At 67.4% G+C, this 55235-nt stretch carries 60 protein-coding genes; 25 read left to right on the top strand and 35 right to left on the bottom strand.

The window, feature by feature from the left end:
* The first annotated feature begins 21 nt into the window (after positions 1-21).
* Positions 22-648: a TetR/AcrR family transcriptional regulator gene (locus tag ACFQ9R_RS09600; RefSeq protein WP_378989932.1), complete on the top strand. Its 627-nt coding sequence runs from the start codon at positions 22-24 to the stop codon at positions 646-648.
* Here the strand turns inward: ACFQ9R_RS09600 and ACFQ9R_RS09595 are convergent.
* Positions 631-2694 carry an AMP-binding protein gene (locus ACFQ9R_RS09595; RefSeq protein ID WP_378989931.1) on the bottom strand — a complete coding sequence of 688 codons (2064 nt, stop codon included), beginning with the start codon at positions 2692-2694 and terminating at the stop codon, positions 631-633. The genes ACFQ9R_RS09600 and ACFQ9R_RS09595 overlap by 18 nt on opposite strands.
* A gap of 317 nt (positions 2695-3011) precedes the next feature.
* On the opposite strand from ACFQ9R_RS09595, the gene ACFQ9R_RS09590 reads away from it, so the two are divergent.
* Positions 3012-5609 carry an ATP-dependent Clp protease ATP-binding subunit gene (locus tag ACFQ9R_RS09590; protein ID WP_378989930.1) on the top strand — a complete coding sequence of 866 codons (2598 nt, stop codon included), beginning with the start codon at positions 3012-3014 and terminating at the stop codon, positions 5607-5609.
* Between the two features lie 56 nt (positions 5610-5665).
* Here ACFQ9R_RS09590 and ACFQ9R_RS09585 read toward each other — a convergent pair whose 3' ends face one another.
* The 4 genes from ACFQ9R_RS09585 to ACFQ9R_RS09570 all read right to left on the bottom strand — a co-directional run bounded on the left by ACFQ9R_RS09585 (position 5666) and on the right by ACFQ9R_RS09570 (position 9537).
* A complete protein-coding gene (locus ACFQ9R_RS09585; RefSeq protein ID WP_378989929.1) occupies positions 5666-6058 on the bottom strand; it encodes a hypothetical protein in 393 nt (130 codons plus the stop codon).
* Positions 6059-6186: 128 nt separating this feature from the next.
* The gene (locus ACFQ9R_RS09580) at positions 6187-7155 is read right to left on the bottom strand and encodes a carbohydrate-binding protein (RefSeq protein WP_378989928.1); all 969 of its coding nucleotides are present in this window, start codon (positions 7153-7155) and stop codon (positions 6187-6189) included.
* A 288-nt stretch (positions 7156-7443) separates the two neighbouring features.
* On the bottom strand, positions 7444-8241 hold the full coding sequence (locus ACFQ9R_RS09575; protein WP_378989927.1) for an N-acetylmuramoyl-L-alanine amidase: 798 nt from the start codon (positions 8239-8241) through the stop codon (positions 7444-7446).
* 57 nt (positions 8242-8298) lie between these two features.
* On the bottom strand, positions 8299-9537 hold the full coding sequence (locus tag ACFQ9R_RS09570) for a cytochrome P450 (protein ID WP_378989926.1): 1239 nt from the start codon (positions 9535-9537) through the stop codon (positions 8299-8301).
* Between the two features lie 217 nt (positions 9538-9754).
* On the opposite strand from ACFQ9R_RS09570, the gene ACFQ9R_RS09565 reads away from it, so the two are divergent.
* On the top strand, positions 9755-10309 hold the full coding sequence (locus ACFQ9R_RS09565; RefSeq protein WP_378989925.1) for a TetR/AcrR family transcriptional regulator: 555 nt from the start codon (positions 9755-9757) through the stop codon (positions 10307-10309).
* Positions 10310-10353: 44 nt separating this feature from the next.
* Here the strand turns inward: ACFQ9R_RS09565 and ACFQ9R_RS09560 are convergent, their stop codons facing one another.
* The 4 genes from ACFQ9R_RS09560 to ACFQ9R_RS09545 all read right to left on the bottom strand — a co-directional run bounded on the left by ACFQ9R_RS09560 (position 10354) and on the right by ACFQ9R_RS09545 (position 12807).
* Positions 10354-10731: a DUF5313 family protein gene (locus ACFQ9R_RS09560; protein WP_378631042.1), complete on the bottom strand. Its 378-nt coding sequence runs from the start codon at positions 10729-10731 to the stop codon at positions 10354-10356.
* Complete coding sequence (locus ACFQ9R_RS09555; RefSeq protein WP_378989924.1) at positions 10728-11189, bottom strand: MarR family winged helix-turn-helix transcriptional regulator; 462 nt, start codon at positions 11187-11189, stop codon at positions 10728-10730. The genes ACFQ9R_RS09560 and ACFQ9R_RS09555 overlap by 4 nt, the downstream gene beginning before the upstream one ends.
* Positions 11190-11286: 97 nt before the next feature.
* Positions 11287-12165, bottom strand: a complete 879-nt coding sequence (locus tag ACFQ9R_RS09550; RefSeq protein WP_378989923.1) for a siderophore-interacting protein — start codon at positions 12163-12165, stop codon at positions 11287-11289.
* A gap of 30 nt (positions 12166-12195) precedes the next feature.
* Entirely contained in the window at positions 12196-12807 is a 612-nt protein-coding gene (locus tag ACFQ9R_RS09545; protein WP_378989922.1) for a TetR/AcrR family transcriptional regulator, read from the bottom strand.
* 127 nt (positions 12808-12934) lie between these two features.
* On the opposite strand from ACFQ9R_RS09545, the gene ACFQ9R_RS09540 reads away from it, so the two are divergent.
* Complete coding sequence (locus tag ACFQ9R_RS09540; protein ID WP_378990020.1) at positions 12935-13330, top strand: nuclear transport factor 2 family protein; 396 nt, start codon at positions 12935-12937, stop codon at positions 13328-13330.
* Between the two features lie 46 nt (positions 13331-13376).
* On the opposite strand, the gene ACFQ9R_RS09535 is transcribed toward ACFQ9R_RS09540, so the two are convergent.
* Genes ACFQ9R_RS09535 through ACFQ9R_RS09515 form a run of 5 tightly spaced genes read right to left on the bottom strand, consistent with a single transcriptional unit; the run spans position 13377 to position 17273 of the window.
* Entirely contained in the window at positions 13377-14582 is a 1206-nt protein-coding gene (locus ACFQ9R_RS09535; RefSeq protein ID WP_378989921.1) for a cytochrome P450, read from the bottom strand.
* Positions 14579-15181, bottom strand: coding sequence for an ATP/GTP-binding protein (locus tag ACFQ9R_RS09530; protein ID WP_266289261.1), 603 nt, complete (start codon positions 15179-15181; stop codon positions 14579-14581). The genes ACFQ9R_RS09535 and ACFQ9R_RS09530 overlap by 4 nt, the downstream gene beginning before the upstream one ends.
* Entirely contained in the window at positions 15156-15506 is a 351-nt protein-coding gene (locus tag ACFQ9R_RS09525; RefSeq protein ID WP_056817094.1) for a DUF742 domain-containing protein, read from the bottom strand. Before ACFQ9R_RS09525 ends, ACFQ9R_RS09530 begins: the two co-directional genes overlap by 26 nt.
* The gene (locus ACFQ9R_RS09520) at positions 15503-15916 is read right to left on the bottom strand and encodes a roadblock/LC7 domain-containing protein (RefSeq protein WP_378989920.1); all 414 of its coding nucleotides are present in this window, start codon (positions 15914-15916) and stop codon (positions 15503-15505) included. Before ACFQ9R_RS09520 ends, ACFQ9R_RS09525 begins: the two co-directional genes overlap by 4 nt.
* Positions 15894-17273, bottom strand: a complete 1380-nt coding sequence (locus tag ACFQ9R_RS09515) for a sensor histidine kinase (protein ID WP_378989919.1) — start codon at positions 17271-17273, stop codon at positions 15894-15896. The genes ACFQ9R_RS09520 and ACFQ9R_RS09515 overlap by 23 nt, the downstream gene beginning before the upstream one ends.
* 295 nt (positions 17274-17568) lie before the next feature.
* Here ACFQ9R_RS09515 and ACFQ9R_RS09510 point away from each other — a divergent pair, with 295 nt between their 5' ends.
* Positions 17569-18000: an SRPBCC family protein gene (locus ACFQ9R_RS09510; protein ID WP_378989917.1), complete on the top strand. Its 432-nt coding sequence runs from the start codon at positions 17569-17571 to the stop codon at positions 17998-18000.
* Positions 18001-18062: 62 nt separating this feature from the next.
* On the opposite strand, the gene ACFQ9R_RS09505 is transcribed toward ACFQ9R_RS09510, so the two are convergent.
* On the bottom strand, positions 18063-19595 hold the full coding sequence (locus tag ACFQ9R_RS09505) for a DHA2 family efflux MFS transporter permease subunit (RefSeq protein ID WP_378989914.1): 1533 nt from the start codon (positions 19593-19595) through the stop codon (positions 18063-18065).
* Positions 19596-19661: 66 nt separating this feature from the next.
* Positions 19662-20552 (bottom strand): 4-hydroxy-tetrahydrodipicolinate synthase, encoded by an 891-nt coding sequence (gene dapA / locus ACFQ9R_RS09500; protein WP_378989913.1) that lies wholly within the window; start codon positions 20550-20552, stop codon positions 19662-19664.
* A gap of 71 nt (positions 20553-20623) precedes the next feature.
* On the opposite strand from dapA, the gene ACFQ9R_RS09495 reads away from it, so the two are divergent.
* Together ACFQ9R_RS09495 and ACFQ9R_RS09490 are read left to right on the top strand one after the other, a co-directional pair.
* Positions 20624-21496, top strand: a complete 873-nt coding sequence (locus ACFQ9R_RS09495) for a LysR family transcriptional regulator (RefSeq protein WP_378989911.1) — start codon at positions 20624-20626, stop codon at positions 21494-21496.
* Between the two features lie 89 nt (positions 21497-21585).
* Positions 21586-22731 (top strand): LLM class flavin-dependent oxidoreductase, encoded by a 1146-nt coding sequence (locus ACFQ9R_RS09490; protein ID WP_378989910.1) that lies wholly within the window; start codon positions 21586-21588, stop codon positions 22729-22731.
* Between the two features lie 95 nt (positions 22732-22826).
* Here ACFQ9R_RS09490 and ACFQ9R_RS09485 read toward each other — a convergent pair whose 3' ends face one another.
* On the bottom strand, positions 22827-24071 hold the full coding sequence (locus tag ACFQ9R_RS09485) for an MFS transporter (protein ID WP_378989909.1): 1245 nt from the start codon (positions 24069-24071) through the stop codon (positions 22827-22829).
* A gap of 74 nt (positions 24072-24145) precedes the next feature.
* Here ACFQ9R_RS09485 and ACFQ9R_RS09480 point away from each other — a divergent pair, with 74 nt between their 5' ends.
* Positions 24146-24976: a TetR/AcrR family transcriptional regulator gene (locus ACFQ9R_RS09480; protein ID WP_378989908.1), complete on the top strand. Its 831-nt coding sequence runs from the start codon at positions 24146-24148 to the stop codon at positions 24974-24976.
* A gap of 17 nt (positions 24977-24993) precedes the next feature.
* Here ACFQ9R_RS09480 and ACFQ9R_RS09475 read toward each other — a convergent pair whose 3' ends face one another.
* The gene (locus tag ACFQ9R_RS09475) at positions 24994-25740 is read right to left on the bottom strand and encodes a GntR family transcriptional regulator (protein WP_378989907.1); all 747 of its coding nucleotides are present in this window, start codon (positions 25738-25740) and stop codon (positions 24994-24996) included.
* A 134-nt stretch (positions 25741-25874) separates the two neighbouring features.
* Here ACFQ9R_RS09475 and ACFQ9R_RS09470 point away from each other — a divergent pair, with 134 nt between their 5' ends.
* The 6 genes from ACFQ9R_RS09470 (at position 25875) to ACFQ9R_RS09445 (ending at position 32118) form a co-directional block, all read left to right on the top strand.
* Positions 25875-26867, top strand: a complete 993-nt coding sequence (locus tag ACFQ9R_RS09470; RefSeq protein WP_378989906.1) for a BMP family protein — start codon at positions 25875-25877, stop codon at positions 26865-26867.
* A gap of 6 nt (positions 26868-26873) precedes the next feature.
* Positions 26874-28499: an ABC transporter ATP-binding protein gene (locus ACFQ9R_RS09465; RefSeq protein ID WP_378989905.1), complete on the top strand. Its 1626-nt coding sequence runs from the start codon at positions 26874-26876 to the stop codon at positions 28497-28499.
* Positions 28500-28654: 155 nt separating this feature from the next.
* Complete coding sequence (locus tag ACFQ9R_RS09460; protein WP_378990019.1) at positions 28655-29713, top strand: ABC transporter permease; 1059 nt, start codon at positions 28655-28657, stop codon at positions 29711-29713.
* Entirely contained in the window at positions 29710-30636 is a 927-nt protein-coding gene (locus ACFQ9R_RS09455) for an ABC transporter permease (protein WP_378989904.1), read from the top strand. The genes ACFQ9R_RS09460 and ACFQ9R_RS09455 overlap by 4 nt, the downstream gene beginning before the upstream one ends.
* A 28-nt stretch (positions 30637-30664) precedes the next feature.
* Positions 30665-31645, top strand: coding sequence for an ornithine cyclodeaminase family protein (locus tag ACFQ9R_RS09450; protein WP_378989902.1), 981 nt, complete (start codon positions 30665-30667; stop codon positions 31643-31645).
* Positions 31642-32118 (top strand): nucleoside deaminase, encoded by a 477-nt coding sequence (locus tag ACFQ9R_RS09445; protein ID WP_378989901.1) that lies wholly within the window; start codon positions 31642-31644, stop codon positions 32116-32118. Before ACFQ9R_RS09450 ends, ACFQ9R_RS09445 begins: the two co-directional genes overlap by 4 nt.
* Before the next feature lie 55 nt (positions 32119-32173).
* Here the strand turns inward: ACFQ9R_RS09445 and ACFQ9R_RS09440 are convergent, their stop codons facing one another.
* The 3 genes from ACFQ9R_RS09440 to ACFQ9R_RS09430 form a co-directional block, all read right to left on the bottom strand.
* Positions 32174-33532 (bottom strand): MFS transporter, encoded by a 1359-nt coding sequence (locus tag ACFQ9R_RS09440; protein WP_378989900.1) that lies wholly within the window; start codon positions 33530-33532, stop codon positions 32174-32176.
* Between the two features lie 207 nt (positions 33533-33739).
* Positions 33740-35017, bottom strand: a complete 1278-nt coding sequence (locus ACFQ9R_RS09435; RefSeq protein WP_378989898.1) for an RNA polymerase sigma factor — start codon at positions 35015-35017, stop codon at positions 33740-33742.
* A 6-nt stretch (positions 35018-35023) separates the two neighbouring features.
* Positions 35024-35443, bottom strand: coding sequence for a YciI family protein (locus ACFQ9R_RS09430; RefSeq protein WP_378989897.1), 420 nt, complete (start codon positions 35441-35443; stop codon positions 35024-35026).
* Between the two features lie 252 nt (positions 35444-35695).
* Between ACFQ9R_RS09430 and ACFQ9R_RS09425 the strand changes: the two genes are divergently transcribed.
* From ACFQ9R_RS09425 to ACFQ9R_RS09405, 5 genes are all read left to right on the top strand, one after another.
* Entirely contained in the window at positions 35696-36475 is a 780-nt protein-coding gene (locus tag ACFQ9R_RS09425) for a crotonase/enoyl-CoA hydratase family protein (protein ID WP_378989896.1), read from the top strand.
* Positions 36476-36479: 4 nt separating this feature from the next.
* A complete protein-coding gene (locus ACFQ9R_RS09420) occupies positions 36480-37286 on the top strand; it encodes an SDR family oxidoreductase (RefSeq protein ID WP_378989895.1) in 807 nt (268 codons plus the stop codon).
* Between the two features lie 52 nt (positions 37287-37338).
* Positions 37339-37908, top strand: a complete 570-nt coding sequence (locus ACFQ9R_RS09415) for a TetR/AcrR family transcriptional regulator (protein WP_378989894.1) — start codon at positions 37339-37341, stop codon at positions 37906-37908.
* Between the two features lie 86 nt (positions 37909-37994).
* The gene (locus ACFQ9R_RS09410) at positions 37995-39014 is read left to right on the top strand and encodes a medium chain dehydrogenase/reductase family protein (RefSeq protein WP_378989893.1); all 1020 of its coding nucleotides are present in this window, start codon (positions 37995-37997) and stop codon (positions 39012-39014) included.
* A gap of 25 nt (positions 39015-39039) precedes the next feature.
* Positions 39040-39609, top strand: coding sequence for an ABC transporter permease (locus tag ACFQ9R_RS09405; protein WP_378989892.1), 570 nt, complete (start codon positions 39040-39042; stop codon positions 39607-39609).
* Between the two features lie 48 nt (positions 39610-39657).
* On the opposite strand, the gene ACFQ9R_RS09400 is transcribed toward ACFQ9R_RS09405, so the two are convergent.
* Positions 39658-40266, bottom strand: a complete 609-nt coding sequence (locus ACFQ9R_RS09400) for a TetR/AcrR family transcriptional regulator (RefSeq protein WP_378989891.1) — start codon at positions 40264-40266, stop codon at positions 39658-39660.
* A 118-nt stretch (positions 40267-40384) separates the two neighbouring features.
* Between ACFQ9R_RS09400 and ACFQ9R_RS09395 the strand changes: the two genes are divergently transcribed.
* Together ACFQ9R_RS09395 and ACFQ9R_RS09390 are read left to right on the top strand one after the other, a co-directional pair.
* Positions 40385-41311, top strand: a complete 927-nt coding sequence (locus ACFQ9R_RS09395) for a metal-dependent hydrolase (RefSeq protein ID WP_378630996.1) — start codon at positions 40385-40387, stop codon at positions 41309-41311.
* An 11-nt stretch (positions 41312-41322) separates the two neighbouring features.
* A complete protein-coding gene (locus ACFQ9R_RS09390; RefSeq protein ID WP_378989889.1) occupies positions 41323-42474 on the top strand; it encodes a hypothetical protein in 1152 nt (383 codons plus the stop codon).
* A 70-nt stretch (positions 42475-42544) separates the two neighbouring features.
* Here the strand turns inward: ACFQ9R_RS09390 and ACFQ9R_RS09385 are convergent, their stop codons facing one another.
* The 4 genes from ACFQ9R_RS09385 to ACFQ9R_RS09370 form a co-directional block, all read right to left on the bottom strand.
* Positions 42545-43270 (bottom strand): MBL fold metallo-hydrolase, encoded by a 726-nt coding sequence (locus ACFQ9R_RS09385; protein WP_378989888.1) that lies wholly within the window; start codon positions 43268-43270, stop codon positions 42545-42547.
* A gap of 23 nt (positions 43271-43293) precedes the next feature.
* Positions 43294-44061: a maleylpyruvate isomerase family mycothiol-dependent enzyme gene (locus tag ACFQ9R_RS09380; protein ID WP_378989887.1), complete on the bottom strand. Its 768-nt coding sequence runs from the start codon at positions 44059-44061 to the stop codon at positions 43294-43296.
* Complete coding sequence (locus tag ACFQ9R_RS09375) at positions 44058-44663, bottom strand: TetR/AcrR family transcriptional regulator (protein ID WP_378989885.1); 606 nt, start codon at positions 44661-44663, stop codon at positions 44058-44060. The genes ACFQ9R_RS09380 and ACFQ9R_RS09375 overlap by 4 nt, the downstream gene beginning before the upstream one ends.
* 61 nt (positions 44664-44724) lie before the next feature.
* Positions 44725-45111: a VOC family protein gene (locus tag ACFQ9R_RS09370; protein WP_378989884.1), complete on the bottom strand. Its 387-nt coding sequence runs from the start codon at positions 45109-45111 to the stop codon at positions 44725-44727.
* Between the two features lie 103 nt (positions 45112-45214).
* Here ACFQ9R_RS09370 and ACFQ9R_RS09365 point away from each other — a divergent pair, with 103 nt between their 5' ends.
* A complete protein-coding gene (locus ACFQ9R_RS09365) occupies positions 45215-46213 on the top strand; it encodes a helix-turn-helix transcriptional regulator (protein ID WP_378989883.1) in 999 nt (332 codons plus the stop codon).
* A gap of 69 nt (positions 46214-46282) precedes the next feature.
* Here ACFQ9R_RS09365 and ACFQ9R_RS09360 read toward each other — a convergent pair whose 3' ends face one another.
* The 3 genes from ACFQ9R_RS09360 to ACFQ9R_RS09350 all read right to left on the bottom strand — a co-directional run bounded on the left by ACFQ9R_RS09360 (position 46283) and on the right by ACFQ9R_RS09350 (position 47940).
* On the bottom strand, positions 46283-46426 hold the full coding sequence (locus ACFQ9R_RS09360; protein ID WP_378989882.1) for a pentapeptide repeat-containing protein: 144 nt from the start codon (positions 46424-46426) through the stop codon (positions 46283-46285).
* Positions 46427-46548: 122 nt separating this feature from the next.
* The gene (locus ACFQ9R_RS09355; protein WP_378989881.1) at positions 46549-47163 is read right to left on the bottom strand and encodes an alpha/beta hydrolase; all 615 of its coding nucleotides are present in this window, start codon (positions 47161-47163) and stop codon (positions 46549-46551) included.
* Positions 47164-47694: 531 nt separating this feature from the next.
* Complete coding sequence (locus ACFQ9R_RS09350) at positions 47695-47940, bottom strand: VOC family protein (RefSeq protein ID WP_378989880.1); 246 nt, start codon at positions 47938-47940, stop codon at positions 47695-47697.
* Between the two features lie 184 nt (positions 47941-48124).
* Here ACFQ9R_RS09350 and ACFQ9R_RS09345 point away from each other — a divergent pair, with 184 nt between their 5' ends.
* Complete coding sequence (locus tag ACFQ9R_RS09345; protein ID WP_378989879.1) at positions 48125-48658, top strand: AAA family ATPase; 534 nt, start codon at positions 48125-48127, stop codon at positions 48656-48658.
* Positions 48659-48692: 34 nt separating this feature from the next.
* Here the strand turns inward: ACFQ9R_RS09345 and ACFQ9R_RS09340 are convergent, their stop codons facing one another.
* A complete protein-coding gene (locus ACFQ9R_RS09340; RefSeq protein ID WP_378989878.1) occupies positions 48693-49097 on the bottom strand; it encodes a hypothetical protein in 405 nt (134 codons plus the stop codon).
* Positions 49098-49366: 269 nt separating this feature from the next.
* Between ACFQ9R_RS09340 and ACFQ9R_RS09335 the strand changes: the two genes are divergently transcribed.
* Complete coding sequence (locus tag ACFQ9R_RS09335; RefSeq protein WP_378989877.1) at positions 49367-49849, top strand: hypothetical protein; 483 nt, start codon at positions 49367-49369, stop codon at positions 49847-49849.
* Between the two features lie 138 nt (positions 49850-49987).
* Here ACFQ9R_RS09335 and ACFQ9R_RS09330 read toward each other — a convergent pair whose 3' ends face one another.
* The 4 genes from ACFQ9R_RS09330 to ACFQ9R_RS09315 form a co-directional block, all read right to left on the bottom strand.
* Positions 49988-50305, bottom strand: a complete 318-nt coding sequence (locus tag ACFQ9R_RS09330; protein ID WP_378989876.1) for a hypothetical protein — start codon at positions 50303-50305, stop codon at positions 49988-49990.
* Positions 50306-50451: 146 nt separating this feature from the next.
* Positions 50452-51567 (bottom strand): protein kinase family protein, encoded by a 1116-nt coding sequence (locus ACFQ9R_RS09325; RefSeq protein ID WP_378989875.1) that lies wholly within the window; start codon positions 51565-51567, stop codon positions 50452-50454.
* 205 nt (positions 51568-51772) lie between these two features.
* Complete coding sequence (locus ACFQ9R_RS09320; RefSeq protein ID WP_378989874.1) at positions 51773-52696, bottom strand: NADP-dependent oxidoreductase; 924 nt, start codon at positions 52694-52696, stop codon at positions 51773-51775.
* A 107-nt stretch (positions 52697-52803) separates the two neighbouring features.
* Positions 52804-53199, bottom strand: a complete 396-nt coding sequence (locus tag ACFQ9R_RS09315; RefSeq protein ID WP_378989873.1) for a MerR family transcriptional regulator — start codon at positions 53197-53199, stop codon at positions 52804-52806.
* A 565-nt stretch (positions 53200-53764) separates the two neighbouring features.
* Between ACFQ9R_RS09315 and ACFQ9R_RS09310 the strand changes: the two genes are divergently transcribed.
* Complete coding sequence (locus ACFQ9R_RS09310) at positions 53765-54394, top strand: maleylpyruvate isomerase family mycothiol-dependent enzyme (protein ID WP_378990018.1); 630 nt, start codon at positions 53765-53767, stop codon at positions 54392-54394.
* A gap of 96 nt (positions 54395-54490) precedes the next feature.
* Here ACFQ9R_RS09310 and ACFQ9R_RS09305 read toward each other — a convergent pair whose 3' ends face one another.
* Positions 54491-55216: an SDR family NAD(P)-dependent oxidoreductase gene (locus ACFQ9R_RS09305; RefSeq protein WP_378989872.1), complete on the bottom strand. Its 726-nt coding sequence runs from the start codon at positions 55214-55216 to the stop codon at positions 54491-54493.
* Positions 55217-55235 lie beyond the last annotated feature (19 nt).

Raw genomic sequence — 55235 nt, 5'->3', positions numbered from 1 at the left:
GAACTGTGCTGTGATGGGTCGATGAGATCGGAGCAGGACGCCGCGGCGGGCGCGGGGCAGGCGCGCGCGCCGCGGCGGCGGCGGCGCGATCCCGCGAAAACGCGCGAAGCGATCATCGACGGACTGCTCGCCGCGGTGACCGCGGGCGATTTCGCACCGACCGCGCGCGAGATCGCCGCCAGAGCGGGCACCTCCGAACGCAGTGTCTTCGTGCACTTTCCCGACCGCGAAGCGTTGCTGGTGGCCGCGACGGAGCGCCAGTCCGAGATGGTCGAGGGGTGCCTGGTCGTCGCGGACCCCTCACCTGCCCTGGCCGAGCGGATCACAGTCGCGGTCGCGCAGAGCGCCGCGATCTTCGACCTGCAGCGCGTGCCCCGGCTGCCCGGTCTGCAGGAATCTCGATCGATCGACGCGATCGACGCACGGATGCGGCGCACCGACGAACGCATCCGCGCCGTACTGGCCGCGCTGTTCGCACCCGAACTGTCGCGCTCCGACGGCGAACTCGACGACGAGCTGCTCGATCTGGTCGACGGCGCCCTGGCCTGGCCGACGCGCCACCACCTGCAGGACCGGCGCGGACTGTCGGGCGAGCAGGCATCAGCGACGATCGAGCGTGCGGTGGGCTTGCTACTCGCTCAGCGCTGACCCGGGTACGAGCACCCGCTTGAGGATCTTGCCGGTCTCCCCGCGCGGCAGCGCGCTCAGGAACGTGACATCACGCGGGACCGAGAATCGACTCAGCCGGTTACGGATATAGGTCCGCACCATGTCCGAATCCAGTCCCGCCCCTTCGCGTTTCACCACGAACGCGGCCAGCCGCTGACCGAACTCCCGGTCGGGGACGCCGACCACGGCGACTTCGCTGATCTGCGGCAGGTGGGCGAGTGCCTCCTCGACCGGTCGCGGGAAGACGTTCTCGCCACCGGAGATGATCATCTCGTCGTCGCGGCCCGCCACGAACAGCCGTCCCGCGGCGTCGAGATAGCCGAGGTCGCCGGTGTCGAGCATGCCGTCTGCCTCCTCCGGCGGCGCGGAGTTCACGTAACCGTCGAAGAGCATGTGGTTGGCGACGAAGATGTGGCCGGTGGAGCCGACCGGTACCGGCCGCAGGTCGGGACCGAGCACCGCGACCCGGGTACCCAGCGGCGGACGACCCGCTGTCGTGGGTGAAACCCGCAGGTCGTCGGGGGTGGCGACGCTGGCCCACGAGACCTCGGTCGAGCCGTACACGTTGTAGAGCACGTCGCCGTAGCTGTCCAGGAATCGCAACACGGTGGCGCCGGCCAGCGGCGCACCACAGCTGACCACGAATCGCAGGCTCGACAGGTCCAAGCCCGCACGGACCTCGTCGGGAACCTCGAGCAGGCGTTCCACCATCGTCGGAACCACGATCAATGTGGTGATCCGGTGTTCGGCGACCGCGCGCAAGCAATTTATCGCATCGAAACCGTCCGACAACACCACGGTGGCGCGCAACGCGGTGCTCAGCTGCAACCCGGCCAGACCCCAGGTGTGGAACAGCGGCGCGGGAATGAGCATGACCTCCTCCACCCGCAGCGGGATCCGCGAGAGCAGCGCGGCGATGGTGCCGAACCCCTTGGCGTGCGGGCGGCGCGCGCCCTTGGGCGAACCGCTGGTGCCGGAGGTGAGCACGATCAGCCTGCCGGGATGGGCAGGCACCGGGAAGTCGGTGTGCGCCTGGGTGATCAGGTCGTCGATCGTGGTGCGGTCGGGGTCGGGCGGACAGTCGTCGGTGGTGTAGCGCGGTACCTCGCTGTGCAGGTAGCGGATCAGCGTTTCCAGCGCACCGTCGACGAAGACGGCGCTCAGCCGGTGCCGCTGCACGATCTCCTCGATCCGCCGCCCCGACAATCCCGCGTTGAGCAGCGCCACGTCGACGCCGAGTTTGCCCGCGGCGACCATGGTTTCGACCATGCCCGCGTGATTGCGCGCCAGCAGGCCGATGGCGTCGCCCTTGCGCAGACCGATCGAGTGCATCGCGGCGGCCAGCGCGGTGGATCTGGCGTCGACCTCGGCGAAAGTGCGATGACCGCCCGCATCGATCAGCGCGAGCCGATCGGGTTCGTACGCCGCGCCCGCCGCGTACCCACCGGCCAGGTTGAAGCCCCATTTCGACAGGGAGCGAAGCTGTCTCACGATCGACATCGGCTCGGGCCGCATCAGGCCGGTGGCCGCGATGCTGCGCGCCACGCCGGCATTGCGGCGCACCATCGAGCGTTCGGCGTTGACCACCACCGAGGAACGGGTGCCCGCGATCGAGTCGGCGGTACGGCGCAGCCCCGCCTTCACCCAGTCGGTGACCAGCGAGTTGCCGCCCTGCTCGAGCAAGGGATGGATCCGCGCGGTCGCGAACAGGGTGATATCGAGGCGCGTGCGCTGCTGATCGCCACGCAAGCGGATCGCGGCGAAACTGCCGAGGACCGGGCTGCGCAGTTCGAAACTCTCGTACCAGCGGCCGATCACGAGAATGAACTCGTGCGTGCGGATACCGCCGCTCGCCGACCCGACCCGCACCTGCCAGTGGACCGCGCCGTCGGGACGTTCCACCGGTTCGCAACTGCCGATCCCGGTGAACATGCGTGGGTAGCTCTGGGGATCGAGCAGTACATCCCACAACGCTTGACGCGCGATCGTGAAATCCGCGCTGACATCGATGACGTCGTTGACCAAACTCCGTGCTCTACTTCCCGTCGGCCTGTTCGACCCAGCTGGTCGGCGGGCAAAAATGGGCGCTGCGGCCGATACCACCTCGCGGGTCGCCACGCTACCCGGCTGCGGCGCCCTGTCATCAAGAATCAGACAAAACCGGTGGTTCGGGAGCGTTTCGGCCGGATTTTGGTTTGTGCGCCACACCTGCCGACATCGCCGATGTGAAACTGTCCAATCCCTTGCACACCCTTCGAGGATGCCGAAGTATTGCTGGCAGTACCGACCCGATCTGCATGAGTCGCCGTGACACACGGCGCGACGAGCGAAGAGGTGTGGGCATGACAGCAAATTGGCCGAGTTCTCGGGACCCTTTCGACGACATCTTCCAGCGATTCTTCGGTTCCGGAATGTCCTCGAAGCCACCGGTACAACGCATCGATCTGGGCAAGTTGATGACCGACAACGCGAAGTTGCTGGTCGGTACCGCTCGCGAGGCGGCCCAGGAATGGGGCAACCCCGAAATCACTCCCGAACACCTGCTGTACGCGGCCACCGAAGCAGAACCCGGGCGCAGCATCGTCGCCGAGCTCAGCCTGGATCCCGACCAGGTCGCCGAGCAGATGGAGGACTACCTCGACACCGGCAGGCCCAGCGAAGACGACCTCGCCGAGATCACGCTCAGCCCTGCCACCAAGGTCGCGCTGCGCGCCGCCCAGCGCCAGGCGGCCCAGGCCGGCAGCAGCTACATCGGCCCGGAGCACATCTTGCTCGGCATCGCCGCACTCCCCGACAGCGTCGCCGCGCAGGCGCTGGTCGCCGGGATCGCGGCCACCCAGAGCGGCGGCGTCCCCGCGCCGGGAACCCCGATGGCGACCGCGCCGTCGAAGCGGCAGCAGCCGGAATCGGACACGCCCACGCTGGACGAGTACGGCCGTGATCTCACCGCCGAGGCCCGCGAGGGCCTGATCGACCCGGTTGTCGGCCGCGCGGAGGAGATCGAGCAGACCATCGAGATCCTGTCGCGGCGGCGCAAGAACAACCCGGTGCTGATCGGTGATCCCGGGGTCGGCAAGACCGCGATCGTGGAGGGGCTGGCCCAGCGCATCGTCAACGGGGACGTGCCGGTCACCCTCGCCGACCGCCGCGTCATCGCGCTCGATGTCGGCTCGCTCGTGGCCGGGAGCAAGTACCGCGGCGAATTCGAGGAGCGGCTGACCAAGATCCTCGACGAGGTCCGCGCGCACAAGGACGAGCTGATCATCTTCATCGACGAGCTGCACACCATCGTCGGCGCCGGCGGCGGTGGTGAGGGCTCGATGGACGCGGGCAACCTGCTCAAGCCCGCGCTGGCCCGCGGCGATCTGCACGTCGTCGGCGCGACCACCATCGATGAGTACCGCAAATACATCGAGAAGGACGCCGCGCTGGAACGCCGGTTCCAGCCGGTGATGGTCTCGGAGCCCTCGGTGGAGGACACCATCGAGATCCTGCGCGGCCTGGCCGATGTGTACGAGGAGCACCATCAGGTGCGCTACTCCGACGAGTCGCTGGTCGCGGCCGCGCAGCTGTCGGATCGCTACATCACCGACCGGTTCATGCCCGACAAGGCGATCGATCTGATCGACCAGGCGGGCGCCCGGGTCCGGCTGCGTTCGGGCACCCCCGACCCGGCGGTGAAGGCCAGGGACGAGGCGATCGCGCGGCTGTACCGGGAGAAGGACGCCGCGGTCGACAACGAGGACTACGAGAAGGCCACGGCTCTCAAGGCCGACATCGCCGCCGCCGAGGAGGAGCTGGAGGAGTCCGGTGCGACGTCGTCGGAGCCGATCGTCGATGTCGTCGACATCGCCGAGGTGATCTCCCAGCGCACCGGTATTCCGGTGGCCGATCTGACCGCCGAGGAGAAGCAGCGCCTGCTCCAGCTCGAGGACGTCCTGCACAAGCGGGTGATCGGGCAGAACGAGGCCATCGTGGCGATCGCCGAGGCGGTGCGCCGAGCGAGGGCCGGACTCAAGGACCCGAACCGGCCGATCGGGTCGTTCCTGTTCCTCGGCCCCACCGGTGTCGGCAAGACCGAGCTCGCCAAGGCCCTCGCGGAAGCGGTCTTCGGCGACGAGGATCGCCTGATCCGATTCGACATGAGCGAGTTCCAGGAGAAGCACACGGTCTCGCGGCTGGTCGGCGCCCCGCCCGGATACGTCGGCTACGACGATGCCGCCCAGCTCACCGACAAGGTGCGGCGTCAGCCGTATTCGGTGATCCTGTTCGACGAGGTCGAGAAGGCCCACCCCGATGTGTTCAACGTGCTGCTGCAATTGCTCGACGACGGGCGCGTCACCGATTCCAAGGGCCGCACAGTCGATTTCAAGAACACGATCGTGATCATGACGTCCAACATCGGGTCGCACCTGATCCTCGAGGCGCCACCCGGCGACCTCGACTCCATCGTGCCGCAGCTCGAAGAGCTACTGCGCCAGCACTTCCGGCCCGAGTTCCTCAACCGGATCGACGAGCAGATCGTGTTCCATCGCCTGGACAAGGAGCAGCTGGAACAGATCGTCGAACTGATCCTGGATCGCACCCGGCGCATGCTCGCCGCCCAGGACATCGAACTCGAGATCAGTCAGTCCGCGGTGGACTGGTTGAGCGAGCGCGGTTTCCAGCCCGAATTCGGTGCGCGACCGTTGCGCCGCACGGTGCAGAAAGAGCTCGACAACCGGGTCTCGCGGCTGCTCCTCGACGGCGGGCTCGATCCCGGCGGCACGGTGAAGGTCGACACCGCCGACGACGATCTGGTCGTCACGGCGATGAACGCGGGCGGTAAGCCCGACACCAATGGTTCCGCACCCGCGCCCGCAGCGAAGAAGCCGGCCAAGAAACCCGCCAAGAAGGCCGCGAGCAAGAAGGGTGACGACAAGAAGCTCGCGTCAAAGTAGCGAAACGACGACTGTGGCCCGGTTCGTACGAACCGGGCCACAGTGTTGTCATGGGGTCAGCCGCCGGTGACCACGCAGGATTCCCCGAAGCGGAAGCCCCGGCCGACCGTCACATTCGCGCTGCTGGCGATGCCGTCCTGGACGGCGGTCATCGTGTGGGCGCCGGTGTAGGACGGCACCCAGTTGAACATGGCGACGCCGTCGGTCGGCGCGACCACGGCCAGCAGCGCGCCGTTGTCGTAGAAGGCGACAGGAATGATGCCGACGCTGAGCCTGGCCAGCAATTGGTGGGTGCATCCGGTGCCGTAGTCGGTTGCCGAGCCGACGCTGAGGTTGGGTTTCACCGTCAATTGCGAAACTCCGGCCGAGGCGGTGGGTGCACCGAGGGTCGTGGCCAGCATCGCCGTCCCGAGGGCAGCAACGGTGATGGCGAATTTCCTGTCACTCATATTTCTCACGTCCTTGTGCTGCGGGGCCGACCGAACGCGAGGCCGGCGAGTCGGTCCCCATCCTCACCCCATCGCGGGACCGATGGTGGGAGAACACACGAACCGTTTCGCCGACCTCGTCGCGCCGGCTACAGCCGCGACCAGAGTGCGGGAGTGTTCGGTGGCGTCCAATTCGGGTCGTGCACGGTGTGCGCCTGCCTGCAGCTATAGGTGGCGCCCTGGTAGGTGACTTTGTCGCCGATGCCATAGGTGGCGCCCTGACGCCAGGGCGATCCGCCGGGGGTGGCCGTGGTTGTCGGATGCTCGTGCCCGGGAGTGGTCGTCACCGGCGGTTTCGTGGTTGTGGCCGGGGGTTTCGTGGTCGTCGGGGGCGGTGTGGTGGTCGGGGCCGGGGTGCTGGTGGAAGGCGGGGAAGTGGTGGGTTTCGGGGTGGTCGTCGGCGGCCGTGTGCCGGCCCCGCCGCTCACCTCGAGATCGACGCAACTGTAGAAGGCCGCTGCGGTATCACCGATATTCCAGACCGCGCGCAATTTCTGACGGCCGGAATAACTCGACACATCGACGGTATGGGTCACCTCCATGGACGGCTGTTCGTTCCGGCCGTCGAACACGGCAATTCTGGTGTTGCCGATGAAGTATTCCCAATTCAGCGTGCGATGATTCGCGGTATTCTTCCATGTGAAACTCGCACTGCCGGAGACTTTCTGCGGCACCCAGCCGAGGCTGTCGTCGTCGAGCTCAGGGTATTTGTTCGCACTACAGGTGGTGAGCCCCTTCGGTCCCTCCACGCTCTGCGGTTCGTATTTCACCGCGCCGCAGGGCACGAGGCCACGGGCGCATTGCTCTTGCCTGCTCGCGGGTCCGGTGATCCAACCGTGCGCGGTGGCACTCCCGGCGGGCACCACCGCGGTGGCGATGGGCGCCAATGCCATTGCTCCGGCGAAGAACAGGATTCGACTTCTCACTATCAGTACTCCTTGGAAACGCACGCGGAGGACGGCAGGGGCCGGCTTGCCGTCCGGGAAACATTTCGAGCGATGACACTGAACACTTCGATATCGAACTGTGATTCCGAAGATTAGGGTGACGAAGATCATCCGTCAACCGTCCCGGTAGCGAAAAATACTGCTACCGACCGGTATTCGCGGATCATTTCCCAACTGTGCGAATACGGCGAATATCCACGTTTGGAACCAACCGGTATCCACCCGAAGCAAACGGCTGGTTAATCTCGCTGCTGTGTGGGGTGTACAGATTTGCCATCGGTTGTAGATAGGTAGCCATGTCGGCAACAAGCTGTCTTACTGTTCGAGGGCGAGTACCCACAGCAGGGAGCCTGGCGAACTTTGCGCGACTCCTCCGAAATAGGCGGACGGGCGCCCGAATCAGCCGAGGAACGCGAGGATTCCGGCGGTGACGAGTTCGGCGTAGCGAGCCCGGCCCTCGGGGGTCTCGATGAGCGCGGCGTCGGTCGCCGAGCGCATGTTCCCGCATTCGACCAGTGCGCTCGGTCGCTCGGCCAGGTTGAGCCCGGCCAGATCCGCCCGTGGATCCAGTCCCGCCGATCCCACATAGGTCGAGGGCACCGCGCCACCGGCGATCATCGCATCACGCAACGCCCTCGCCAGACGCGTCCCCGCCTCGGCCTGTACCGGATTCAGCGCAGGTTCGGCGTAGGCGATGTGAAATCCGTGCGCGTCCGCACCGGTATTGCCGTCGGCATGGATCGAGACCACCGCGTCGGCGCCCGACTCGTTCGCGATCGAGGCGCGCTCATCGACACACGGTCCGACACCGGTGTCGTCGGCGCGCGTGAGGATCACCCGAACACCGCGGGCGGCGAGCAGGTCGCGCACTCGCAGGGTGACGTCCCAGGTGAACTCGTGCTCGGTGTAGCCACTGGCGGCCGAGGTCCCGGTGGTGTTGCAGGCCTTCGTGCCGCCGCGCCCATCGGGGACCGGTGCGTTGATCTGGGTGAGATGGGTGGCATTGCCACCGTTGTGACCGGGATCGAGGACAACCGTGTGGTTCACGGCGGGCGAAGTCGGCGGCACGGCACTCTCCGAGGAAACGGCCGTCGCGGTCGACGTCACCGGGTTCGCGTCCGTGGTGGTGGACGCGCAGCCGGCGAACAGCGCTGTCGCCGCGAGCAGGCAGGCGGGCAGGAACAGACGGGGACGCACCCCGACACCGTGCCACACCGTGCCGACGACCCGGCCTCGTCCCCGCCGAACCCGTGTTCAGCGCTGGGTGATGCGCAGCGGAAGAGTCGCGTGGCGACGGGCGAACAGGCTGGGCACCCAGCGTGGCGGCTCCTGCTCGATCAGCTCGAACCGTTCGGTGCGTTCGAGCAGCAGGGTGATCGCGGCGGTCGCTTCCAGCCGAGCCAAGGCGGACCCGATGCAGAAATGGGCACCCGCACCGAACGCCGCGTGGGCACGGCCGCGCCGCCGGTCCAGATCGACGATATCGGGATCCGGGTAGACGGCGGGATCGCGATTGGCGGCACCCCACAGCAACAGCAGGTGGCTGCCCGCGGGCAGGTCGACACCGCCGAGCTGAGTATCGACCATGACGTGGCGGTGGTGGCCACGAAAGGGTGACTCCAGGCGCAGTGCCTCGTCGAGGAACGCGGGGACGAGCTCGGGGCGTTCACGCAGACGGGTCTGCAGAGTGAGGTCGGCGGCGAGCAGTCGCGCCGCCGAGGCGATCAGACCCGCGGTCGACTCCCCTCCCGCACCGATCAGCTGCACCAGGATCAGTACCGCCTGCTGCTCGTCGATCGTGCCCGCATCCACCGCGGCGACGAGCACCTCGAGCAGGGTTCGCGGCGAATCTCGATCGGCCACTCGGTCTTTCGCATTGCCGATCGCGAGGTACGCGTAGTGGGCGAGCTCGGCCGCGGAGGTGATCAGCTCGGTCATCCGGCCCTCGGCAACGATACCGCCCAGCATCTCGGTGGAGTCGTAGGCCAGCGAGAGCAGTTTCGCGACATCGGTCCCCGGCAGACCGACGAGTTCGGCGATCAGCGCCAGCGGCAAACGATCGGCGACCCCGGTGGCCCAGTCGATCCGATCGCCGTCGAGTTCTTCCGCCCACAGCCGTTCGGTCAGTGCGGTGACGAACAGGCCGAGCGTGCGCACCCGTTTGGCCAGAGCCGGTCCGACGATGCCGCGGTGGACGGCATGGACGTCGCTGTCGGCGGTGGCGAGCACGTGGACCGCTCGCCCGGTCGCGTCGAGGTCGAAGGTCATCGGCGCCGCGCCCGGCTGGGCGACGAGCACGCCGGTCAGATGCGAGGAGAACTCCGCGGGGCGCCGGGTCGCTTCGGTGACCTCGGCCCACGAGGCGACGAGGAAGAAATCGGTGCCGGGTACCCGGTAGACCGGCGCTTGTTCGCGCAGGGCGCGATACATCCGGTAGGGGTCGTCGAGCACCGTCGCATCGAACAGGTCGATCGCTTCGAGGTCCGTGGTCACGGCTGCCGCCTTTCCTGGTCGGGCTGTCGGCGCTCACCGTGTACCGCGCAGAGGCATGCGGTCAACAACTGTCTCGAGATGAGACAGCCCAGCGACCGCGTTGCCCCACAATCCGCCCGCGTACTTCGTCGAAAACAACCTTCAGCCTGGCAGGATTCGGCTAGACAGATTCCATCGAACGTCTCACCCTGAGACAGACACGAGTGGAGGTTCCCCGGTGAGCGACCAAGTCGACTGGCTGGCCGGCGGTGACCGACGCACCATCGCGGTCGACCGCATCGAACGCGCCGCCCTCGCGCTGTTCCTCGAACGCGGCATAGACAACGTCACCGCCGACGACATCGCCGCGGCCGCGGGGTGCTCGCGCGCGACGCTGTATCGCTGTGTCGGCGGCAAACCACGACTGATACGCGCCGTGATGGTCCGGGCCGCGGGCTCCGTCGTCGCACGCGTGGAGGCGGTCGTCGACTCGGTCCCGCCCCGCCGACGACCCGTCGAGGCGATCCTGGCCGCCGTCGCCGCGATCCGCGCCGACCCGGTGCTGCGCCAGTGGCTGATCCGGCACCGCTCTCCCGACACCGACGAATTCCTCGCCGGCGCACCGGAACTCGGTCACATCGCGACCGCGCTGACCCGGATCGCCCCCGACGACGAGGCCGCGGGCTGGGTCGTGCGCGTCGTGTTGTCGCTGCTCACCTGGCCGCTGCCCGACGCCACGGCGGAACGTCACCTGGTCGAACGATTCGTCGGGCCCACTCTGCGTGCGGGCTGACTCCCCCGTTCGGTCCGCGCGTCCTCGATCCGTCGCGGCTCCGCTCAGCCGCGGTGGTGGCGACTCTCGTAGGCAACGCGCTCGGCCTCGGTCCGACGGCGTTCGGCCTCGTTCGCCAACTCGGGATCGAAGCCATGGCTGACCAGGCGGTGCCGCCGGTACACGTAAACCAACGCCACAGTGAAGTAGACCAGCGGCAGGTACAGCAACGCCATCATCGACAGCCCTATCCACAGCGGGCCCGGCACCAGCAAGAACAGGCACAGCACCGGCAGCACCGGCAGCAGGAAGCGCATCAGGTATCGGCGGGTCGCGCCGGGGCCGGTGAGGTCGGCGAGCACCCAGTCCGACATCGAGGGCGGCAGGGTTCCGCCGGTGATGTAGCGAACGCGCTGCCAGAGATTCGGGGTCGAGTTGCTCACTGCTGCTCCCTCACATCGGATGCGCGTCGCGCGGCCGCGTTCACCCGGCCGAGGACATCGCGCAGTTCTTCCAGGTCCGCCAGGCTCACGCCGAGGCGTGCCACGACGGCGGGCGGGATCTGCTCGGCTTGTTCACGCAGGTCACGGCCCACCTCGGTGAGGTCGATGTGCAGCGTGCGCTCGTCGTGCGGATCGCGGCGGCGGGTGATGAGACCGGCGGATTCGAGTCGCTTGAGCAGCGGTGACAAGGTCGCGGAGTCGAGCTGGATCGCCTCGGCGACGGCCTTCACCGACATCGGCGCCTCACCCCAGAGGGCCAGCATCACCAGATATTGCGGATGCGTCAGGCCGAGCGGTTCGAGCAGCGGCCGGTAGACCGCCAGCACGGATCGATTGGCCACCGCCAGGGCGAAGCACACCTGCCGGTCGAGCCGCAGCGGGTCGTCGAGCTCCTGCATCGTCCACCACCTTTCTCAGCCCACACACTATTACACCACTAATAGTTAGTGCAATAACTATTAGTGGCATCACAGATGGGCGGCGGGACGATGCGCGTCAGTCCTCGTCGAGGACCAGTGGCTCACCGGCGGCAGCACGGCGCACCTTCTCGCGGCCGTTGTCCTCCTCACTACGCCCCTGACGCCAGTAGCCGGTGAAGGTGATCGCGCGCTTGTCGACACCACGGTCGCGGACCAGATTGCGCCGGGTGAGCTTCACCAACTCGGCCTCACCGGAGATCCACGCGTAGGGCACGCCCGCGGGGAGCTCGGCCGCACGGACCGCGGCGACCACCGCGTCGCCGTGCGGGCGATCACCGCGATGCACCCACTCGATCAGTACGTCGCCGCGGGTCTCGAAGCCCTGCTCGTCAGCCGGGCCTTCGACCTCGATGAACGCTCGCGCTCGCGCTCCCACGGCGAGGCGTTCGATGATCGCGCCGATCGCCGGAACCGCGGTCTCGTCACCGACGAGCAGCTGCCACTCGGGGTCGGCGGGCGGGGTGTAGAGCGCGTGCGGCGGGCAGAGCAGGCCGATCTCGTCGCCCGGCACCGCGGTCGACGCCCAGTCCGAGGCGGGACCCGCGTGCTCGGCGTGCAGGGCGAAATCGATGTCGAGCTCGCCGAGTTCGGGCCGCTGCGCCCGGACCGTGTAGGTCCGCATCGGCGGGCGGATCTCGTCGGGCATCGCGAGATAGCGCTGGTACCAACTCATCACACTGCCCGAGTCGTCCAGTGGCGGCGGCACGACGGGACGCGGCCTGCCCGGGAGCGGGAAGAAGAGCTTCGTGTACTGGTCGGGCCCGGCGTCGATGAGGGCGGCCGGGTCCGGACACCCGAGGGTCACCCGCACCATCCGCGGCGTCAGCCGTACCGCGCGACGAACCGTCAGCGGCGCGTAGACCATGGCCGGTCGATTCACAGTCCCAGTCGTCATTAGGCAAGCCTAACCTACTGCGCCTGCGAACTACCCGCCCTGATCGACGGCGAGGCCGGAAATGAGCTGCTCGATCACCGCGCGGACAGCGACGATATCCCCCGCGTCCGCCGAATGCGCCAGGTACTGCGCCGCCTCGTCCAGCGCACCGACCACCACCAGCGCCAGCGGCCGCACCGGCTGCTTCCTGATCCGGCCCGCGGCCATGGCACCGGCCATCGCGTTCTCCACCAGGCCGATGGTGTGCCGCAACTCGATCTCGCGCCACCGGGCCCACCCGAGCACCGCGGGCGCGTCGAGCAGCGCGATCCGGCGCACCTCGGTCGCGGTCGAGGCCTGCAACCACGCCAGGCAGCCCACGATCAGGCTCGCGATCGGATCCTCGGCACGCGCCTGGGCCACGGCGGCGGCGATCACCTCCACCAAGCTGCGCTCGAGATCCTCGAACACCGCCTCGAACAGATCCCGCTTCTCGCCGAACTGGTGATAGAGCGCGCCGCGACTGACCCCGGCCGCCTCGGCGACCGCGATCGTGCTCACCGCCCCGTACCCGAACTGCCCGAACAGCTCTCGCCCGGCACGGATCACCGCGGCACGCGTGGCGGCCGAGCGTTCGGCTTGGGTCCGGCGATCAGGATTCATGGCGACGTCGAAGTCTAGGGCAGGACGAGGGTCGCGGCAGATCCGAGGCCGTTCGCCCCTTGACCGGCCACACCGGATTCGGGAACATACAGTCATCCTGTTTGTATATTCGAAGGGCTTGGGGACCATGTCCGATGCCACCAAGGATCTGTTCGAGCGCTATCACGCCTGCTGGGCCGAGCGCGACCCCGACCGGATCGCCGCGCTACACACGCCCGATTCGGTCTTCCACCTGCACTCCGGGGGCGCACCCGCGCACGGGCGCGCGGAAATCCGAACCGCCGCCGCAGAGACCTTCGCCCTCGTCCCCGATCTGACTTTCACCCAGGTCGACCTGCGCGTCGGCGACGACTTCTGGGTGGTGCGATGGAAGCTGTCGGGCACCTCCGTCACCGGCGGCGCCGTCGATGTGGATATCGCGGACATGGTCACCGTCGAGGACGGCGCGGTCAAGGCGAAGCACACCTACGTCGACGGCGTGGCCATGCAGGCCGCGCTGACCGCGCCCTCCGAGATCGCCTGAAACTCGTGGAGCGGTGTGGCGGACCAGCATTGCGCGCGGTCTGATCTCAGGGCATCGGCAGCGGCGGTGTCTTCGGGAAACTCACGGGCAGCGCCGCGAGCGACCGATGGAACGGGCCGGGCCGCCACACCAGATCCTCGACCGGAACGGCGAGGCTCAATTCCGGGAGCGCGTCGAGCAATTGGTCGATCGCGTCCTGCACGATCAGGTACGCCACCGGTTTGGCCGGACAGCCGTGCGGCCCCGCGCTCCAGGCCAGGTGCGCCCGGTTGTCGACGACATCGCGCCCGGCGATGGCCGGATCGTTGTTGCAGGCCGACATGCTGATGACGACCGGTTCGTGTGCGGGCAGCCAGGTGTCCTCGACCAGGATCGGCTGACGCGGGTAGGTCATGCAGAAGTTGGCCAGCGGCGGGTCGGTGAACAGCACTTCGTCGAGCGCGTCGCGCGTGGACAAGCTGCCGCCGAGCACATCTCCGGCGAACCGGTCGTCGGTGAGCATCAGCCGCAAGGTGTTGACCACCAGGTTCAGCATCGGCTCGATGCCCGCGCCGTAGAGCACCAGCAGCTGGTGCACCATTTCCTCGTCGGTCAACGCCGCCGGGTGCTGGAGCAGGCGGGTGGCGACGTCGTCACCGGGTTCGCGCTGGCGCAACCCCACCAGATCGGCCAGTGCGGAGGCGAGCAGGTTGTTGCCCGCCTCGGCGTCGTCACCTTCGAAGATCTGCGCCATCCCGGTGGCGACCTGCTGCCCGATCTCGGGCGTGCACCCGAGCATCGAGTTCAGCGCCTGGAACACCAGCGGAAACGCGTACTGGCTCAACAAGTCCGCGGACCCGGTCGCGCAGAAGCTGTTGATCAGCGGGATGGCGAACTGTTCGACGGTGCTGTGCATCGCGTACAGATCCACCCCGGCGATCCCGGCGACATTGGCCTGCCGGTACCGGGTGTGCTCGGCACCGGTGGTGCGCAGCGCGGCTGGGCGGAACTGCAGCATCGGCAGCACCGGGCAGTCCAGCGGGATGTCGCGCTGCCACATGCGGGGGTCGGCCGGGAAGTGCTCCGGATCGTTGAGGATGCGCACGGCGGTGTGATAGCCGATCACCAGCGTGGCCCGGATGCCCGGCGACAACTCCACCGGCACCACCGAGCCGAACCGCCGCCGCATCCGCTGGTACGCCGCCTGTGGGTCGGCGGCGAATTCGGGTGCCCACATCGCCACCCGTTCGTCGGCGGCGATATCGACCGTCATGACGCTGTTGCTTCCTGTCTGCGAAAGAGGTATTCCGCCAGCGTGATCAGTGCGCGCAGGCCCTGATCACGGCGACGTGCGTCGAGCGCGATCACCGGAGTCTCGGGCGCGAGGTCGAGCGCCTCGCGCACCTCCTCGAGCGGGTAGCGCCGGAATCCTTCGAATTCGTTCACCGCCACCGCGTACGGCACGCCACGCTGTTCCAGCGCCGAGAGCACGTCATCGGCCTTCTCGATACGGCGGGTGTCGACGAGCACCAGCGCGCCGAGAGCACCACGAGCCAGTTCCTCCCACAGCGGGGCGAATCGTTCCTGGCCCGGCGTACCGAACAGGTACAGCGCCAGTTGGGGATTCAGGGTGATGCGGCCGAAATCCAGTGCGACAGTGGTCGACACCTTGCTGCCCAGACCCGCCATGTCGTCGACACCGATACTGGCCTCGGTGATCGTCTCTTCCGTGCGCAGTGGCCTGATCTCGGACACCCCGCACACGAAGGTGGTCTTGCCGACACCGAAATTGCCTGCGACCAGGATCTTCACCGACCGTGTCACGGTTTCCGCGACGTAGTCGACCTCATCCCGCGATGGCGCGGAGGCCATGCAGCACCTCCTTGATCAATGCGAGTTCCGGCTTCACCTGTGCCGGGGTGGGGCAGTGCAGGTGACCGCTGTCGAGCAGATCGGAGACGATGATCTTCACGACGGAGGCGGGCAGGTCGAGATAGGCCGACAGCTCGGCGATCGACAGAGCGCCACGGCGGCTGGTGAGAGCCAGCAGGCGACGTTCGTCGGGGCGGTGATCGGGACGCGCGTCCTCGACGGCACGGACCAGGGTCACCAGGTCCAGATCATGGGCGGCACGCACCCGCCCGCCGGTGCGCACATAGGACCGCACCAGATCGGGATCGCGCCTGCCGCGGCTCAATTCCTCCCGCCTAGGCGGGGCGCGCTGCCGATCTCGTGACCCACGCGCGAGGCCAGTTCGTTCATCCGATGCGCCACCAGCGCGACATCGACATCGGCGGTGGTGGCGACACCGAGCAGCGCGCCCACACCGGCGGCGGTGATCATGATCATGCCCTCGTCGTACTCGGTCATGTTCTGGCGCACCGCGTTCGACGGGCCTCCGCAGAACTCGCCGAGCGCCTTACCGAGCGAGCGCAGGCCCGAGGCCGCCGCGGCGAACCGTTCGGCGTCGTCTTTGCTCACGCCACGGGAGTGGGCGATGCGCAGTCCGTCCTCGGACAGCAGGACCGCGAAGCGGACGCCGGGGATCTCGAGATCCTCGAGCAGCCACGCCAATCGGTTGGTGCTATCGGCTACCGGTGTGCTCATCGGCTGTTCCTTCCGTGGTTCGCTCGGCCGCAGCGGCACGACCGCTGCGGGATCCGCTGCGCCAGGCAGCGGCGAGGTCGGGGCGCGCGTGCCCCGACTCTGTCGTTACCCCCGCCGAATCCGGGGCAACCGGTCTGCGGCGGCGCTTGGGCAGCCCGCCGCTGGTGATCTCGTGAACGTCGGCGCCGGGCGATTCGATCTCGGCGACCGGCACGGGAATGTGCGCGGGCGCGGCGAGTTCGGGCTCGGGCAGCCGCGGGGCGTCGCCGCTCACCAGCAGCGCCGACGGTACATACACCATGGCCCGCATGCCACCGAAGATGTTGGGCCCGTCGACGTGCACGGAGAATCCGTAGCGCCGGGCCAGCGCCGCGATGCCGGGGAAGCCGACCTTCGGCGCGGGGCCGAGATCGTGGATGTCGACCGGGCGTTCGCCGCTGAGCACCAGGCGCGCGTCCTCGAGCTGCTCGGGACTCATCCGCATGCCCGCGTCGTCGATGATCACGGTGACGCCGTGATGGCCCTCCTGGAAACCGATCTCGACGAACGACGACGGCGGTGAGTAGCGCAGCGCGTTGTCGAGCAGGGTCGCCATGGTGTGCACGAGCGGTTCGACCGCGCGGCTGATCACGATCCGGTCCGATTGGGCCGCGCGCACCCGCAGGAATTCCCTGACCCGTCCGGTCGCGCCGCCCGCCACATCGGTGAGCGACTGCTGCGGCCACCGGCGGCCGGGCAGACCGCCGGAGACGATCACATAGGACTGCGCCTGCCGGATCATCTGCTGCACGGTGTGGTCGATCCGGGTGAGCGTTTCGTAGATGGCGTCGTCGCGATGTTCGCGCAGTGCGGCACTGACGACCTGTCCGAGGTCGGTGCCCAGGCTCACCACCGAGGTGCCGAAGGAGCGCACCGCGGCGCTCGTGGCCGCCCGCGAGGATGCCGAGAGCTCACCGCGGGTCTGGTCCCGGGCGTCCTGTATCTCACCGAGGCGACGTTGTTCGCCGTAGCGCTCGACCATCGCCCTGGTTTCCTCGGTGACCACGCGCAGGTCCTCGGCATGACCCGTGGCAATCCACTGCAGCGCCTGGCCGAACTGCGAATCGCCCAGTTCCACCGGCAGATCCACCGCGACCGAGGGGATCTCGTGGCGGCGCACCGCGGCAGTGATCGCGGGCAGTGTGCCCTGCGCCAGCTGCATGAGGGCGTTCTCGCAGGCGAGGCGTTCCCGGATGGCGGCGTCGGCTCGCTGCCGCTGTCGGCGCTCGTTTCGCATGGCCATGACACTGACCGCGATCGCGAGCAGTAACAGCGGCGCACCGATGACGAGCAACAGCACCGCAATTCCTGAGTTCATCAGATCTTTCGTCGTCCTCGACCACACGGCGCTGTTGCCGGTGGCCCTCGCCGGCCGGCCCGCCGAGGCATTCACTGTCCACCGCGGGGTGATTTCGGATACCCGATTCACACGCCCCGATTCCAGCGACCCGCACACATTAGCAGCACACGTAACGATCGCGACACGGATCTTCCTGTCCGACATCATGTTTCCCGCTCGAAACATTGCACGCTACTGGACAGTTGATCTATTCTGGTTCGCTATGCCTCGAGCCGATGCTCGCGGAACCCCGGGTACCGGATATTATCCCGGCGTGGCGAAACTGAAGCTTTCCGTCGATGTCCCCGTCCCACCGGACCAGGCCTGGGCGCACGCGTCCGACCTTCCGCACCTCGGCGATTGGCTGACCATTCACGAGGCTTGGCGCGGAACACTGCCCGAGGAGCTGACACCGGGCACCGTTGTCGCCGGCATCGCCCGCGTGAAGGGCTTCCGCAACAAAGTCACCTGGACCGTGCGCACCGCCGAACCGCCGCGCAAGCTCGCCCTCACCGGCACGGGTATCGGCGGCACCAAGTTCGGCCTCGGCATGCTCGTCGAGCCGAGCGGTAGCGGGTCGAAGGTAAGTGTCGACATCGACCTGGGCGGTGCGCCGCTGTTCGGCCCGATCGGGTCCGCCGTCGCGAAGGCCCTGCGCGGCGATATCGAGCGCTCACTGGAGATGTTCGTCAAGCTCTACGGCTGAACCCCGACGCGAAAGCCCGGACGGAACAGAGAGTTCCGTCCGGGCTTTCCGCGTATGACCGATCAGGCCAGCGCCACAGCTTCGGCGTCGATCGGCGCCTTCGGCTTGGTTCGCGGCAGGAAGAACGCCGGGATCAGGGTCAGCAGAGCGAGTACCACGGTGACCCAGTACGTGTTGCTGAACGCTGTCGCCGCCAGGTCGAGTCCCTGCTCGATGACCGACGGGGGAACCTGCGCGGCGAGATCGGGCCGGGCGTTGGCGCCGATCGCGACCTTCGCCTCCGGGTGATCGTTGAGCTGGGCGGCCAGCACGACCGACATCGTCGCCGTGCCGATCGACGCCGCGGTCTGGTTGATGATGTTCATCAATGTCGAACCACGCGCGACCTGTGCGTGCGAGAGCGTCTGGATCGCGGCGGTCATCACCGGCATCATGGTGCAGCCCATGCCCAGACCCATCACGAACAGCGCGCCACCGATCAGCAGGTAGGAGGTGTCGGCGCCCAGCTGGGTGAACCCGGCCAAGCCGAGGGTGATGAAGGTGATGCCGAACATGACGATCTTGCCGGGGCCGATCTTGTCGACCAGGAATCCCGCGATCGGCATCGTCAGCATGGCGCCGATACCCTGTGGGGCCATGAGCAGACCGGAGTCGAACGCCGTCTCCCCGCGCACCTGCTGCAGGTAGTTCGGCAGCAGGAAGCCTGCGCCGAAGAACGCCGTCGCGAACAGCGACATGGTGAGCACGGAGTACCGCAGCGACGGGTTGGAGAACAGCCGCAGGTCGATCAACGGATGCTCGGTGCGCAGCGCGTGGAACACGAACGCCACCAGCAGCGCCGCGCCGATGATCGCCGGAATCAGCACGCGCGAGGCCATCACGGTGCCCTTCTCCGGAATGGAGGAGACACCGAACAGGAACAGCGCCAGACCCGGCGAGGCCAGCAGCATGCCGAGGAAGTCGAACGATTCCGAGGGTTTGGGCTTGTCGGGAGCGAACACGATCCAGGCCAGGATCAGCGCGACGATGCCCAGCGGCAGGTTGATCAGGAAGATCCAGTGCCAGCTGAAGGAGTCGATGAGCCAGCCACCGAGAATGGGGCCACAGATCGGGCCGAGCAACATGGGCACGCCGAGTACCGCCATCACCCGCCCGATCCGCTGCGGGCCCGCGGCGTGGGTCATGATCGTCATACCGAGGGGCATGAGCATGCCGCCGCCGATGCCCTGGATGACACGGAAGGCCACCAGCGACTCGATACTCCACGCCATCGAACACAGCACCGACCCGATGATGAAGAAGGTCAGCGCCGCCATATAGAGGCGTTTGGTGCCGAAGCGATCGGCGGCCCAGCCGGTCATCGGGATGACCGAGGCCAGCGCCAAGGTGTAACCGGTCATGGTCCAGGCGACGACCTCGACGGAGGCGTTGAAGTCCTGCATGAACGTCGGGATCGCCACGGTGACGACCGTGATGTCGAGAATCGACATCACCGCGCCCAAGACGACGACGCCCGCCACCTTCAACACGGCGGCATCCAGCTTGTCAGGAGTGTGATCGGGCGCGGCGGCGCCGATATCCGGAGGTTTCGTCACCGGTTAACCCAAGCACCTTTCGCTGCCGATGACCAGTGAAATTTTCTGTTCGTGATCTGGTCGATGTCACACCCGCGTGATCGTCGCCGCCTCGCTCGCCATGAGCGCCGCCCTCGTCGCGGCACTCGATGCCGGCAGCATCGGCAGCCGAACGGCCGCGCTGGAGATCTGACCGCGCTCGGCGAGCACCGCCTTGATGACCGTCGGGTTGGGCTCGGCGAACAGGGCCGCGCCGAGCGCGTCGAGACGGTCACCGATCGCGCGGGCCCGGACGACGTCACCGGCGTGCCATGCCTCGATGAGATCGGCGTATTCACGGGGCGCGATATTGGCCGCGGCCAGGATCGCGCCGTGCGCGCCGAGAGCCAGCAGCGCGGAGGCGAAACGGTCGTCGCCGCTGAGCACTGTCGCCGGGGTATGGGCGGCCATCAATTCGACACTGGCCGCGTCGATTCCGCCCACGGCGTGCTTGAAGCCGGCGATGTTCGGGGTATTCGCGAGACGAATCAACGTGCTGCCGCTGAGCGGGCGTCCGGTGCGGTGCGGCACGTCATAGACGAGCAGAGGGGCCGGGCTGATCGCTGCCAACTGCGTGAAGTGCGCGATCACGCCTTCTTCGCTTGGTCGCACGTAGTAGGGCACCACCGCCAGCACGGCCGCGACGGGCCGCGCGAGTTCGGCGATCGCTCGCACCGATTCCGCGGTGGCGTTGCCGCCCGCGCAGGCGATCAGCGGTGCGCCGCGGTCGGCGCAGACGCTCGCGCAGATATCCAGGACTCGCGCACGCTCGGCGGCAGTGAGCGCGGACGGCTCCGCCGTGGTGCCGAGCGCGACGAGTCCGGTCGCCCCCGCGTCGAGGACAGCGTGCGCGTGTCGTTCCAGCGCCGCGGGCTCGACGGCCCCGTCGGCGGTGAACGGCGTGATCAAAGGGACGAAGAGGCCGTGTAGCGATGTCATGACTCTATCGTCGAGCCAGATCCACCATCAGGTCCAGTTCACATTCATGATGATGACCGTAAGCTGAACTGATGCTCGATGTCCGCAAACTTCGCCTGCTCCGCGAACTCGCCCATCGCGGCACCATCGCCGCGGTCGCCGAGGCGCTCAGCTATACGCCTTCGGCGGTATCCCAGCAGCTCACCGCGCTCGAACGCGAAGCGGGCGTCCCACTACTGGAACGCTCGGGCCGCCGCGTCGCTCTCACCCCCGCCGCGCAGCTCCTCGTCGGGCACACCGAAACGATCCTGGCCGCCCTCGAACACGCCGACGCCGAATTGTCCTGTACCAGGGACGAGCTGGCCGGCACCCTGCGCATCGGCACCTTTCCGACCGCGGCGCGCACCCTGCTGTCGCCCGCCCTCGTCACCTTGAGCACCGACCACCCGCGCCTGGAACTCACCGTCACCGAAATCGACCCCGCCGACATCCCGAACGCCCTGCGCGCGGGGACCCTGGATATCGCGCTCACCCACGACTACGACCTGGTCCCCGCCGACACGGACCCCTCCTTGCAAACCGAGCCCCTCCACACCGAAACCGTCTACCTGGCCACACTGGGCCCCGTGCCCACCGAGGACTCGCTGGCCGCACACCGCCGATCCCCCTGGATCGCGGGCACCCCCGGCACGCTGTGCCATACCCTGACGATCCGAGCCTGTCAGGCAACAGGATTCACCCCCCACATCCGCCACCACGCCGACGACTTCGACACCGTCCTGACCCTCGTCGCCGCAGGCGCGGGCACCGCCATAGTCCCCGCCCTCGCCCTCTACGCACCCCCCGAACACATCACCCTCACTCCCCTGCCGATCCGCCGCCACACCCAGCTCGTATACCGCAACGGCACCGGCCTGCATCCGGCGATCCACGCCGCCCGGCTCGCCCTGCACGCCGCGGGCTAGGCACCTCCGGCTTACCGCCGATCGGTGGGATAATCGAGCCGGTCGACAGGGGAGACCGCAGTGATGACATCGAGTAGTGGGAGTAGCCCATGGCACGAGTCAGGACCGGAATAGTCGATCCGGGTCTTCATTCCCGCGGTGCGCCGGATCTCACCCACCGCACGGCGAAGTTCGTTGCCGCGACGACCGGTGCCGACTCCCTGTGGGTCGTCGACCACTTGATCGGGTTGTTTCCCTCGTCGGTGTGGAAGCCGAGCCATGCGGGCGGCGCACGGGTCGTTCCCGTCGCCGACGCGTACTACGAACCGTGGACCCTGCTCGGGCGCGCGGCGGCGCAGAATCGGTGGAGTCGGCTTCGGCTCGGGGTGGGAGTCACCGACGCCGGTCGCAGGCATCCGGCGGTGACCGCACAGGCCGCAGCGACCTTGCATCTACTCAGCGGCGGGCGAGCGATTCTCGGGATCGGTCCCGGAGAACGCGAGAACAACGAGCCCTACGGTGTCGATTGGCAACGCCCGGTCGCGCGCTTCGAGGAGGCTGTCGCGACGATTCGGGCATTGTGGGAGTCCCACGGTGAGCCGATCTCCCGGGATTCCGAATTCTTCCCTCTCCGCGACGCGGTCTTCGCGCTGCCGCCGCACCGCGGTACCCGACCGGAGCTCTGGATGGGAGCGCACGGACCGCGCATGCTCAGGGTGGCCGGTCGATTCGCCGACGCGTGGCTGCCCGCCTTTCCGGGCAGCCCAGCCGAATACCGCGACAAGCTCGACACGATCAGGACCGCGGCCTCGGATGCCGGACGCGACCCGTCTGCGGTCCAAGCGGCCGGGTGGCAGTGGATCATCACCGCGAAGTCGCAGACGATTGTCGAGGAGATCCTCGATTCGGCGGTGATCCGCGCCTACATGCTCGCCGCGTCCGCGCAGGCCTGGGCACGCCATGGCGTCGAGCATCCGTTGGGCCCCACGTTCTCCGGCGCCCAGGACATCCTGCCGCAGACCATCGACGAGGCCACTGCGCTGGAATACGGTCGACGCGCACCGCTGTCGTTGATCCGAGATGTCTTTCAGGTCGGCACACCGGCAGAGGTGCTCGACCAGATCGCCGAACGGCGCGACCACGGATTGACCTACGCCGTATTGGTTGACCTCGGCGCCTGTCACCCGAAACTGCGGACGGGACTCCTGACCGGGTCATCGTTCGCCAAGGTCGCACGCGGAATCCGCCGACTGTGACGAACCGCCGTGGCGGTAGGCGATTTCGGTGGCCGCGTCGGGGTGCGTCGACGGCGACGGCGGCGGCATAAGGGCTCGCCTGATCTACTCGACGGTCAACCCGTCGCGGCCGCGAGACGCGCGGAGCGCTGCAGGCGAGCGCCGAGCAGAGTCAGGCACAGGGCAAGGACCAGGAGCAGAGCCAGGGTCCATGCCAGGGTCGAAAAGCCGTGTGGCGCCGTCGCTGCCGCGACGATCGGGCCCAGGGTCGCGCCGACGTAGAAGCTGAACATGGCGACCGAAGAGGCTGCCGCGCGGGCATCGCCGCCGAGTTCACCCGCGCTCTGCAACACCGCGGGGGCGATGACGCCGAGGCCACCGACCAGGACCGCCAGCAGCACAGTGAGGACCGCCAGGTGCGAGCCTTCGAAGGTCGCGGCGACCATCGCGGTGGCCGCGATCAGCACGCCGAGGACCATCTGGGTGGGCTTGGACAGGCGCGCCAGCGGAATGGCGAGCAGTGGCAGCGCCATCATCACCGGCAGGGCGCCCGCCCGCAGGGTCAGCAGTTCGCCGGAACCGGTGACCAGGCCGGTGAGCTCGATCCCGGTGTAGATGCCGACCATGACGGCCATGCTCAGGGCGCCCGCCACGAGCATCGGGAGCAGCGGCGTGATGCGCAGCACCGCGGGAATGGCGGCGTAGCTGCGACACAGCGGGAGGTCACGGCCGGTGGGGGCGTCATCGAGCATGACGGCCCGCAGCGCGAAGGCCAAGGCCGCGAAAACGACCGCGGAGCCGAGGAATACGGCGCGCCACGGGAACGACGCGACCACGGCCTGCGAGACGATCTGGGCGATGACGGTGGCGGCCAGGAAGGAGGTGGCCACCGACATGGTGACCACGGCCCGGTGCCCCGGCGCGATGCGCGTGCCGACGTAGGCCATGATCGCGGGCGGAATGGAGCCGACGACGAGGCCCTGCACGATCCGGAGCGCGATGGCCACGGGCGCACTGAACGCCAGACCGGTCAACAGGGTGACCACCGCGGCCACGAGCATGCCGGTGACCAGGACCCGGCGATGGCCGTATCGATCCGACAGCGGGCCGAACAGCACGAAGCCGCCCGCGTAGCCGAAGGCGAAGGCGCTGATGACCCACGTCATCGCCCCCGAACCCACACTCCACTCTGCTTTCATGGCTTCGAACAGGGGAATCGGCGTGTACATCTGGCCGGTGGCCAACAGGGCCGACAGCACGAAAACGGGGAGGGTGCGCCCGGTGTGCGTACGGTGCGACGTGTCGCGAACGCGGGCAGGGGCCGGACTTCCGACCGGAAGCTGGACTGTCGGTGATGCCATGTCGACGACAGTAGGCTCGCACAGCGACAGAGTCAACCAAATAGTTGGTTTAAAGACCTGGTAAAGTCGGCCCCATGACGGCGAGCACCATCAAACGCAGCGACGCGACCAGACAGGCCCTATTGCGTGCGGCGCGAGCCGAATTCGCGCAGTACGGTCTGGCCGGAGCCCGCGTCGATCGCATCGCCGAGGCCGCCGGCGTCAACAAGGAACGCATCTACGGCCTGTTCGGCAGCAAGGACAGGCTGTTCGACGTCATCATCGTCGACACCATGCGCGAATTCCTGGAGGTCGTCCAGCCACTCGCCGAGACCGAGCCGGGCGACTACGTCGGCAAGCTCTTCGACTACCACCGCGACCATCCGCAGCTACTGCGCCTGCTGCTCTGGGAGGGCTTGCACCGCGGCGCCGACGCCCACGATGTCGACGGTTGGCGCGCTGACCACTACGGACAGAAATTCGACCGTGCCCAAGAACAATTCGGTGTCGACGAGAAGCAGGCAGGCCGCCTCCTACTCGCCCTCTGCGGCCTCGCCAACTGGACCCACGCCGTCCCCCAGACCACGCGCCTGTTACTCGGTGACGCCGCCTCCGACACCGACGCCACCCGCGAGTTCGTGAAGGAATTCGCTCGAGCCGCACTGCGAAACCTCGCGACCACACCACAACCCGTCGCGCCGCAGCCGGACGCCACCCTCCCCGAACCGGTCAATGCATTGACCACCCCGGTAGACGACGCCGCCCGCCGCCTTCGCGAAGCCCAAGCCGCTGCCGATGCCGCCCGCGCCGAACTCGCAACCGCCCTGCGCACCGCCCACGCCGCCGGGGCGGGGGCGAATCAGCTCGCCCGCCGAGTCGCCGGAACCATGTCCCGCCCCCTCGTCCTCAAGCTCCTGACCGACTAGACCCCAAACGCCGCGATCTACGCGGTCTTCTCGCGGTGGGAGCCGCGTTGGCGGGTGCGGGTGGCCGAGACGGGGTCGATGTCGGGCATGGACCATTGGGCGGACAGGGCCAGGCTGGGCTCACGGCCGGAAGCTACGTGGCGGTAGGCGATTTCGGCGGCCGCGTCGCAGTCGTGCGCGGCGATCGCGGCGTAGAGGGCTTCGTGTTCGTCGCATTGGGTGCCCGGGTCACGTTCCTTGGTCAGGTGGAACAGCCAGCGGACTCGGGATTCCAAGGGGCGCAACAACGACTGCAACAGCGGGTTGCCGGACACTTCGACAATGACGGCGTGAAACCCCGCGTTCGCGGCGGCGATCGCGGCTTGGTCACCACGGGCAGTGGCCTGGCGGGCCGCGGTGAGCTGCGTGCGCAGGGCGGTGAGGTCGGCCGGCTCGGCGCGTTCGGCGGCCAGGCGCGCCGCGAGGACTTCGAGGCTTTCGCGAACATCGAACAGGTCACGCACGTCGGTCACCGTGAACGGGGCGACGATCGCGCCCTGCCTCGGCACGATCACGACCAGGCCCTCGCGTTCGAGCATCTGCAGCGCCTCGCGCAGCGGGATCCGCGAGATGGCCAGCTCGGTGGCGAGGTCGCGTTCCACGAGCCGCTGACCAGGGCTCAAGCGCAGATCGATGATCCGGTCACGTAACTCCTCGTAGGCCTGATCCCGCAGCGACTTCTTCGCCGGTTCGTCTGCCACCGCACCATCCTTCTGCTCCTGCACGCCACCACGGTAGTCCGCTCGCGGCATGCGACCGTTTCTTACTTTTCGGTAATCCGCCCGTCATCTCCGAGCCCCAGGCTGACACTTAACGGTATACCGCTAAGTGAGCGGTTCGTTCGATCAAGGAGTACCCCGTGCACAAGTCCACTCGGCGCGCGATCGCCTTCGGCTCGGCCGCCCTCGCCGCCGCTGCCCTCCTGTCGGCCTGTGGCTCCGCCGATTCCACGGCGTCGGGCGGCAAGCTGAAGGTCGGCGTGTTCTTCCCCGGCTCACTGTCGGACACCGGCTTCATGCAGTCCGGCTATCTCGGCTACCAGCGCGTCGCCGACGCGCTCGGCGACAAGGTGGAACTCAGCAAGGTCGAACAGGTCGCCGCCAGCGACTACCAGCAGGCCCTGGTCCGCTTCGCCTCGGCCAACGACCTGGTGATCTCCCTCGGCGGCCAGACCGACGCCGACGTGCGCAAGGTGGCGCCACAGTTCCCGAACGTGAAGTTCGTCGAGATCGGCGGACCGGCCGACGCCAAACCACTCGCCAACCTCGCCTACTACGACCCGCAGCAGGCCGAGGCCGAATTCCTCAGCGGCGCGGTATCGGCGGCGGGGTCCAAGTCGGGCACAGTGGCCTTCGTCGGCGGCGTCGAACTGCCCGCGATCGTCAACGCCGCCAACGCCTTCGGCAACGGTGCGCGGTTCGCGAAGCCCGACGCGAAGGTACTCACCCCGCAGTACGTCGGCGACTTCAACGACCCCGCCAAGGCCAAGCAGGCCGCACTGGCCGACTACGGCGCCGGCGCGGGCACGCTCGGCCAGATCGTGAACCTGGGCAAGGCGGGCATGGAGCAGGCCGCCACCCAGTCCAACGCCACGATGGTCGGCGGCCCGATCCCCGGCGACTGCACCAACCCCGCGTACCTGGGCTACGTACACACCGATATCGGCGCCGAGGTCGAGTTCGCGGTGAAGGCCGTTCTGGACGACTCGTGGAAGGCCGAGAACGTGCGCTTCGGGCTGACCTCGCCCAACGACGGCACCGATTTCGTGCTGTGCAGCAAGGACTCCGGGGTCGCCGACGCACTCGCGAAGGCGAAAACGGCACTGTCCACCGGCGCGGTCAAGCCGTACTGATCCACGATGAGCACTCCCGCATTGACCCTGCACGGGGTCGGTAAGCGCTTCGGTGACGTGCAGGCGCTGCACGATGTGGACGTCACCCTCGAATCCGGCACTGTCCATTGCGTTCTCGGCGAGAACGGCGCGGGCAAGTCCACGCTGTGCAATCTCGTCTTCGGCGGCTACCACCCGGACACCGGACGTATGCAGCTGGGCGGCAAGGACTTCCGGCCCGACTCCCCCGCCGCCGCGATGGCTTCCGGTGTCGCCATGGTGCACCAGCACTTCAGTCTGGTCACCACCATGACCGTCGCGGAGAACCTGCTGCTCACCCAGCACGGACTCCGGTCCCGCCGCAAGGAGCTGACCGACCGGCTCGACGAGATCGCACAGCGTTACCGCCTGCGCGTCGACCTCGACCAGCAAGTCGCGACCATGCCGGTCGGCGCGAGGCAGAAGGTCGAGATCGTCAAGGCGTTGCTGCGTGATCCGGCGCTGATCCTGCTCGACGAACCGACGGGAGTGCTCGATCCGGCCGAGATCGACGCGCTGATCGACACCTGCCGCGCCATCGCCGCCGACGGCAAAGCGGTAGTCCTGGTGACGCACAAACTCGGCGAGGTGGCCAGGGTCGCCGATGCCGCGACCGTGCTGCGCCGCGGCACGGTCGCCGGTGGCGGGCGGATGTCGAACACCACCATCGCCCAGTTGCTCACCGCGATGGTGGGGCGTACCGCCGCCGACCTCGACCCGACCGTCGCCGCGACCATCGGCCTGGATCCCGCCGATTCGGCGACGACAGCAGATTCACCCGCAACGGCTCTCCCGGTCGGCCCTGCCACCGAATCGACCCCGTCTAACGCCGGTCTCGAGTCGTCTGCCGAATCCGATTCCCCCGCACCGGTTCTCACCATCGATCGAGTGACCGTGCATCGCGCCGACGGCAGCGCGGCGCTCGACGATGCGTGTCTGGTCGTGCGGCCCGGCGAGATCGTCGGAATCGCGGGCGTCGAGGGCAATGGGCAGAGCGAGCTCGTCGCGGTCCTCGCCGGGGCTACCCCGGTGAGCGCCGGCACGGTCACGCTCGCCGACACCGATATCACGACCGCAAACCCCGCCACCCGGACCGGGCTCGGACTCGGTGTCGTGCCCGAGGACCGCCACCGCGACGCGATGGTCGCCGAGATGACCCTGGCGGAGAACCTCTTCCTCGGCCGACTCGGCCGCTTCCGGCGCTTCGGACTGCTCGACAAGCAGGCCATGGGACGCGCCGCCCAGGCCGAACTCGACCGCTTCGATGTGCGCGCGGCCGGGCCGTGGGTGCCGATGGGTTCGCTCTCGGGTGGCAATCAGCAGAAGGTGGTGCTGGCCCGCGAACTGTCCGCCGCGAACCTGCGCTGCCTGGTCGCCGCCCAGCCGACGCGCGGATTGGACATCGGCGCAGTCGATTTCGTGCTGACCCAGCTGCGCCATGCGGCCGCCGACGGCTGTGGCGTGCTGGTGGTGTCGAGCGAGGTACCCGAGTTGCTCGCGCTGTGCGACCGGGTGTTCGTCGCGTATCGCGGCACACTCGCCGGACCGATCGAGACCGCCGATCCCGCAGCGGCACAACAGATCAGCGAATTGATGATGGGAGTCGCGGCATGAGCGCACCGAGTCGGACCACGACCGCGGCCACCGCGCCCCCACCTCGGCGAACGTCGCTGGGCGGGCTGCGCGGGCTCGGCAAGCCTTCCTCGAAGCAGCACCCGGCAGGCTTGCGCCAGTGGGCACACCACCCGATCGTGGTCGCCGTCGCGGCGATGCTCGCGGCCGGGGTGATCGGGCTGGTCCTGGCCGCCGTCGCCGGCGCGGCACCGGGCGCCACGATGACAGCACTGTGGGAGGGCATGTTCGGCAGCGACTACGCGATCGGCGCCTCGCTCAATGTCGCGGCCACGCTGATGCTGGTGGCCGTCGGCTTCACCATCGCCCACCGTGCCGGATTGGTCAATGTCGGTGGCGAGGGCCAGATCTGCGCCGGTGGCATCGCCGCCACCGCGATCGGCACCACGCTCACCGGTGCGCCCGCCGTGATCACCCTGCCCGCGGTGCTGATCGGGGCGGCAGCCGCGGGCTGGTTGTGGGCCGCCATCGCGGCGTACCTGCGGGTCGCGCGCGGCACCAGCGAGATCATCACCACGCTGCTGCTCAACTTCGTCGGGTTGGCGCTGGTGCTGCTCGTCGTGCACGAGCCCGCGCTGCTGCGCCAGCCGGTGACGTCCTCGGAGACGCTGCCGCAGTCCGAACAGCTCACCGCGGCCGCGCATCTGCCGCTGCTGGGCATCGAACGCTCGCCCGCGACCATTGCCCTGTGGATCGCCGTGGTGGCCGCGTTCGGCACCGCGATCCTGGTGCGTCGCACCGCACTCGGTACCCGATTGCGGGCGGTCGGGCTCAATCCCGACGCGGCCGCGCGGCTCGGGCTGCCGGTGCGTCGGCTGCGTTTCCTGAGCCTCTCGGCGGCGGGCGCGTTCTCCGGCGTCGCGGGCGGGCTGCTGGTGGCGACGGCGCCGTTCGTCCTCGCCGAAGGGTTCTCCTCCGGATACGGATTCTCCGGTCTGGTCGTCGGCCTGCTGGCACGTGGCTCACTGGCCGCCGTGGTCGCGGTGTCGCTGCTGCTCGGGTTCCTCGTCTCCGGCGGGATCAACCTGCAGCTGGCCGCGAATGTGCCCGCGTCGACCATCGCGGTCGTGGAGTCGCTGATGATCGTGTTCATCGCGGGCGCCGCCATCTGGACCTCTCGCAGACGCAAGACCGAACCCGCACCACAACCGGTGCCGTCCGTGGACACCGCCGATCTGGCAGGAGCGCCACGATGAGCCTCGATACCGTCACCGATATCGCGACCAGCGGAATCGGTTTCACCCTGCCCATCCTCGTCGCCGCGAGCGGTGAGCTGGTCAGCGAACGCGCGGGTGTGCTCAATCTGAGCCTCGAGGCGATGATGCTGACCGGCGCGTTCGCCGGCGTGCTCGGCGCCGTCACCACCGGTTCGCCGGTACTCGGCGCGGCCACCGCCGTGCTCGCTGCCCTGATCTTCGGTGCGCTGCAAGCGATCTGGAGTATCGACTTGCGCGCCGACCAGATCGTCGTCGGCATCGCCGGCAACGCGTTGGCACTCGGCGCCACCACCTACGGTGCGCGCCTGCTGCTCGACGACGGCAAGGGCCACAGCGTTCCCGGTTTCGACGCGCTGCCGATACCGGTGCTGCACCATATCCCGGTTATCGGTCCCGCCCTGTTCGGGCAGACCGCGCTCGGCTATCTGTGCATCGCGGTCGTCGCCGTCCTGGCGGTCGTGTTCTCCCGCCGCACCAAGCTGGGTCTGGTGATCGACGCGATCGGTGAAGACGCCGTCGCCGCCGACCGCACAGGTCTGCCGGTGAAGGCCGCCCGGTACGGCTGTGTGCTGCTCGCCGCGTTCGCTGCCGGCCTCGGCGGCGCGCAATTAGCGCTGTCGGAGGTGCATTCGTTCAGCGACAACATGACCGGCGGCATCGGCTATCTCGCCGTGGTCGCGGTGATCGCAGGCCGCTGGCGTGCGCTCGGGGTGATCTGGGCATCGGTGTTCTTCGGTCTCGCCCAGGCCCTGCAGTTCGCACTGCCCGCCCTCGGCGTCGATGTGCCGTTCGCGTTGCTGGTGATGCTGCCCTATCTGATCGCGATCGTGGCCGTCAGCGGCTTGGTCGGCAACAGCCGCTCGCCGCGCGACCTCACCGTCGCCTTCGCCCGAACTTCCTGACCCGCCCCTACTTTCGCAGGAGCCACCGTTGACTCTGATCCTGTCGCACTCCGATGTGACCGCCGTCCTCGACCGCGGTGAGGTGCTCGCCGCCGTCGAGCGCGCGCACGCCGATCTGGCGCTGGGCACCGCGTTCGTCCCCGCTCCACCGGCGATGACACTGGGCGGCGCGGCCTTCGTGCCCATGGTCGCCGCCGCCGAATCCGCCGGTGCCGCCGCGGTCAAACTGCTCGCCGACCTGCCCGCCAATCGCGGGCGCGGGTTGCCGGTGCAACGGTCGGTGATCGTGGTGACCTCGGCGGCCGACGGTTCGTGCGAGGCACTGATCGACGGACGCCTCGTCACCGCCGTGCGGACCGCCGCGGCCAGCGCGGTGGCGACGAAATATCTTTCCCGACCATCGAGTTCGGTACTCGGTGTGATCGGCGCGGGCAATCTCGCCGTGGAGCACACGCGCGCGATTGCGACCGTGCGCGAGCTCGAGACCGTGCTGGTCTGGTCGCGCACCGCAGCTACGGTCGACCGATTCCGCAGTGCGATAGCCGATCTCGGTCTCGACGTGCGTGCCCTCGACAGCCCGGAGTCGGTCACCCGCGCCGCCGACGTGTTGTGCACCCTCACGCCGTCCCGCGAGCCGATCGTCCACGGCGCCTGGTTCGGCGACGGTCTGCACGTCAACGCGGTGGGCGCACCGCCGAGGGCGGATCACCGGGAGGTGGACGGCGAGGCCATGCGCCGGTCCAGGGTCGTCGTAGACTCGATCGGCACCACGCTCACCAAATCCGGCGACACGCTGATGGCCATCGCCGAAGGCGCGATCACGCAGGACGCGGTGGGCACCGAGCTGGGCGAGGTGATCGCGGGCCGGGCAGCCGGCCGTCACGACGACCGCGCCATCACCCTGTTCAATTCGGTGGGCATCGGCCTGCAGGATCTGGCCGCCGCCCGCCTGCTCATCGACAAGGCCCGCGCCAACGGCATCGGAACGGAAGTGGATCTCACCTCATGAGCGAGCTGACCGATATCGACATCACCCATCTGCGTCGCGCCATCGACCTCGCCGGGCACGCCACCGCGCTCGGCGATCGCCCCTTCGGCGCCGTCGCTCTCGGCCACGACGGCGCGGTCCTGGCCGAGGGTGTGAACGCGGTGAACACCACCGGCGACGTCACCACCCACGCCGAACTGGTCGCGATCACCCTCGCGACCGCCGCGGGCCACGCGGCGAAACTGCGGGGCGCCACCGTCTACGCCAGCGGCGAACCGTGCCCGATGTGCGCCGCCGCGATGGTGTGGGCCGGAGTCGGCCGCATCGTCTTCGCCGCGGCCGCAGCCGAATTCGGGCCGATCATGCCCCCGGGTACCAGTTTCGGACTCACCTGCGCCGAGGTCGTCGCGAGCTCGAACGTGCCGGTCGAGGTCAGCGGACCACACCTCGGCGAGGAAGCTCTCGCCGTGTTCCGCGCGGCCGCGCAGAACTAGCCCGAAGACACCGAGGGCGCGGCGCCGGATCGACGCCGCGCCCTCGGTGCACGATCTATTTCACCGCGACGACCTCGGCGGGCTCGCCCAGTTCACGCTGTTCCTCGATCGCCTCGGGCGTACCCGGCACCTGTGTGCCACGCAGCGAGACACCCTTGGTCTCGATGAGGAAGAAGGACGCGATCAGGCCGACCGCGCACGCAGCGAGCATGTAGTAGGCCGGAACCATGTTGTTGCCGGTCGCGCTGATGATCGACTCGTTGATCACCGGGGCGGTGCCACCGAAAATCGACGTGGCCACGTTATAGCCGATCGCCACACCGGCGAACCGCACGATGGTGGGGAACATCGCGGGGAACGTGGCCGAGATCGTCGCCAGCTGCGGCGCGTAGAGCATGCCCAGGATCGCGAAGCCGACAATCGCGCCGGTGAGCGAAGAACCGATCAGATGGTAGACCGGGATCACCGCGACCATCATCGCCGCACACGAGAACATCCACATGGGTTTGCGCCCGATCCGGTCGGAGAGGGCACCCAGGAACGGCAGGGTGCACAGCATCGCGATCTGGCCGATCAGCGGCACGAGCAACGCATCGGATTTGTCCATACCCAGCGCGGAGCCGAGGTAGGTCGGGGTGTAGCTGATCAACGAATAGTTCACGACATTCAGCGCGATCACCAGGCCGAACAGGGTCAGCACCGGGCGCAGGTACTTCGTCACCAGATCGCGGTAGACGCCGGAGACTTCCTCGGTCTCGTCCTTGCTGTCGACCTCGCGGAACACCGGGGTGTCCTCCACCCGGCTACGCAGGTACATGCCGATCAGGCCCAGCGGACCGGCGATCATGAACGGGATGCGCCAGCCCCACGAATTCATCGACGCGTCGTCGAGGACATTCACCAGCAGCAGGGCGACCAGGTTGCCGAGCGTGAAGCCGGCGAGCGTGCCCACCTCGAGGAAACTTCCATAGAATCCACGCTTGCGATCGGGTGCGTATTCGGCCATGAATGTCGCGGCGCCACCATATTCACCACCGGCGGAAAGTCCCTGGATCATGCGCAGCGCGTACAGCAGAATCGGGGCGCCGATGCCGATCATGTCGAAGCTCGGGATAAGGCCGACGGCGAGGGTCGATCCGGCCATCAGAATAATCGTGGTGGCGAGCACGCGCTTGCGCCCGATGCGGTCGCCGAGCGGACCCCAGATCATGCCGCCGACCGGCCGGATCAGGAACGATACGGCGAAACCGAGCAGCGTGTAGACCATCCCGGACTCACCGTCACCGGGGAACAACGACCTCGCGATATACGTCGCCAGATAGGCGTAGACACCATAGTCGAACCATTCGACCGCATTACCGATCGCCGACGCACCGATTGCCCGGTGCAGCACCGTTTTCGATTCCCTTGACATCCACAACACCCTCTCGTCGTCGCCTTTCACGAATACCCGACCTCTTTGCGAGCAAACGTTACGAGCGCGCGAAGACCGGCCTTTATGGCCTCTATACTGCGAATATGGTCCTGCGACCCGGTGTATTTCTGCCGCCGTTCGGCGACCTGGCCGACCCGCGAGTGCAGGCCGAGCCCCGCTGCGGCGGGCGGCGCCGGTGCACGACGATCAGGCGAGTCCGGCGAGCTTTTTTGCGAGGACGTTCTTCTCACGTTCGTTGCCACACCGGCGGATGGCTTCGGCGAGCTCCGCACGAGCTTCGGTGGTGCGGCCGAGCCGGGTGAGCAGTTCACCGCGCACGCTGGGCAGCAGGTGCGAGGTGGACAGGGCGCCGGATGCGGTGATCTCGTCGACGATCGGCAGGGCCGCTGCGGGCCCGTCGGCCATCGATACCGCGACCGCCCGGTTCAGGTCCACCACCGGCGACGGTGCGAGTCTGCCCAGTGCTTCGTACAACACGACCACCCGTTCCCAGTCGGTCCGCTCGACCGACGGTGCGACGGCGTGACATTCGGCGATCGCGGCCTGAAGCCCGTAGGCGCCCAGTCCACGCCCGACCGCACCGGCTTTCACCAGCGCCGCACGACCGCGCCGGATCGCCGAGCGATCCCAGCGGCGGCGGTCCTGCTGTTCGAGCAGGACCGGCTCACCGTCGGGACCGGTGCGGGCAGGAAATCGCGCCGCGGTCAGTTCGAGCAGCGCCACCAGTCCGTAGACCTCGGGTTCGTGGGGCATCAGCCGCGACAGCACGCGGGCCAGCCGCTGCGCTTCCCCCGCGAGGTCGAAGCGGATGAGGTCGTCGCCGGTGCTGGCAGACGACCCCTCGGTGAAGATCAGATAGATGACCCCGAGCACCGAACCCAGCCGGGCCCGGCGCTCGGCGACCGGCGGCACCTCGAAGGGGACTTCGGCGGCGCCGAGAGTCTTCTTCGCCCTGGTGATCCTGGCCTGCACTGTCGCGGTCGGGACCAGGCACGCCTTGGCGATCTCGTCGCTGGTCAGACCGCCGACGACACGCAACGTCAAGGCCAACCGCGCCTCCCGCGAGAGCACCGGGTGACACGAGATGAACATCAGCGCGAGCACATCGTCGCCGATTTGATCGGGATCCCACAGCACGTCCTGCCCGGCACGCACAGGGTCCCCGCCGGTGAGCGCGTCGCCCTCGCCGAGGTCGGCGGCGAGGGCGACGTAGCGGTCGTCGAGGGCGGCCCGGCGCCGGAACGCGTCGATGGCCCGGCGTCTGCCGACGGTGAGCAACCACCCGGCCGGCTGACGTGGCACGCCTTCGCGCGGCCAGGTCACCAGTGCCTCCGCGAACGCCTCCTGGGCGAGATCCTCGGCCATCGCGAAGTCGCGGGTGTAGCGCGCGAGGGCGCCGACGATCCGGGCCGATTCGATCCGCCAGACGGCGGCCACGGCCTCGCGGCCGGTGTGGTCGCTCATCGTGATTCAGAGCTGGCCGCTGGCCTCACGCCACGCGCGCTCCCTCGCGACCCAGACATTGTCCTGCGGGAATTCATCGATGCTCGGGACTCGTCGGATCTCGGTCTTGGTGCCCGGCACGACGACCGGCATGCGCTTGGCCCACTCGATCGCCTCCTCTTTGGAGGCCACATTGAGAATGTAGAACCCGCCGAACAGTTCCTTCGTCTCCCCGTAGGGCCCGTCGGTGACCACCGGGGTCTCCGACGAGTAGTCGACGACCACGCCCTGCGCCGCGTCGTCGAGCCCCTCGGCGGCGACCAGCACTCCGGCGCTGATCAACTCGTCGTTGAACTTGCCCATGGTCTCGAGCATCTCGTTGAAGTCGATATCGGCCGCCGCGGCCCAGGCTTCGTCGGTGGCGCGCATGATCAGCATGAACTTCATGGTTTCGTCTCCTCGGATCGGTGTGGACCCGCCTGCCGGGCCCTGCGTTCATCCCTAGGTCGAACGGGCACCGCTGCGGATCGACACCCGGCCGAAAATTCTTTTCGCGAGTGTTCGGCAGCCTACGACGAGTGCCGGGTGCGCGCGACGACGACGGACACGAATCCCCGATTCGGGTATTCAAGATCGTCCGGCGTGATACAGATCGAAGAGGTTTGTCATGCTGACAGCCACCTAGCGAAGGAGTCACTCGTGAGCGCAGTTCTCGTCGAGCAACGCGAGCATGTGCTCGTCATCGTGCTGAATCGGCCCGAGGCCATGAACTCGGTCAACGCCGAAGTGAGCACGGGGGTCGGCGAGGCGCTCGAGCGAGCCGAGGCCGACCCGCAGATCCGCGCGGTGGTCCTCACCGGCGCGGGCGAGCGGGCGTTCTGTGCGGGCGCGGACCTGAAGGCGCTCAGCCGCGGTGAGTCGATTCTCGCCCCGGGACATGAGGATTGGAACCTGGCCGGGTATGTCCGGCATCCGATCAGCAAGCCGACCATCGCCGCGGTGAACGGTTTCGCACTCGGCGGCGGCACCGAGCTCGTCCTGGCCAGCGATCTCGCGGTCGCCGCCGAGACCGCCACCTTCGGCCTGCCCGAGGTCGCCCGCGGCCTGTTCGCCGCGGCAGGCGGCGCGTTCCGCCTGCCCGAGCAGCTCCCCCACAAGGTCGCGATGGAGATGATCCTCACCGGTGAGCCGATCACCGCCGCCCGTGCGCTGGAATTGGGCCTGATCAACCGTGTCGTGCCCGCCGCCGAGGTTCTCGACGCGGCGCTCGCCCTGGCCGGTCGGATCGCCGAGAACGCGCCGTTGGCCGTGCAGGCCAGCAAGCGGGTGGCGCTGGGCATGATCGACGGCAAGCTCGCCGACGACGACGCCTGGGACCAGTCCAACCGCGAGATCATGACAGTCGCGGTCACCGAGGACATGCGTGAGGGCGCCATCGCATTCGCGCAGAAGCGCAAGCCGAACTGGCAGGCGCGCTGACACGGTGCGGATCCTGATCCTCGGCGCCTCCGGTTTCGTCGGCAGCGCGCTGCACGCGCAGTTCGCCGCGAACCACGAGGTCGTCGGGACCAGCCGGGGCGGGCACGGGCTCACCCCGGTGGATCTCGCCGACACCGGCGCGGTGCGCGCCCTCGTCGCACAAGGTTTCGACGTGGTCGTCCACACCGCCGGTGTCGTGGATCTCGGTGCCGCGCAGCGTGATCCCGCCGCGGCCCGTGCCGCGAACGTGGCGCCGATGGTCCCGCTGCTCGACGCCATCGGCGACACGGGCGCGAAGCTCGTCTACCTGTCGACCGACAATGTCTTCGACGGCGCCGCCGAGTACTACGACGAAAGCGCCACGCGCGCACCGATCAACGTCTACGGCGAGACCAAGGTGGCCGCCGAGGATCTGGTCCTCGAACGCGACCGGCACTTGGTCGTGCGCCTGCCCCTCGTCTACGGGCGCAGCCCACTGTCGAACAAGTTCCTGGCCCGCTTCGCCGCACCCGAGATCCCCGCGCGCACCGATATCGTCTGCAATCCGCTGTACTTACCCAGCCTGGCGCCCGCACTCGAGCAGCTCGCCGACGAGGCGGGCGCCGTGCACCTCGCGGGCGCGGAAACCCTGAGCCGCTACGGCCTCATGACCCGGGTCCGCGACCGTCTCGGCGCACCGGCGCGTGTCGTGGCCACCGATCGCTTCTCCGCCGTCCCGGACTGCCCACGACCGTTGCGCCTGGTCATGCGCAGTATTCGGCACAGCCTGACCGGCCCGGACGTGGACACCGCCCTCGCCGATCTGCACTGAATCTCCGGTCACCCGTTGACGCCCGCGAAAGAGTGAGTGTACAGTCACTCACATGACCAAGCGCGGCGCCACCCTCTCCACCTCGGACGTCCGGCGTGACGCGGTCGTCGACGCGGCGATCATCGAGTTCGCCAAGACCGGCTACCACGGCACCCCGATCAACACCGTCGCCGCGCGCGCCGACATCTCCCCCGCCTACGTCTTCAAACTCTTCCCCGGCAAGGTCGCCCTGTTCGTCGCCGCGCTCGATCACTGCTTCGACCTCGTCGAACGCGCGATGTCCACGGGCGCGGCCAATTCCACCGCGACGGACCCGGCCGCCATCCTGCACGACATGGGCGGCGCCTACGCCGAACTCATCGCCGACAAGAGCCTGCTCATGTTGCAGGTGCACGCCCAGTCCGCCACCGACATCCCCGAAATCGCCGACGCGTTGCGCCGGGGTCTGGCCAAGGTGACCACCTTCGTGCAGCGCCGCTCCGGCGGCACCCCCGAGCAGATCCAGTACTTCATCGCCTACGGCCAGCTCTGCCACCTCGTCACCACCCTCGGACTCGACGGCAACGACAGCGCCTGGGCCACCGCCCTGACGACGGGAATGCGCCACCCGAAAGCCCACTGACCCTCTCGCTCCAGCCTTTTCAGGGTGGAGCTTTCTTTTGCAGCAAGAGTGATTGACCAGTCACACACCACGGAAGGTAGCTCCTGATGAACACCACCACCGCCACCGAAATCGTCCTGCCCGGTCGCGTCGACCCCAGCGGCCTGCTCGTCACCCGACGCGAACTCCCCGCACCCGCACCGGGTCGCGCACTGGTTCGAGTCGATGCCTCCGGGGTGTCCTTCGCCGAGCAGCAGATGCGCCGCGGTAAGTACTACGACCAGCCACCGTTCCCTTTCGTGCCCGGCTACGACCTGGTCGGCACGGTGGTCGAGGCCGACGACGCGACACTGGTGGGCAAGCGGGTGGCCGCGTTGACCAAGACCGGCGGCTGGAGCAGCCACGTCGACCTCGACACCGCCGATCTGATCCCCGTGCCGGACACCCTGGACGCCGCCGACGCGGAAACCTTTGTCGTGAACGGCATCACCGCCTGGCAGATGCTGCACCGCGTCGCCGCTGTTCAGGCGGGCGCGACGATACTGGTCCACGGCGCCAACGGTGGCGTCGGCTCGACCCTGGTCCAATTGGCCCGTGCCGCGGGCATTCACGTGATCGGCACCGCGTCCGCTCGCCATGCCGACGCGGTCACCGCGCTCGGTGCCACCTGGATCGACTACCGCACCGACGTGCCACACCAGGTTCGGGCCATCGCACCGCACGGTGTCGACGCGGTGTTCGATCACATCGGCGGGCCCGGCATCAGCGATTCGTTCGACCTGCTCGCCGACGGCGGCACCCTCGTTTCCTACGGAACGGCGGCCACCAAGAACGACGAGGGCGACTCCCGGTTGCCGGTGCTGAAACTGTTCGCCCGCCTGCTGTGGTGGAACATGCTGCCCAACAAGCGACGTGCGCACTTCTACAACCTGTGGGCAGGCAAGCGCAACATCACCCGCTTCCGTGCTCGAATCGCCGAAGATCTGTCCCAGGTCTTCTCCCTCGCCGCCGCGGGCACCGTCACCGCCCAGGTCGCGGCCCGTATCACTCTCACCGATGCCGCCCGAGCTCTGGAGCTCGCCGAATCCGGCACCGTCACCGGCAAAGTCGTCCTCGTCAGCGCCTGACCCGCTCACACCCTGGAGATCAGTCATGTACGTTTCCCAGCCCGTTCGCACCGTCCTCGACAACCGCCCCATCTACCTGAGCTTCGGCCTCGCCTGGTTGGTCGGCCACGGCACCTTCGCCCTCAGCCATGGCCCGAACCCCCTGCTCGACCTCCCCGGATTCGTGCCGACCGCGCTGCTGGGCGTCGGCTTGCTGGCAGCCATGATCGTGACCACCGTCGTCTCCCTGCGAGCCCAGCGCGGCGCGACGGGACAGGAAGCGGTCGTGGGCAATCTGCTCGGCGCATCGTGGCTGATCGGTTTCGCCGCGCTGTTCTTCCTGATCACGGCGCTCGGTTCGACGCTGAGCCCCGACACCGCAGCGACTCTGTGGCCGACCGGGTCCGGGCTCATCGTCGGACTGCTCTACCTCGCCGGCGGTGTCGCCTACCGCGACGTCCTGCAGTACACGCTCGGCGCCTGGCTGGCCGTGAGCTCTACGGCCGCACTGTTTCTCGACGGCGCGTACCTGTACTGGGCGCTGGCACTGGCCGGCGGCGGCAGCTATCTGCTCGCCGCCGCGCTCGAGCCGCGCAGGATCGCCGCCGCGAGCTGAGCATGCGTTTCGTGCCCGTCCGGAATTCCGGACGGGCACGTTCGGCGTTCAGCCCTTCTGCTGCGCGCCGATCGCCGATCCCATCCATCGCCGCAGGTACCGGCGCAGTTCGTCGTCGGAGCGTGCCGGGTTGCCCGGTGACAGGAAGAACGACTGCATGGTGCGCAGCACGTATTCGACGAGTTCGCGCAGCGCCGGCTCGTCGTATCCGTGAGCGGCCCAGTCGACGTCGAAGCGGCGGATCATGGTCATACCGAACGCCTGGGCCTCATCGGAGGTCATGCCTTCCGGGTGGGCGTTGGAATACGAGCTCGACAGCAGAATCCCCAGGTGGGGGGTCCGGCGAACATCGGTGAGGGTGAAGACGACGGCCTCTGTCATCGCTTCGACAGGGTCGCCGAGGCCGCTGACCTGCCGGGTGAGTCGATCGAGGAAATCGTCGACCGAGGCGATGGCCGAGGCGGTCATGAGCGCGTCGGCGCTGGGGAAATACCGGTACACCGTCTGCCGGATGACACCGAGGGACTCCGCCACGTCGGCGATGCTGATCTCCGCACCGGTCCGGCCGATGAGTTCGACTGCGGCAGCGATGATCCGGCGCGTCGCCTCCGCATCGTCACCCGGCGGACTGCCGCCCCACCCACGTCTACGCGCCACCAGGTGGACGCTAGCACAACCCCAGGTCAGGGCGAATTCCGTAAAAGTGATCATACACATGAAGCCTCGTGCGTATGATTGCTCTATCAACCGTGGCCGAACAACGAGGTAACTCACCGTGACCGACCTTCACGTCCGCAAAATGGATTTCGCGTTCTCCGACTACGACGTGCCGTTTCTGTGGAATCCGCAGAACCCGGCGTTCTCGTCGATGGCCAATGCCGTTTCGTTCCTGGCCATCGGCTTCGAGAAAATGATCGTGCAGCTGATCACGCAGGCGAAACCGCAGATCACCGACCCCGAGGTGGCGTCGGAGGCCGACGCCTTCATGCGCCAGGAAGGGCAGCATTCGACGGCGCATCGCCAGCATGTCAAGGCGCTGATCCGCCGCTATCCCGGCTTGCAGCAGACCCTCGACGCGGTGATCGGCGAGTTCGACAAGCTCACCGCCGAGACCTCGGTGAAGTACCGCCTCGCCTACACCGCCGACCTCGAGGCGACGTTCACGCCGGTGTTCAAGCTGATGCTCGACAACGACAAGAATCTGTTCGCCCCCGGCGACGACCGCGTCGCCTCACTGTTCATCTGGCATTTCGTCGAGGAAGTCGAGCACCGCAGTTCGGCGCTGATCATCTTCAATTCGGTGGTCGACAGCGAGCTGTACCGGATGCGGGTGGCGGCCTCGATCTTCCGGCACGTGTTGCAGGTGATCCGGGTGGCGTGCGAGGGCTTCAACGAGCATGTGCCGCTGGAAGATCGCCAGGTCGACGCGCTGTCGATGTTCGCCAACTACCGCAGGGGGCAGACCCTGCGCCGGTGGCTGCCGTTCCTCCAGCCGGCCGACAACGGCACGATGCCGCGCGCGTTCGACGATCTCGGTCTGCGCGAACAGCTCGTCGCGCTGGGCGGCATCATCCGCAGTCAGACGCCCGGACACAATCCCGCGCACGAGAAGCTGCCCGCGCTAGCCGACGAGTGGTTCCGCCGCTATGACGAAGGTTACGACGTAACCCGTTGGTACACAGCCGATTCCGTCAGCTCGTAGAAGGTAGCCCGATGGCCGAACACTGCTCCCCCACCTTCGCCGAACTCGCTCACGAACTCGGCTTCTCCTGCGAGGAGGCGGGCGGACTCGTCGAGTTCCGCAACCCGTTCGCCCTCGAGAACTGGACCCTGCCGGTCCTCGAGCTCACCATCGTCGTCGGCGCGGTTCTCGCGCTCTGGTACGCGATCGTGCGCCTGCGCCGCCACGGTGACCCGACCAATCTCGTGCTGTGGTTCGGTGCCACCGCCTACCTGTTCGTCATCGAACCGCCGCTGTACTTCCCGGCGGCGTTCGGCATCGAAGAACACGTCGACACGATGTTCGCGCACAACGTCTTCACCGTGGACTTCCTCTGGGGCCGACTGCCCATCTACATCATCGCGATCTACCCGCTGATGGCGACGATGGCGTTCGGCATCGTCCGGATGCTCGGCATCTTCGGCCGCTACGGCACCCTGATCGGCGCCACCTGCGTCGGCTTCGTCCACCACGCCTTCTACGAGATCTTCGACCACCTCGGGCCCCAATTGCGCTGGTGGGAATGGTCGATCGACAACCCGATCAACCAGCCGATGTTCGATTCGGTCCCGATGGGCAGCGTCGTCGTGTTCGCGGCCCTGTGGCCGATGTCGCTGGCCTTCTGCGTGCAGTATTTCGTCGGCCGCCACGTCGACGACGGCCGCCACTTCTCCGGCGTCGAATTGACCTGGCGCACCATCGTCATCGGCCTGCTGGCCTCGGTCGGCACGTTCCTGCTCCCGCTGCCCGCCACCGTCATCGGCATGAGCGGCACCACCGTGCGCGGCATCGTCTACGCACTGGAACTCGCCGTCCTCGCGGTGGTCGCCGGGATCGTCATGGTCCGCCAGTGGACCGAACTACGCCGAGGAACCGCCACACCCCCGCAGTACGAAGACCCCTTCGTCCAACGGTTCGCCACCCTCTACCTGGTCGTCTTCGCCGCTCTCTGGATCGCGTCGCTCCCCGACTTCTTCGCCGCCGTCAACGGCGAAACAACCAACGGCGACCCCATCGGAAACCTCTGGTACACAGCAGCCTGCTTCGCCGTCGCGATCGCTTCGGTCCTGGCGACCTTCACCGTGCCGCGCGCACGGCCCGCCCCGGACGCACCCGTGGCGGCAGCATCGCAAGCGCCCGGCTGATCCGCCGGCCGCGCTCGAGGCGGTCAGCAGAACGTTCCCTTCCGCTCGGCGTATCGCCTGCGGCAAGCCATCAAGCCGTGGCATCGCCGATGCGGTGGCGGTAGCTGTCGGCCAAGGCGCGCAGCGCGGCGCCGCCGTCGCCGGTGAACGACGAACCGTGCATCAGCGCCAGCGTTTTCGGTGCGAGCTCAGCGAGTCGGTCGACGATCATCGGGGTCGCCGGTGCGAGCGACGAGTAGGCGAACAGATCTTCGGTGTGAACGGCGGGGCCGACGATGTCGCCGGTAGTGAGGGCCGCGCCCGCACCGAGGTGGGTGAACAGGTCTCCGCACAGCAGAGTCTGTGTGGTTTCCTCGAACAACACACGCGCTTCCCAGCCGTGCGGGGTGTGTGGGGTGTCGATGTGGCGCACTCGCATCCGGCCGAGTTCGATGGTTTCGCCATCGGCAAGCGGTCTCGGTGGCCGGTCGGCCATGTGGTCCAGCGACACCATGCAGCCGACGGCACCGTGGGCGACCTGCGATTCGGGGGCCGCGGCGAGGAACTGGTTCATCGACCCGCATTCGTCGGATTCGACGTGCCCGAAGGTGATCCACCGCAGCCGGTTCACCGGTGTGACCCGTGCTATCGCTGCCGCGACGTCGGTGAACATCGCGCGATGCCCGGTATGGAACAGCAGCGGCTGATCATCGGCGAGCAGGAACTGGTTGAACGTCAGCCCCTGTTCGCCGATGTCGGGCACGAACGTCGAGATGCGGTAGATGTCGGGGGCGATTTCCTCGATGGTGGTGGTCATGGTCGGCTCGATTCGGTGCAGTGTCAGAACGGCACTTGGGTGGTCAGTAGTCCAGCGCCTTCGGCGCGGCCGGAGAGGATCCGGCAGAATTCGACCGCGTCGAGGTCGAGGCGTTCATCCGTTGTGCCGCAATGCCATCGGCCTCCAGCGGCACCTGTCAGGCACAGGTCGAAGGGTTTGTTGTGGCGGGCGGCCCATTCCTGCACCACGTCGGCCACGATCGCCCCGTCGTGCTCATCGGTCAGCACGAGAACGTGCCCGGTGGCCCGGGCCAAGTCGATCCGATGCATCCACGGGTCACGGGTCAGGATCGTGTCGATGGCGTACCCGATGGTCCACCGTTCGGCGGTGCCGTTGACCAGCTGCTGCTCGGGAATTGTTCGATTGCGCAGCAACCCCGGGGTACGTCTGCGCGCTGCCGCGGCCTTGGGCGCGATGGCCGCCATCGACCGGACCAGCTGATCCGTCGTCTGCTGTCCGAATCGTTCGACCTGATACGCGGTCACGGCGTCGACGAGCTGCCGGCCGGGCCGCAACCGCTTACGGGCAGCCCGGGTCTGGCGGGCATTCTCCAGCGGGGACGATGCCATCGTGGACATACCGACCACGTGGGCGACGAGGTCGTGCACGGTCCACCCGGCGCACTCGGTCGGTGCAGTCCAGTCATCACCGTCGAGCGCGGCGACCGCGTCGGCGAAGCGCGAGTACTCGTCGCGGGCGAGCCGCATCGCGTCGGCATGGGCGAGCATCGCGCGCCGCGCAGTCACCGCCGTCTGCTCGACAGCCGTCATTTCTGCGGCTCCTTCGTCGGCGGAAGGCCGACACTGTCGGCCCACATGTCCACGGCGCGGTCCAACAGCTTGCGCCGACTGTGCCCGCCCGGATCGTTGGCGAGCTGCTGATCGACCAGACCGGACAGGATTGCAATCCAGATCTCCACGTCATCGCGGTCGGTCACGCCGATCGTGGCGAGCACCGCGATGACCTCGTCGAGCGCGCGGACCGCCGACACGTACGCCTCGGGTGAGGGTTCGAATCCCGGGATCGTGCGCTGGTTCATCAGCTGATAGCGGGCGAGATCGGCAACCGCGAAATCGAAGTACGCCAGTGCCTGGACGCGCACGAGGCCGCGGGGATCCGCGGGGGCCGAGCGCAGCGCGTCGATCGAGACGCGCTCGCACTCACTCCAAGCCTGCTCGAACATCGCATCGTAGATCGCGTTCTTCGATCCGTAGTGCGAGTACAGCGACGGCGCCCGCATTCCGATCCGCTCGCCGACCTCGCGCAGTGTCAGCTGCGCCAGTCCCCGCTCCCGTGCGATCTCCCACGCGGCCTCGACAATTTCCTGCCGCGTCGCCTCACGCCGTTCCGCTTTCCGATCACGCCTCGGCATAGCGTCCATAGTTAGTTATTATGAACGCCGTTAGGCAACCGGTCAACGGCGGGCTGCACGCCTACCCGGCGGCCCGAGCGGTGATCGGGGTGAACAGGTTGATCAGGTTGCCGTCGGGGTCTCGGAGCAGGAGCGACCGGTTGCCCCACGGCATCGTCGTCGGCTCGTTGACGAAGTCCTCGACGGAGTCGCGCAACCTGCGGTAGTCGGCGTCGACGTCGGAGACCATGAACTCGATGATCGCGGTGCGATTGTCGGCAGGGCGCGCGCTGCCGGCCCCGAACAACGCGACCGTACGCACGCTTCCGATCGCGAGTGTGCCGGCCGGAGTGACGATCTCGGCGAAATCCGGTGTAGCCCACCGGGCTTCGACACCGGTCACCCGCTGATAGAAGCCGACCAGCTGTTCGATGTCGTCGGTGATCAGGCGGATCGAGACGAGGTTCATTGCGTACTCCTGCTGTCGGGAAGGGCGGAAGTTCCACCGCCGAATCCCAAGGTAGAGGCGATACCGGACAGTTTCCGCCCGGTATCGATGGGAGAATTGCCGGATGACGCGCCCCACGGCCCGAGTACTGGCCCTGCTCGAGCTGTTGCAGACGGGCGGCACCCATACCGTCGGCGAACTCGCTGGACGGCTGGGCGTGGACGAACGCACCGTCAGGCGTTACGTCACCCATCTCACCGACCTGGATATCCCCGTCCGCTCGGTCCGCGGCCGTTACGGCGGGTACCGACTCGCTCCCGGCTACCGGATGCCTCCACTGATGCTGACCGATGACGAGGCGGTAGCCGTGCTGCTCGGACTCCTCACCAGCCATTCGACGACATCCGTCCACGCCGCCGACAGCGCGACCGCCAAACTCCGCCGCGTCCTGCCCGCACGCCTGGGCGCTCGTCTCGACGCACTGATGAACACCGCCGAATTCACCACCGGCGCCCGCCCCGAAGTCCCGGTCGAAACCGCCGTCCTCCTCGACATCGCCGCGGCCACCCGCGAACACCGACTGGTCGCCATCGGTTACACCGACCGGAACGGACAACACTCTCAGCGGACCGTGCACCCCTACGGCCTCGTCGCCCACTCCGGCCGCTGGTACCTGACGGCGATGGACAACAACAGCGACGACCTACGCCAGTTCCGACTGGACCGCATCACTGAGACAACCACCCTCCCCGAAACCTTCACTCCACCGACCGAATTCGACCCGACCACCCACCTCGTGTCTGCCCTCGCCACTGCCCCCTACCGGCACGAGGTATCGATCCGCGTCCAAGGCACACCCACCCAGATCCGCCCACTACTCCCCGCGACCATCGCAACGCTGCACGAAATAGACTCCCCACCCACCGATCCCACCCCCTGGGTCCGAGTCCTCATCCGCGCCGAACACCTCGACTGGATTCCCCCCGTCCTCGCCGCCCTGAACCGCCCTTTCGTCATCGAGCACCCCGACGCCCTCAACGACGCCGTGCGCGCCCTGGGCCAGCGCCTCACCGCCGCCACGACATCCGGCGCAATCCCACCGACCGGTAATGCCGATGACTGAGCAACGTCGAGATCAGTAGGCAATCGCACCGCCAAGCCGAACCCGAACTTGGAGCAGGATCAGCAGCGCTCAGCTCTGAGACTTGATGTGAGGGAAGCCGATCGGATCGAAGTCCGCCCCGCTGTCGTCGACAGCACCGGAGAACTCGGCATGCTGGAATATCACCCCGTCGAACTTCGCGCCAGAGAAATCGCCCTTGAACTCTGCAAGCATGAAACTGGTTGTCTCGTGAAACTCGAAGTTTGTGCGTAGACCAGTCGTGCTCGGAGCATGACCGTAGGCGCGCAGAGATCGCCCGGGCAATGTGTGGCACCTCGGTTGGGCACCATCGCTCACTACCTCTGCGCCAGAAGCCACTCGCGCGCAACGATTTTGTCCTCGGCGGTGATCGCATGGCCGACCGATAGCACCTGATGGGTTACCCGAGCTCCCGCACGACGCAGCTGTTCAGCCAGCTGAAGGCCGTCCCCGGGTGACCGGCGGTTGTCGTGCGCGCCGTCGACTATCAGAACTGGAGTGTTGTCGACGCGGTCGGCTAGATCATGGGCGAACGGGGCCAGGGGACGGAAGAGGATCGCTCCCGCCAGCAATCCCGGATAGGTCATGAGTAGAGCCGCGCCCATGATGGCGCCGTTGGAGAAACCGATTGCGACGGGGCGTCTGGTGAGGTTGTAGTCAGCCCAGGCGGTTGCGATGAAACCTGCCAGCATCCGCGTCCTGGTGACGATGTCGCGCGGGTCCACGCGACGGTCCGGCAAGCGATGGAAGAAGGCATAGCCCTCATCCATGCTGACTGTGCCACGGACACTCAGTTTTGATGCCTCTGGGGCAATTTCGTCGGCTACCGGAATGAGGTCGGATTCGCTGCCGTGTGAGCCATGGAGCAGAACGAGCGGTGATTCGCCGACAGCGCCAGCGTGGAAGCAGTGAGCGTGTGTCGATGCCGTCATCGACACAGACCCTACGGGGCTCAAGCCACCGCGGAACACGCGCTGGCACCCTCAGTGTGACCGGCATATGTCCTGTTCCGGGGTGGCGTGCGCACACAGGGGCCGGCAGCCGTTCACACACAGAGGCTCACCTGGTCGAGGATTGCTCAGCAATCAGCAGAGCTGACCACGTATGCGGTCCCTGGGTTCTCGTCAACCTCACCGGGGACCTGGTTGTTCATGTCGAGGTCTTTGGTGAGAATGGTCCGATGTCGGGTGTGAGGTTCGTGCGGCGCGTGGATGGGTTGACATATGAGTTCGTCCGCGATGGGGACGCGCATGGGTTCCCGTCGTATAAGCGGACCGACCTCGATATCTGGTGTTGCCGACTCCCCGACTTCGGTTGGGTGGTGTGCAACGCGGCCGATGAGGTATCGAGTCGCCCGTTCGACGAACCTGGGCAAGGCGAGGTTCCTCCTGAGGGCGTGTGGGTGAGCCGCAAGGGTGAACGGTCCTATGTCTACGACCTTGTGCGCACCGATCCGTGAAACTCTATGGGTGGCGACCTGCTGAAGTCCGTACTACTCCGCGACGTGACGTAATGTTTCGGTGGCGGACCTGCTGTGTCCGGGCCGCCGGGGTGAAGAGGTTGATCAGGTTGCCGTCGGGATCTCGAAACAGCACGATTTCGGCGAAATCTGGTGTAGCCCAGTTGGCTTCGACGCCGGTCACGTGCTGATAGAAGCTGACCAGTCGTTGGATGTCGTCAGTGATCACACGGATCGAGACGAGCTTCACTGTGTGCTCCTGCTGACGGATGCCAGGAACTGGTTGCAGACAGACAAATTTCGGCGCGATCGCCTCGAAGGAAGGGGGCGGTGGTCTCCAGCCTGGGCATCCTGACACCCTGGACTCCACACCTGATTTCCGCACGATTCCTTGCAGGACGCAGACTAGTGACCAGACATTGGAAGGGGCAGAGTTGCGCATCGGGGTTTCCGGACCGCATGGAACCGGCAAGACAACCTTGGTCGAAGAGCTCTGTGCGCGACTGGAGCGCGGGCACACAGCAATCCAGGAACCGTACGTACTACTCGAAGAAGAAGGATACGAATTCGCGTATCCGCCCGTGGCCGCGGACTATTGGGCACAGTTGCGCTACGCGATGCGCCTACTCGGCGATCCCGCACCCGCTGCGGTATACGACAGGACACCGCTCGACTTCCTCGCATATCTGGCAGCCATCGGCGTCGACGCGGAAGCCGGGATCGACGAAACCGCCCTACGCACCGCACTGGCCTCCCTCGATCTGCTGGTGATTGTTCCCATCACTGCCGAGACCGAACGTGTACTACCCACACCGGAACTGACCGGGCTCCGGCGCAGCGTGAATGATGCTCTGCTGGAACTGGTTTACGCCGACGACATGCAGTTACTCGAAGACGTGCCCATCCTCGCGCTGGCCTGCCCACTTGACCAGCGCGGCCATGCGGTTCTGAACGCACTGACATACTGATCTGCCGATTCTCGTGCGATCGGTGGTGTGAGTTTCAGCTCGCACGCGAAGGCACATCTTCCTCGCGATCCTCTCGAAAACGACCTCTCGACTGCATCAGTTCGAGCGCCGCAGCCGCGACCGGCTTGATACGCCTCGGCCACCCCGAAGCGACGAACTCCTCATCGGACGAAATCCGAGGTGTCGCAGCACAGGCATCAAGGAGTGCTCGCTGCACCTTGTCGAGCGCGGTCACCTCTGCCGGTGTGAACGTCGACCATTCGCGCCATCGCCAGGCTCCGTCGTCGTCGATCGTGTCGAAGAACTCGTTGACGTAGTCCCCGTACCCCCATCTACGAACACCCTCGTCCCCCTCGACGAGTGTCTCCAGTGCCTCTATCGCGCGGTTTCGCAGTCGCTGCTCGACAACCCGCTCGCTCGGCCGGTCCTGGTCGCCCACGCTCGTGATGCTACCGGCCCGACGCACTCTCAAGCCGCGACCCGCGCGACCCCGACGTCCGCACTCACCTACCGATGAGCGTCCGATTGGGCGGCGCCGCAGAGGGCCTCCACCGTTGCGGGATGGGCGAGCGCTGGATACATTGACGCCGTGATTCTTTCAACTGGGAAGGGCGTCGTGCGCCTCAGTCGGTGATCCCGCGCAGGGCCCAAGCCCCCGACTCGCGCCGCCGTGCGGGTGCTGGGTCGATCACCCGAGATCGGAAGCGCTTGCAGCGCAACCGATTGACAGCTATCAGCGAGATCGGGTTCGACTATCGACCAGGACCACCCGGCCCCACCGACGTCCCCCAGATCATGCCCCGCATCGATACCATCCCTCTGACCGATCTCATCGACACCTTCGAAATCAGCGCCGACCTGGAGCCTGTGGGCGGCCGTTACGGTGGCCTCGTCCCGCTGTTCGTCCGGTTCGAGTCAGCGGAGGAGCATTTTCACGGTTCCTCTCCCCTCACCATGGGACAGAAGACTCCTGTACTTGCTTGCAGTTGCGGGGATTTCGGCTGCTGGCCGCTGCTGACGCGCATAACCTCGACCGGCGACCTTGTCGTATGGGACCACTTCGAACAGCCGTATCGCACCACTCGTGACTGCGCCGCATTCGGCCCATTTCTGTTCGACCGCAATCAGTACGACAAAGCTGTCCAGAGCCTCGACGCCGCAATCGCCGCCCCTGTTCCAACGTCTCGATGACCTCGGAATGAGTCATCGCAGGAACAACTCTCGAAACGTCGACCAGGAGAGTGCACTTCGTCAATCCTCGCAACCATCAGACGGTGAATTCTGAGAGCGTGATTGTCGGACGGCTGTTCGGGTTTGCCAGGCGGGTGCTCATCCCGCTTGCCTGGCGGTCCCACCACCTCCACGCCGCCGAGCCCTATCAGGGTCGATGTAGAGCCGAATGCCCTTGTACACCACCGTGTTCGGCGAATCATCGTCGTTGTCCGGGTCGCCGGAGTCCGCGGGATCCGGCAGTTCCGCGATCTCCTCGATGACGATCTGCGCTCGCGCCGCACCGGGATCGAACATCTCCTGAAATGGCCCGACGAACGACCCTCCCAAGCCGCGGTGCTTCGCCCGAACAGCCGCCCACCCCAACAGCGCCACCGGACCGATGGTGACGATCAGCAGTAGCAAGTCCCCACCCATGCTTACGAGCGTACCGATGAGATCGTTCACTCCACTCAGGACGCAATTCGGTGCCCGCGGTTGCCCTGCCGGCCCGTGGACCCGTCGCGACCGTTCGATCTGGAGACAGATCGTCGATTGTCGACCTCGCAACGCTTGTCCCGGCGTTAGCACTTCCGCCCGAACTGATCTGACGACAGGAGCGGCTGAACGAACACAGAAGTCTGCTCGTCAAGCAGGCGGCGGATCTCATCGTCCGGGTACGGGGTGCTCCGGCTCGTCTGCTGGAACGCGAGCATGAACGCGGACATCGCCGCAGCGACCGGCGCCTGCCGGATGAGAACCGCGGCGGCCCCCTCGGGGATGCCCTCCGGCGGCGCGCCCGCCGCGATGGCGCGCACCATCTCGATGCGTTCGGCCCGGTCGTCCCGCCGGAGCCCGTACAGAGCGGTGAGCAGCCAGTTCACCAAATAGGTTGCGGTGAAGCCGCGGTCATAGCTCTGGTTCCGGTCGAAGAACGCGGCTTCCTGCGGTGAGAGGTCGAACCCGGAGGAGAGCGCGAGGCCGTAATCTGCGAAGTAGAGGCGTCGACCGTCGGTCAGGATGTTCTGGAAGTGCGCGTCGAGATGCAGGAGCCCCCGACCGTTCATGAAGGCGGTGGCGGCGGCCAACTCGCGGTCCACCATGGCGCAGGCCCGGTCAGTGGCCTCATCGCCCGCCTCGATCTGGGCATTCAGCCACTCGTGCAGGGTCTGCGGAATGTACTCCAGGAACAGCGCGATACTCGCCGAAGAGTCCCGAACGGCCTCGATCCGATGGCGTATCCGGGGTCGGTCATCCCAGTAGGCGACGGCGCGATCGATGTCGGCGAGCTCGTCCGACAGCGGCGTCGTGTCCGGCAGCACCCGCCAGTGGTACATCAGCGGGAACCCCTCGCGTTCGGCAGCGAGCACCCAGTTCGTCGTCATGGTATGCACGGCGAGCTCGCGCCAAGCTCCGAAGCCCGCCCCACCGATGAGGCCGACACCGTAGTGGTAGAACTGCGGCACATCGAACAGGTTCGCCGTCGACCGGACGTTCTCCGGCTGCCGTTCCAGATCGGTGAGGGGCACTCGCTTCACGAAAACCGGAGCTCCGGCGATCTCCAGCAGCGCTGACTTCCCGCCGATACCGGAACCGATCGGCACGGCCGCATCCACGAGCTCGCCCAACGCATGATCGCTGTGCAGAGCCAGCGCAGTAGAGACGGCGCCGTGGACGCGCAAGCGCTCCGTGCGCGACATGTCAAGGGGCGCCGCAGCATCGCGGGACTCTCGGCCACGTATCACCACGTCCGCCCCTCCCCCAGCCGCACTTGCGATTCCGCGGCAATCAACAGTCAGCCTATCGCGGTCTCAACCTGTCGAACTCTGAGCAGGGTGGTATCGCTGTTTCCCGATCCGCGGTCCTGGGTGCGGCCCGCTCTCGGCGTCGGAAAGCCGGCGCTTCTCATGTCACCTTGATGACGACCTTGCCCGAGATGTGGCCGTTCTCGACGGTGGCGAGGGCGGCCGGGGCGTCGGCGAGCGGATGGACCGCGGTGATCACGGGTGCGAGGACTCCGTCGAGGGCCAGCTGGGCGGAGCGCTCCAGATTCTCTCGGTCCAGGCGACGCTCGATGAAACGCCCACCGAGGTCGGGCACAGACATATCACCCACCGCGATGACGTTGCGAGGATCGCGGGCCAGTGGCGCGACCGTCCGTAGCGAGGTACCTCCGACCAGATCGACGACCCCGTCGAAGCCGTGCGGAACCAGCTCGCGCGTCGCCGCGACGACGTTCTCGGCGGCGTAGTCGATGAACCGCACTCCGATGGCTTCAGCGTGCTCGCGCTTGGCAGTACTGCCGGTGCCGAGCACACGCAGCTCGCGCCCGATGGCCAGCCGGGCGACGGCGAGGCCGACCCCACCGCCGACGCCGTTGACCAGGACCGTGGCACCGGCCGGAAGGTCGAGCTGGTCGAGCGCATCCACTGCGGTCGTCCCGGCCACCGGCAGCGTTGCCGCCACGGTCGCAGACAGGCCCGCTGGGATGCGCGCGGCGTTCGGCGCGGACAGCACCGTCGTCTCGGCGTAGGTACCACCACCGGTGAGTGCGAAGCCGAAGACCGCATCACCCACCTCGAGCCCTTCGACATCCTCGCCCCGGGCGAGAACGATTCCGGCTGCCTCCATGCCCAGCACGCGGGGAAATGGACGTCCGCCGTCGAGCCCAGGGACCAGACCCGAGCGCACAAGGTGGTCAAGGGGATTCACGCCGGCGACGTCGACCCGGATCAGCACCTCGCCGCGACCGGGAACGGGATCGAGACGATCGAAGAACTCCTGTACTTCGGGCCCGCCATACCTGCCGAAACCCCACGCCTGCCCCATTTTCCGCCGCCTCTCGAATGACCGGCCCAGGTGATTCCGGGCTCTGTAGCCATCCTCACCCCTCACACCGATGTAAGAGGCAACCGATCGAGGTGCAGGTCACAGCATCAGGCCGACCGCGCCACCGGTTCGGCGGCCACCGACAGCTCCGCCCGGTGCCGGCTGTTGACCCTGATCAGCGCGTCGAGCGCATCTCGGTTCTCGGTCAGGTGCGCGATCTCGGCGTCGATCCGGTCGCGCTCGCGCGTCATCGTCGCGAACGTCTCCTCGGCGACACCCAGGTCACCGGGAATGTCCACACACGGCAGCACGGTCGCGATCACCCGGCTGGACATACCCGCGTCGAACAGCTGCCGGATGAGCGACACACGCTGGACCTCCGCATCGGAATAGTGGCGCTGCCCGGCGCCGGAGCGTGAGCTGGTCAGCAGACCCTGCGCTTCGTAGTACCGCAGTGAGCGCGGACTCACGCCCGTGCGCTTGGACAGCTCGCCGATCCGCATCCTGCGAGGCTACGCCGATGTGCTCCCAGCCCGGAGGGCCTCCGATGTGGTCAGCTGGGGCCGCGCCCAAGCGACGATTCGAGAAGGAAGTTCGGCAGTCGGCCGGTTTCGGCATGTTCGGCGAGCAGCCCGCGTGTGCGAGGACTGCGGTTCTGTCTGTCACCGCAGGAATCCGGGCGGTGGTGAGCCCGACGCGCATCGCGATTATCTCGGCAGTGGCGTCGGCGTGGTCGGTGTGCGCTTCGACGCGACGTTCATGGTCTGCGAGTAGCGCGAACCCGGCGTGACCAACCACTCCGCCCAGGACCTGAACCCGCAGCCGGTATCGCACAAGGACTCGCCGCGCAATACGCTGGATTCTCGAAACCCTCGGCATGGCCACATGACATTCACAACGCACGCACCGATGAGTCTGTGCAGATCGCGGCGTCTGCACTACAGAACGACGAAGCGGCTCCGCGCGCCCGTTTCGCCGTACACCGTGAGGTGCACATCGCACCCGTAGGCGACTGAGTGTTGGAGGTACCTAGTGCCGGATGCCCTGGCCCGTGACACCCTGTGGGCGATGGCCCACGCCGAACGTGCCGCCCTGGCCGACGATCTCGCCGGCTTGGACGACCAGCAGTGGGGACGGCCCTCGCTGTGTGGGGACTGGGTTGTCGAAGAGGTCGTCGCGCACCTCACCGCAGCGGCGAGCATCGGACGGCTGCGCTGGCTGTCCAGCGTCCTGGGTGCCCGGTTCGACTTCGACAAGCACAACAACCGGCGTCTCGCCGAGCACCGTGGGAGTACTCCCGCCGAAACCCTCGAACGGTTCCGGGCGGTCGTCACCAGCACCCTTGCGGCTCCCGGACCCACGGCGGCCTGGCTCGGTGAAGTCGTTGTCCACGCACAAGACATCCGGCGTCCCCTCGGACTACCGCGCACACCGTCGACGGAATCCGCTACCGAAGTCGCGCGTTTCTACGCCGGAAGTGACTTCACGGTCACCAGCCGCAGCAATACCGACGGCCTGCGATTGGAGGCGACCGACGGACCTTTTGCTGCCGGGTCCGGCCCTGTCGTCAGCGGGACCACGATCGCGCTGACCATGGCGATGGCCGGCAGATCTACGTACTGCGATGACCTTGCCGGACCCGGCGTGCCGATACTGCGCGACCGGGTGACCGCTCGATCCGGCACCCGCAGCGGATGATCCCGTCCCCCTCCGCCGAGGCCGCACCTGTCACGACCGTGCGGTGAACAGCGATCCGGGGAAGGGCCCGGACCGCCCGGACGCACCGTGCGCCTGTCACCAAGGCACTGTTCCGGCATCGTCGAAGAATCCGCCGGTCGGTCCGTCGTCGGGCAAAGTCGCGAGGTGAATCGCGATCGCCGCCCCCTGTGCTGGAGTGCGGACGCCTCGCAAACCGTTGAGATCGGTGGCGGTGAAACCTGGGCAGCCGGAGTTGATCAGGATGTTGGTGTCGCCCAGTTCCTTGGCGTATTGGATGGTGACGGCGTTGAGGAAGGTCTTCGACGCCGAGTAGGCAGTGGGAACCGGGCCCGTGTCGAGGCCGGGAGCGGTCTGCAGGGCGAGCGAGCCCACGCTGCTGGACATGTTGACGATTCGCGGTGCTGCCGAGCGGCGCAGCATGGGCAGCATCGCGTTGGTGACCCGGATGACGCCGATCACGTTGGTTTCCACGACAGCGCGCACGGTCGCGGGATCGACCGTGGTGGGCGTCTGTGGCACGCTGCCGGTGATCGCGGCATTGTTGACCAGGACGTCGAGCCCTCCCGCATGGTCGGCGATCAACTCTGCCGCGGCGGCGACACTCGCGTCGTCGTCCACGTCGAGCGGCACGCCGAACGCCTCGATTCCGGCCGCGCGCAGTTTCTCCACCGCGGTGTCGCGGCGTTGTCGATCCCTCGCGCCCACGCCGATTCGCCAGTCGAGGGCGCCCAGGCCCGCCGCGATCTCGAATCCGATTCCTTTGTTCGCGCCGGTCACCAGCGCGATTGTCCGTTCACTCATGCCGTTGACAATGCTGCGG

Source organism: Nocardia sp. NPDC056541, assembly GCF_042794235.1.
GTDB lineage: Bacteria > Actinomycetota > Actinomycetes > Mycobacteriales > Mycobacteriaceae > Nocardia.
This window is presented reverse-complemented; position numbering and strand designations above follow the sequence as displayed.

Coding starts and splice junctions, on each gene's coding strand:
- ACFQ9R_RS09380 (WP_378989887.1), bottom strand. CDS start 44,061: ATGACGGCTGTCGAGCAGACGGCGGTGACTGCGCGGCGCGCGATGCTC.
- ACFQ9R_RS09410 (WP_378989893.1), top strand. CDS start 37,995: ATGAACACCACCACCGCCACCGAAATCGTCCTGCCCGGTCGCGTCGAC.
- ACFQ9R_RS09325 (WP_378989875.1), bottom strand. CDS start 51,567: ATGTCGCGCACGGAGCGCTTGCGCGTCCACGGCGCCGTCTCTACTGCG.
- ACFQ9R_RS09415 (WP_378989894.1), top strand. CDS start 37,339: ATGACCAAGCGCGGCGCCACCCTCTCCACCTCGGACGTCCGGCGTGAC.
- ACFQ9R_RS09495 (WP_378989911.1), top strand. CDS start 20,624: ATGCTCGATGTCCGCAAACTTCGCCTGCTCCGCGAACTCGCCCATCGC.
- ACFQ9R_RS09370 (WP_378989884.1), bottom strand. CDS start 45,111: ATGAACCTCGTCTCGATCCGCCTGATCACCGACGACATCGAACAGCTG.
- ACFQ9R_RS09440 (WP_378989900.1), bottom strand. CDS start 33,532: ATGTCAAGGGAATCGAAAACGGTGCTGCACCGGGCAATCGGTGCGTCG.
- ACFQ9R_RS09540 (WP_378990020.1), top strand. CDS start 12,935: ATGTCCGATGCCACCAAGGATCTGTTCGAGCGCTATCACGCCTGCTGG.
- ACFQ9R_RS09330 (WP_378989876.1), bottom strand. CDS start 50,305: ATGGGTGGGGACTTGCTACTGCTGATCGTCACCATCGGTCCGGTGGCG.
- ACFQ9R_RS09515 (WP_378989919.1), bottom strand. CDS start 17,273: ATGAACTCAGGAATTGCGGTGCTGTTGCTCGTCATCGGTGCGCCGCTG.
- ACFQ9R_RS09555 (WP_378989924.1), bottom strand. CDS start 11,189: ATGCAGGAGCTCGACGACCCGCTGCGGCTCGACCGGCAGGTGTGCTTC.
- ACFQ9R_RS09375 (WP_378989885.1), bottom strand. CDS start 44,663: ATGCCGAGGCGTGATCGGAAAGCGGAACGGCGTGAGGCGACGCGGCAG.
- ACFQ9R_RS09535 (WP_378989921.1), bottom strand. CDS start 14,582: ATGACGGTCGATATCGCCGCCGACGAACGGGTGGCGATGTGGGCACCC.
- ACFQ9R_RS09365 (WP_378989883.1), top strand. CDS start 45,215: ATGACGCGCCCCACGGCCCGAGTACTGGCCCTGCTCGAGCTGTTGCAG.
- ACFQ9R_RS09600 (WP_378989932.1), top strand. CDS start 22: ATGAGATCGGAGCAGGACGCCGCGGCGGGCGCGGGGCAGGCGCGCGCG.
- ACFQ9R_RS09320 (WP_378989874.1), bottom strand. CDS start 52,696: ATGGGGCAGGCGTGGGGTTTCGGCAGGTATGGCGGGCCCGAAGTACAG.
- ACFQ9R_RS09305 (WP_378989872.1), bottom strand. CDS start 55,216: ATGAGTGAACGGACAATCGCGCTGGTGACCGGCGCGAACAAAGGAATC.
- ACFQ9R_RS09465 (WP_378989905.1), top strand. CDS start 26,874: ATGAGCACTCCCGCATTGACCCTGCACGGGGTCGGTAAGCGCTTCGGT.
- ACFQ9R_RS09355 (WP_378989881.1), bottom strand. CDS start 47,163: ATGACGGCATCGACACACGCTCACTGCTTCCACGCTGGCGCTGTCGGC.
- ACFQ9R_RS09480 (WP_378989908.1), top strand. CDS start 24,146: ATGACGGCGAGCACCATCAAACGCAGCGACGCGACCAGACAGGCCCTA.
- ACFQ9R_RS09405 (WP_378989892.1), top strand. CDS start 39,040: ATGTACGTTTCCCAGCCCGTTCGCACCGTCCTCGACAACCGCCCCATC.
- ACFQ9R_RS09430 (WP_378989897.1), bottom strand. CDS start 35,443: ATGAAGTTCATGCTGATCATGCGCGCCACCGACGAAGCCTGGGCCGCG.
- ACFQ9R_RS09460 (WP_378990019.1), top strand. CDS start 28,655: ATGCTCGCGGCCGGGGTGATCGGGCTGGTCCTGGCCGCCGTCGCCGGC.
- ACFQ9R_RS09385 (WP_378989888.1), bottom strand. CDS start 43,270: ATGACCACCACCATCGAGGAAATCGCCCCCGACATCTACCGCATCTCG.
- ACFQ9R_RS09490 (WP_378989910.1), top strand. CDS start 21,586: ATGGCACGAGTCAGGACCGGAATAGTCGATCCGGGTCTTCATTCCCGC.
- ACFQ9R_RS09360 (WP_378989882.1), bottom strand. CDS start 46,426: ATGCTTGCAGAGTTCAAGGGCGATTTCTCTGGCGCGAAGTTCGACGGG.
- ACFQ9R_RS09520 (WP_378989920.1), bottom strand. CDS start 15,916: ATGAGCACACCGGTAGCCGATAGCACCAACCGATTGGCGTGGCTGCTC.
- ACFQ9R_RS09545 (WP_378989922.1), bottom strand. CDS start 12,807: ATGAATCCTGATCGCCGGACCCAAGCCGAACGCTCGGCCGCCACGCGT.
- ACFQ9R_RS09530 (WP_266289261.1), bottom strand. CDS start 15,181: ATGGCCTCCGCGCCATCGCGGGATGAGGTCGACTACGTCGCGGAAACC.
- ACFQ9R_RS09590 (WP_378989930.1), top strand. CDS start 3,012: ATGACAGCAAATTGGCCGAGTTCTCGGGACCCTTTCGACGACATCTTC.
- ACFQ9R_RS09315 (WP_378989873.1), bottom strand. CDS start 53,199: ATGCGGATCGGCGAGCTGTCCAAGCGCACGGGCGTGAGTCCGCGCTCA.
- ACFQ9R_RS09435 (WP_378989898.1), bottom strand. CDS start 35,017: ATGAGCGACCACACCGGCCGCGAGGCCGTGGCCGCCGTCTGGCGGATC.
- dapA (WP_378989913.1), bottom strand. CDS start 20,552: ATGACATCGCTACACGGCCTCTTCGTCCCTTTGATCACGCCGTTCACC.
- ACFQ9R_RS09550 (WP_378989923.1), bottom strand. CDS start 12,165: ATGACGACTGGGACTGTGAATCGACCGGCCATGGTCTACGCGCCGCTG.
- ACFQ9R_RS09585 (WP_378989929.1), bottom strand. CDS start 6,058: ATGAGTGACAGGAAATTCGCCATCACCGTTGCTGCCCTCGGGACGGCG.
- ACFQ9R_RS09455 (WP_378989904.1), top strand. CDS start 29,710: ATGAGCCTCGATACCGTCACCGATATCGCGACCAGCGGAATCGGTTTC.
- ACFQ9R_RS09310 (WP_378990018.1), top strand. CDS start 53,765: ATGGCCCACGCCGAACGTGCCGCCCTGGCCGACGATCTCGCCGGCTTG.
- ACFQ9R_RS09580 (WP_378989928.1), bottom strand. CDS start 7,155: ATGATCTTCGTCACCCTAATCTTCGGAATCACAGTTCGATATCGAAGT.
- ACFQ9R_RS09390 (WP_378989889.1), top strand. CDS start 41,323: ATGGCCGAACACTGCTCCCCCACCTTCGCCGAACTCGCTCACGAACTC.
- ACFQ9R_RS09445 (WP_378989901.1), top strand. CDS start 31,642: ATGAGCGAGCTGACCGATATCGACATCACCCATCTGCGTCGCGCCATC.
- ACFQ9R_RS09485 (WP_378989909.1), bottom strand. CDS start 24,071: ATGGCATCACCGACAGTCCAGCTTCCGGTCGGAAGTCCGGCCCCTGCC.